Below are 57,671 nucleotides of genomic sequence, written 5' to 3'. Positions count from 1 at the left end.
TACGAAATCGATAGTTCTCTATGTCGAGTCTATTACGGAAGCGAGGTCCTTCATGTCTGCCGCGCGAGCTTTCACCCGAACGAACCCCATCGTCGCATTCAAATCCGGACGCTTTACAGAGTCTGCGAAAGCTGCCACATCTCACACCGGAGCCATGGCTGGTGCAGACGATGTCTACGATGCCGCTTTTAAACGAGCGGGAATCGAACGTGCCTTCGAAATTGACGAATTATTCGACACTGCCGAGCTACTTGCCCGCTACGATCCCCCACGAGGACCACGGCTGGCAATCGTGACCAACGCCGGAGGACCTGGTGTCATCGCAACTGATGCGTTGATCGCGCGCGACGGCGTCCTGGCGAAACTCTCCGATGACGTCATCCGCAAACTCGATTCTCACCTGCCGGTGTACTGGTCGAAGGAAAATCCCGTCGACATTCTTGGTGATGCCACAGCTGATCGCTTCACTGAGACACTACGCCCGATTCTGAATGATGAACAAGTCGATGCGGTACTTGTTGTGCTGACCCCGCAGGCGATGACAGATCCGACTGCAATTGCGAAAGCAGTCGTCACAGTCGTCAAAGGTTCTCGCAAGCCAGTGCTTGCAGTCTGGATGGGGGGAGCGATGGTCGAAGAGGGAGATCGAATTCTTAATGCTGGCGGCGTCGCAACTTACCCGAGACCGGAACACGCAGTTCGAGCGTTTATGCACTTGGTGGCTTATGGTCGAAATCGCAAGTTGCTGTACGAAACCCCGCAGGAGATGCCGATCATTCTTCCGGCTCGATCTCATAACTTGAATGATTTGAAAACCTCTTCGATCAGCCGACTCGGTGAGGACTGGAAACCTCCTCTCACCAACCTGATTTCGCGTTTCCTTCGTCGTCGGTCGAAACAGGGACAACGGGTTTTGTCAGAAGCCGACTCAAAGTCGATTTTGAAGCGATATGGGATCCCGACGACGCGAACTCTGATTGCGAGTTCACCAAGACAAGCTGTCCGACATGCCAATGAAGTCGGATACCCGGTTGTACTGAAGATCTTTTCTCACGATATTACCCACAAAACCGACGTTGGAGGCGTCATGCTGAATCTCCTCCATGACGACGATGTGAGACGAGGATATGCCGAAATCCTTGCAAATGCGAAACGGCTTGCACCGGACGCTGAGGTTGCAGGTGTCACGGTTCAGCCAATGTTCAAACGGGGCCACGGAGTCGAATTGATTCTCGGAACCAAACAAGACCCGACTTTCGGATCTGTGATTATGGTCGGGACCGGCGGGATAGCAGCTGAATGCTTTGGTGACCGCGCTCTCGAACTCCCACCGCTGAACGAAAGACTCACCTGGCGGATGCTGGAGTCACTGAAGTCGTGGCCACTGTTGCAAGGCTACCGTGGTCGCCCAGGCGTCGACATGAATCAGCTGATACAAACCATAATTCGATTCTCTTACCTCGTCGCTGAATCACCTGAGATCAAAGAGTTTGATATCAATCCCCTGGTAGCGACTCAAAACGGAATTATGGCCCTCGATGCACGAGCGGTCATTGATGATGATGCGGCAAGTCGCCCACTTCGCCCTTACAATCATCTGGCTATCCGCCCATACCCCGAGCAGTATGTCCGGGCAGCACAACTCAAAGATGGTCGCTCGATTCAGCTTCGTCCAATCCGCCCGGAAGATGAACCGATGTGGCAGGCGATGGCTGCCGCCTGCTCGGATGAATCGATTCATTCACGCTTTCGGTTACTCGTTCGAAAGCCATCGCACAGCATCGCTTCGCGATTTTGTTTTATCGACTACGATCGTGAGATGGCTATTGTCGCTGAGATCGAAGAACTTGGTGTGCGAAAAATTATTGGCATCGGTCGCCTGGTCGCTGATTCAGACCATGACAAAGCTGAATACGCAGTACTGGTCGCCGATCAGTGGCAGGGACAGGGTTTAGGCTCTCAGCTAACAAACTACTGTGTTGAAATTGGACGATCCTGGGGATTAAAGCAAATCGAAGCGGAAACAGATTGGGACAATCGCAAAATGCTGGCGACGTTTAAAAAAGCAGGGTTCGAGATCACCGAGCGATCAGACGGCATTGTTTCTCTGCAACGTACTTTGCTGCCTGCGGAGAGTACTTCCAGCGAAGAAGATGTCTCAGGGAATTCTGTTGTCGAGTAGTCTGTCCAATATCACGTCTCAAGTCCCTTTTATAAAGTTGAGTTTCAGTGCCATCACTTCTCTACATGGATGACTGTTTCCTGAACCACGGCAGCGAGTCACATCCAGAATGCCCAGAGAGATTGCGATATCTTCGCGCACATCTTCAATCGGCGGATTTGATTCAGCGATTCGAAAGACCGCCGATCATTCTTGCGACTGAGGAGCAACTCCAGCTTGCACATCATTCAGGCTACATAAACGAGTTGAGAAAATATGCAGAGGCAGGGGGCGGATGGCTCGAGAACGACACGTTCGTGAGTCAACAGTCATTTGACACGGCGCGTTCCGCAGTGGGGACTGTCATTGAGGCGGTCGATGCCGTTATGAAAGATGTTGGACGACAGGCAGTCTGCTTGGTGCGCCCTCCGGGACATCACGCACTGCCAACGATGGCGATGGGATTCTGCCTGTTTAACAATATCGCCATCGGAGCCATGCATGCTCGAGAACATCACTTACTGAATCGCATTCTAATTGTGGACTGGGATGTCCATCATGGCAACGGGACGCAACATCTCTTTTACCGTGACCATGACGTCTACTATGTCTCCGTTCACCGTTCACCATTCTTTCCCGGTACAGGTGCTGCAAATGAAACGGGAGAAGGTGATGGACTTGGAACAACCTTCAATCTGCCACTTGAGTTTGGAGTGAGTCGTAAAGAGTACTTCGAAAGGTTCAGCACACTTCTGGGCCATGCAGCTTCCCGCTGTCGTCCGGAACTGGTCCTGCTGAGTGCAGGGTTTGACGCCCACCACGCTGACCCAGTCGGCTCGCTGGGACTGGAAACCGAGGACTATGCACCGCTCACGAAGATGGTGCAGGACGTCGCCAATGAATACTGCGATGGCCGCCTGGTCAGCGTTCTTGAAGGGGGGTACAACGTCCCCGTTCTCGCCGAATGCGTCGAGCTGCACTTGAGAACACTCCTCGATCGCACGCCCTGACACTCTGTCTCTGACGCCCGTTTTGACAGCATGCTGAAAGAGGAAGTCCAATCGAATCAGGATGTCGTTACTCAATCAGGAGACTCATCTCCCAGATTCAAACATTCGGGCACTTCACCTGGAGCATCCTTCGAATTGGTGTACAAGTTCTGCTTCGTCGCGAACAGCAGCTTTATTGATGAAACGCATTTTTCACGGGCACACGGGAGAGCAAACGGCTCTGGTTGAGAAGATGAGGAAGATCGGTGAATTGTGTTCATGGCTCAAATTCTCGTATCCTCCATCGTACTCTACCGGTTCACGAAACATGAGATTGTTTTCCGAAAGCATATCCATCAGGACTTAAAAAATGATGACAGAGTCGACGACTTGGAAATCCGAAATTTGCACAGCTATCGACCGGCGGCGAGATGACATCATCAACATTGGCGAATCGATCATGGATACGCCAGAGTTAGGATTCAAGGAAACACAAACCGCCGAGCGAGTGAAACAGACTTTCGATCAAGTCGGTCTCTCATTCGAAGACGGTCTCGCGATCACGGGAGTCAAAGCTGTGTTGCGAGGGGCGAAAGAGGGGCCAACAATCGCTCTCATGGGAGAGTTAGACGCATTACAAGTCCCCGACCACCCACGAGCGGACCCGACTTCCGGTGCAGCCCACGCATGTGGACATAATGCACAAATCGCAGGATTGATGGGGGCCGCTATGGCGCTCACAGAGACCGGGATTGCTGAACACCTTGCAGGAAATATCGTTTTCTTCGCTGTGCCAGCAGAAGAGTATGTTGAGATCAATTACCGGGTCGGACTCGTTAAGGAAGGGAAAAACACCTTTCTGACCGGCAAGCAGGAGCTCATCAAACTTGGTCACTTTGACGAGATCGACATGGCGGTCATGATCCATTCAACAAGTCCCGAGGTCAGCGAAGGCAGCATGGGGATAGCCCCGTCTTCGAATGGTTTCCTCGCCAAAAATATTCGTTTTCTAGGCAAAGCATCTCATGCTGGAATCTTTCCCGAACGTGGAGTGAACGCCCTTTACGCGGCACAGCTTGCCTTGAGTGCAATCAATGCGCAGCGAGAAACATTTCGTGATCAGGATTGCGTCCGCATTCATCCCATCATCACAAAAGGTGGCGATCTCGTGAACATTATTCCTGCGGAAGTTTGCATGGAAACATATGTTCGCGCGAAGACGCCAGATGCAATTCTCGACGCTTCTCATAAAGTTGATCGTGCATTGCGTGGCGCTGCGATGGCGATGGGATGCAAGGTTGAAATTGAAACCGTCCCCGGAAATCTGCCACTCCGTAACGATCCAGAACTCGCGGAGATCTTCCGAGACACCGCGGGAGCCGTCTTGGGTGAAGAGAACTATCGCGACTATCCCCACAGTGGTGGGTCAACCGATGCTGGTGATCTCAGTCAAATCATGCCAGTTTTGCATCCAATGATGACCGGCGCCGCAGGAGCGCATCACCAGATTGACTGGTGCATCGCCGATCATGAACGTGGATACATCGCTCCCGCAAAAACGCTCGCCATGATGGCCGTCGACCTGCTCAGCAACGATGCCGCTAAGGCAAAAGGAATCCTAAGCAAAAACAGTCCTGCCATGTCGAAAGCAGAATACCTGGAACGTCAAACATCTGTCTTCCGAACAGAACTGTATGACGGAACAAAGTGAGTCCCTTAATTTTGGACCAGAGGAATCCAACTCCTGCTTGCTCTGCCGGTGAAAAAGAGAATTCCTTCAGAAGAAACTCCGAGCATCACAAGTAACGCGTGGAAATCGAGAGCAAATCCAATCTTGTTTTTTCCTGCATCGTCGCGAGCAGTTTCTGAATTCATGAGAGCGAAGTTCTCTTCCACAGACACGACGAATTTTAAGAATGCATAAAAAGAAAAAGCCCGTTAGAAACAGATCTAACGGGCTCTCCTCACCGATGCGGGCTATCATGGTGAGAGCGACCTGCAGACCGCCACCGGTAGTTTCGGTCGTGTAACCACTGGTGGTCGGGCAGTTCTTCTTCAAAGATGCGCTCTGCAGTGGAATTCCTCTCAGAGGCGTCAAAAGACTGTAACAGCAAGAAGTCGGTTTTCTCAAATTGCAGACTGTGATGGCAGCGAATCCCGAAATCAAAAAAAACGTATAACACCAACAGTAAAAAAGAGTTACCGCAATCGACGTTGAGCCGGTTTGAGAATCTCAGCCATTCTGGGTAAAATAATAAATAATGACACCTTCGAATTCATCTGATTAGTAAAACATCAGCATGAAGCATGCTGAGATGAGAGGTAGTACGTCATCGACCTGTAAAGCGCAGGTCGACGCCCTGCCCCGCTGACTATGAATTCAAGCTAAATGAGCACCCGTGATACCAACAACGATCTCGCTTAGTCGCCCTGGCGGTTAGCGAAGCCTCCCACCTACAACTTTCCGAGTCAGGTAGCGTCCACATCCTACCGAGACAGCGAAAGCGCCTCCCGCTTGAACTTGCCCAGTTGAACCATCCCGATTCTATATTTTTTGGTAGAATCAACGACTTCCCTCCTCTTGATAATTTCATGTGTATGATGAACTCTTCAATGAAGATAATTCTGATGAGTGTCTGGTTTGTTTCCTGCCACTGTCATTCTGTCATTGCTGCGGATTCTCCTAAGCTTCCCGGCGATATGGGAAAGTTTGTGGAGAATCATTGCGTTGCCTGCCATGAAGGAGAGGCGGCAGAAGCGGGGCTTGACCTCACGAAACTCAACGGCCAACTCGAAAATCAGGAAACACTCGCTCGCTGGATTCGTATTTTCGATCGAGTTCATAACGGCGAAATGCCCCCCAAAGAGAGCAACGATATCACCGGGGCAGAACTGAAGCAGTTTCTCAACCAATCGGGCAAGTGGCTCAACGACTTCCAGAAAGAACGCTGGAGTAAGATCGGACGCGTGCAGGGTCGACGATTGACGAACCTTCAGCTGGAACGATCGCTTCACCAATTGCTCGGAGTTGATCTTCCTCTTGAAAGCCTGATGCCAGAGGAACAGCGAACGGCTGGATTCACGACGGTTGCGAATGGTCAGCCGATGTCGCATTTTCAACTCGAAGAACACCTGAAAGTTGTCGACGCCGCTCTCGACAACGCTTTTCAGCGAGCGATCCTCAAGGATGACCTGTTCAAGAAGAGCTTTGATGCAAAGGCTCTGGTCAGAACAAACCCGAAACGACGGACTCGCGAACCTGAACTCATCGACGGCTTCGCGGTGACGTGGTCTTCACGTTTAATCTTCTATGGTCGGATCCCCGCGACAACAGCCCGAAAAGATGGCTGGTACCGCTTTACGATCCGAGCCAAATCGCTCAACACCCCGAAAGATCATGGTGTCTGGTGTACTGTCCGGACAGGAAAATGTGTTTCGAGCGCGCCTCTTCTGAATTGGGTAGGAGCGTTGGAAGCGACCGATCGTGTCCAGGAGTGGACATTTGAGACATGGCTTCCACGGGGAGACATGCTCGAAGTTCGTCCCGGAGACGACACCCTCAAAATGGGAAGATTTCAGGGAGGACAAGTTGGTACTGGAGAAGGAGGACCGCAAAATCTTCCTGGCGTCGCCATCGAGAGCATCGTGATGGAAGAGGTCCATTACGGACAAGACGATGAAGGGATCCGCAAGACTCTGTTCGGCGATCTGAAAGTCAAAACCAATGGAAAGGACTGGCAGCAAGCCCAGTTACAATCGGCGAATCACAAAGCTGACGCAAAACGACTCATGCTCCGATTTGCCGAACGAGCATTTCGCCACCCTGTTGACGAAGAAGATGTCCAGCCTTTCATCAACTTAGTGTTCAACGAACTCGATGCCAAAAGACCTTTGCTCCCGGCCCTCAGGACTGGGTATCGGGCACTCTTGTGCTCTCCCAGGTTTTTGTATTTCGAAGAAACCCCCGGCCAACTCGACGACTATGCCATTGCATCGCGATTGAGCTATTTCCTGTGGAACTCTCCGCCCGACGAAGAACTCCTCAAGCTTGCTGACAGCAAAATGCTGAATTCGCAAGCTGAAATTCGCCAGCAGGTTCGACGGATGTTGAATGATCCGCAAGGAAAGAATTTCGTCAAAGACTTTGCAGATCAGTGGCTGGATCTCAGCGAAATCGATTTCACCACTCCGGATCGCCGTTTGTATCCGGGGTTTGACGTCATCGTCCAGCAGTCAATGCTTTCCGAAACAGAAACCTATCTTGAGGAAATGATCCGCAAAAATCTGAGCGTCAGCCTGCTGATCGACTCAAAATACACATACTTAAACGAGCGTCTCGCTCGGTTTTATGGAATCAAGAACGTTTCGAGTGATCAGATGCAGCGTGTCTCACTCAAACCCGAAGACCACCGAGGTGGACTCTTGACGCATGGAGCGATCTTGAAAGTCACCGCGAATGGAACGACAACGTCTCCGGTTCTTCGAGGAGTTTGGGTTTCCGAACGTTTGCTGGGTATTGAGATTCCTCCTCCTCCTGCCGGGATTGCTGCGATTGAGCCGGACATCCGCGGAGCGAAAACGATTCGGGAGATGCTTGAAAAGCACAAATCCAACACAGCTTGCGCATCCTGCCATGTCAATATTGATCCTCCAGGATTTGCTCTGGAGAACTTCGATCCAGCTGGTCGATGGCGAGAGAGATACATCAAGATCGAGGGGCGGAAACGAGTTCCCGGAAACCCAATTGATGCCAGCCACGAGTTACCAAGTGGAGAGAAATTTAAAGACATCAAACAGTTTCGCTCCATCGTTGCAGCGAAACCAGCAGAGCTGGCGAAAAACGTCGCGGAGAAGCTGGTCAGTTACGGAACTGGGGCGCCGATCACATTCGCTGACCGCACACAGATCGAAGAAATCGTTGCCCATACGAGTAAAAACAACTATGGCTTTCGGTCAATCATTGAAGAAGTGGCTGCCAGTGAATTGTTCCGCACAAAATAAGCTTGATTCGGGTCTCCTACGCACTTAAGCGAAATCATTCCTTCAGGTTTTATGAATCGAAAAGGTTATAGAAATGAGTCACCGTATTTATTTCAACAAAGGTCAACAGCTCAATCGTCGTACTGTCTTGAAAGGTGCTGGCGTCACGTTGTCTCTGCCTTGGCTTTCCGCAATGCAACGTGCATTTGCAACTCCCGCCGAGAACACACCACCTAAACGATTCGTCGCGATGACGTTGGGTCTGGGGCTTCTTGGAGAGAATCTGAATCCGAAAGAATCCGGAAAAGACTACAAAACCAGCCTGTATCTGAAACAGGTTCAGGACCTCCGAGACAAATTTACTGTTGTCTCTGGTTCTTCGCATCCAGATGTCTCCGGAGGACACCGCGCTGAAGCGAGTATTCTTTCCGCTCAACCAATGGGATCGGGAGGACAGGCAAAGAATACTGTCTCACTCGATCAATTCATGGCGAAACATCTGGGACATCACACCCGGTTTCCGTCACTCGTACTAGCCAGTCGAGGTACGAACAGTCCCTCATACACTGAAAATGGTTCGATGATTCCTGCACAGGATTCTCCGTCCAAACTCTTCAGCCAACTCTTTATCGACGATTCTCCCGCAGAGCAGCAACGTCAGGCTCATCGACTTCAAGAAGGTCGCAGCATCATGGACTTGGTCCGTGACGACTCGAAGCGGCTCGCGAAAAAACTCGGCAAGGGTGATCAAAACCGGCTCGACGAATATTTAACGAGCGTTCGCGATCTGGAAAACCGGATGGCAGCCTCGGAAGAATGGGCGATGCGTCCAAAGCCGAAAGTCGACTACAACAAACCAGTCGACATTAAAAACCCCAACGATTTTGTTGGATACCAGCGTCTCATGACTGACATGGTCCGACTCGCTTTGCAAACGGATTCGACCCGCTTCATCACGTATCACCTCGGCGGATCGGGAGGCGTTGTTCCACTCGAAGGAGTGAAAGAAGGCTACCACGCGCTGAGCCACCACGGGCGTGACGAAGAAAAGCTTGAACAACTCGCGCTCGTCGAAGAGGCGATCATCGGAGCCTGGGGCGACTTCATGCGTGAGCTGAATTCCATCGACGAGAATGGTCATAGCCTGCTTGATCAAACATCTGTCTTCATGACAAGTAATCTGGGTAACGGTTCGAACCACGACAATCGAAACATGCCAGTCTTGCTCGCAGGGGGAGGATTTAAGCATGGACAACACTTGGCATTTGATCAGAAAAATAACTACCCACTGCCAAACATGTACGTCAGCCTGCTACAGAATCTTGGAATAGAGACCGATCAATGGAAGACAGCCACCGGAACCATGACAGGCCTTGAGATGGGATAGTCATTGATCTCTGACAAAGTCGCTTAACAAAATTTGATTCATGAACCGACGAAGGCAGCTCGCGAATTGATACACGGAGACTGCCCAGTGGCGGGCAGCTTGTGAAGTCATGATAGTGACCTTGGGTTGCATCTATTTCCGAGCGACCTCAAAATTTTCGGCGTGAAGTCAACGTTTTTGAAATCTCAAAGTAGGATCGACGATGTTTCATGTGAACCGACGAGGGTTCCTTCAATTTGGACTTGCAAGTGCGGCGCTGACTGCCGCAGGGCGACCTGCTCTCACTGCCGATAAGCCGACTCAATACCCACCGACGAGGGTCATCACAAAAGGCCCGCGGCATCACTGGTTTGGATACTACGACAAGCTCCAGTTCGACCCCAGCAGTCGGTTCGTGTTAGGAATGGAGGTCCCTTTTGAGCATCGCTCACCCGCAGCGGACGACATCATCAAAATTGGGCTAGTCGACCTTGAAGACAACGACCGCTGGACTGAACTTGATCAGTCGATCGCATGGAACTGGCAACAGGGATGCATGCTCCAATGGATCCCTGGTGAAAAAAGTAAAATCCTCTGGAATGACCGAGACGGCGATCGTTTCGTTTGTCGAATCCTTGATGTCGAAACAGGAAATGGCCGAACGATTCCGCATCCGATTTATTCAGTCAGCCCTGATGGGAAAACCGCAGTCACTCCAGATTTCCGCCGAATCGCTGATGTTCGACCGGGGTATGGTTACACCGGATTAAAAGATCCTTATACGGACGATTTGGCTCCAGAAGAAACGGGGATTTTCCGTGTCGATTTAGATACCGGAGAATCCAAGCTGATCATCTCACTTGCTGACATCGCAAAAATTGGTGAAATTCCAAACTCGCAGCCAGGCATCAAGCACTATTTCAATCACTTACTGTTCAGTCCGAATGGCGAGCGGTTTATTGCTCTTCATCGCTGGCGATATCCTAACGGCAGCCGACTCACTCGTCTGATCACTGCAAAACCGGACGGATCAGATATTCGCGTGGTAATCCCGAACGGTTACGCCTCACACTTTATCTGGCGGGACCCGCAGCACATTCTTTCGCAGTCCAAGAACTATCTAGGTAATCCGAACTGGGGCGACTTCCTGTTCGAAGACCGAGACAATGGCATTCTCGAAGAAGTCGGACACGGAGTCCTCGATGGTGGTGGACACCTGAGTTACCTGCCGGGAAATGAGTGGATCCTAAATGACACCTACCCCAAAGGGGCTGAGCGAATGCAAATTCCGCATCTGTATCATGTCGAATCGGGTAAACGGATCGACATCGGAAAATTCCATTTGCCGAAGGAGTACACCGGAGAATGGCGAGTGGATACTCACCCCCGCTTCAGCCCCAATAGCCAATACGTTTGCATCGACTCACCGCACCAGAACGAAGGCCGACAGCTTCACCTGATCGACATCAGTGAAGTAATTCATTCTAGTTAGAGCAGTTTGCTCTAACATGTGCCCGTGAAGAACGCTTTTCACCAGAGGAATTAGTGTTCGCCACGAGACAGAATGAGAACACCAATTCGGAAAATGCATTCGAGGCCGGTGAACATTCTCCGGCCTCGACTTCTGTAATCTAACCTGTCCGTAATCCAACCTGACTGCGCAAGTCTTCTCGAAATAGACTGGTGGCATTGGTCTGTAAAGCCCTTCTTTCGTCAGACGAAAGAGGGTGAACGATGAGACAGAATAAGTACACCGCCAATACGAAAGTGCTCTACCGTTTGCCCGTGAAGAACGCATTTCTCTATTAAAAATGCTGTTCGCCAAGAGGCAGAACCTGCAAACCAATTCGAAAGCTGCTTTAGAAGCCCAAGCCTGGACCGGTCAGAACTCCTGTCCCTACCGAACCGTCAGTAATATCGAACATGGATGGGAACTGATGCGCCCAGACTTTATTAGCGTTCGGACAATACTGACGACCGTTTCCTTCGATCGCCGCAACTCCAGGCACTCGGGCCGCCAAGCTGGCTGAATGGAGAAACGCAAATCCCAGACACGTTAAGTCCTGAACACACAAGAACATGTCAAACTTCTGAGCAGCGGCAGCAGCAAACAGTGCTTCGGTGTGCCCTTTACAAGCTTTCAGCGCGACTCCGCTATACCCTTGCTCTCGAGCTAAGAGAAGTGCTTCATAATCGACGAGAGATTCATCAATCACAACCGGCTTTAGCTTTGCCGCTTCGTGCATTTTATTGTCAGGATGTGACTTCAAATCGCGATGCGTTGGCTGTTCGATATACTGAATTCGATCGTATGCGGTTGGAGATTGTTCCTGGACTCGTTTCAAGAACTCGAGAACGTACTCAACATTCTCACATTTTTCATTGAAGTCCGTTGAGTAGAACCACTCGCTACAACCCCGCGACGCCTGGGCCTCTCCGCTGACTCTATCGATATCCAAGACGCGTTGAACATCCCAGTCGATGTCATCGCCGTTCAGTTTGATTTTCAGGTGAGTCAATCCGTCAGCTGCAATCCATTCAGAAAGAGTCTCGGGAAACTTGTCGCCAATTCGAGTTGTGACATCTGCATCCGTCAGCGGATCGACCGCTCCGACGAGATGGTAAAGCGGCAATCGCTCTTTAGGTGTTCGCAGCGTGTACTGATCCAGATATTCCCCTGCAAACTGGTCATCCAGATATTCAGAAAGATCATGATTCATGAACTCCGATGACAATGCGTTATAGGAATTCACTCCGTTTGCCTTGCCGAAGGCATCGTGTAGTGCGGCATCAAGCGGGCTCGCAGCAACGAGTTGGGCCAGTTCTGGAAGTGGCTCAGGAAGACCAAGAAGTTTAGAGACAACTTTTGCCTGGTGGGAGTATTCCGCAGCGACGTGAAAAATGATGTCGACCGGATGACCAAATTCGTTGAGGATGTCCGTAAGCCGAACAACCCGTGTCGCGTAATCCTCCATGGCTTTTTCAGCCTGATCAGGAGTGACCTCTGCGGAAGGCCAAGCCCAGACGTTGCCGACCGGCATGCTTCCTAAACCGATCGCGTGCTTTCCACCTCGAGTCTCAACCGTAACCTGAACGTTAATGACTCGATGCTTGTCCATGACTCTCCCGCCAAATTTCAGGGGAGTACGAAATGGGTGCTCGTCAAAGCTGATTGCAGCGTCAACTACCCGTACGTCGGTCGATTTGCTCATGTCTCTTTTTTTAGATGTTGTGAATTGTGGGAAGCGATTTCTTTACAAATTACGTTGACACAAAATACTTACCGACAGAATCCTCTGGCTGGAGATGAGCTTGCCACTCTCATTGAGAGAAGATTCGAAACGCGAACAAACTTCTGAACTCTCAGTGATTACCCACTATTTACTGATATGGAGATCACTTCTCTGGACTTTGCTGAGAGACAATAAGTCTACTAATCATCTAATCACATTCACCATTCCAGTGCCGATCACTGATACGGCAACTGAAACACCATGCCTGACTGTCTTCTCGCCAATCAAGATGGGAGAGAACCTCATCAATTTTTGAATGGCTTATGTAGAGCGGTCTAGGGTAATCATTCAACTCACTCTTAAACAAACAGTCCAGCTATCAAAAGGTGTCATTCAGATCCAAGGCAGCTGTACACAAAAAATCGCAGAGAATCGCTGAGAACTAAGGCACAATAGGGCACAGAGAACTCAACAACCTGCGCATACTACAATATCAGGCGATCCTGAATCATCAAGACTCCCTAATAAGTAGCGATGAGCAATCTGTCCGACAAAGACCTGATCACCCTCAAGAGAAGGAGATCAGCCAGCTGAGGACTTCTCGCTCAACAGTCGAAATTTACTTTCGGTGTCGAATTTTTGCACGCATACGGCGTTTTTTTCGACCAAGTTTCCGGCGACCTTTGCCTGATTTCTTAACACCCATTCGATTCATTCCTCCAATGATACTAGTGGTTCACTTGAGCTGGATAACTTCCAGCGACTTCGTTCCGCAGGCAAACTGGCCTGAGGACTACTCAGAACACATGGCGATCAAGTCAACATGAGACTTGAAATGCTGATGTGCAGGTTTCCCTCGCATTCGGCGAGGGGATAACCCATTTTAGACACAAATCCCCGAACCTACAAGGTTTAACAAGAATTGTCTGTCGACTTCGAAGGTCAACGTCCGTTCAAGCAGGGACATTTTCAAAAATCCCGGCGGAGCCAGGTTACATTGATCACCCATGATTTGAGGATCCTCACAGTTGATCTGCAGTCATATTGATACATCTTTGGCAGTCATTTGGCTCTCGGTGACTCTCTCAAGCCGGACTAAGCAGCAAGCACTCCCTCCTTGCCAACTCCGCCCTTTGTCGCCTGGTCGCCCGACACGCATAGGAGACTGCTTATTCAGAACACATTCACAATCTTCGCATCTGTGAAGAACGTCTTCCAGCAAGGAAAATACTGAGCACAACAAGTCAGAAAGCACGAAAACGCTCTAAGCGATCGCTAAATAGACAGCTGCTGCAAGTACTCCACCTACAAGTGGGCCAACAACAGGAACCCAGGCGTAGCTCCAATCGCTGTCCCGCTTTCCTTTAATGGGCAACAACGCGTGAACAAATCTCGGGCCAAGATCGCGAGCTGGATTGATGGCGTAGCCTGTGGTTCCGCCTAATGACATCCCGATTCCAAAGACAAGCATCCCAACTGGCAACAGCCCTAACGCTCCCAGTCCTAAGCGAGGATCGGTCTCAGCTGGCGCCTCTCCATGAATCAGGCTGGGAACCGCCATCAGGAAAATAGGAAGAATGAGTGCGAACGTTCCGACAACCTCGCAGAAGAACGCCTGAGGCAGGTTGCGAATAGCAGGAGAGGTGCAGAAGCAGGCGAGTTTGGCATCCGCATTTTCAGTCGCTTTGAAATGCTCGTGATAAAAACAATAAACCAACGCTGCTCCTAAAATCGCCCCGATGAATTGAGCGATGATGTATCCGACAGCTTCTCCAATTGCGAGCTTCCCGGCAACAGCCATTGCCACCGTGACAGCCGGATTGAGATGTGCTCCACTGAAATCCGCGGCACAAAACGCCCCAATAAAAACCGCGACTCCCCAACCAGCACTGATTACGATCCATCCCGAATCGTTTCCCATTGTTCTCGCTAACACAACGTTGGCGACAACACCGTTCCCGAAAAGGATCAAAAGTGCAGTCCCGATGACCTCAGCTGTCAATGCATTCATTCTCGCCTCACTTTCTCAACAGATTTCTAATCCAAGGAATCGGCATTCTGACACGAAGAAAGAAAACATGCGAGTAGGCACGCAAGAGTTTTTTATGCGACAGCACTTCCTTTGAACTTCGAGGCAACGGAGAGGGGGCAACCGGTTCCTCGGCCTGGGGGAATGGTACTTCCTCGCAGGAATCCAGAAGTTTATCTGACTTTCAAAATCAAGATGTTTGGCTTGGACTGAAGCGGGTTGAAATTTGATAAAGAGCCACGCCGACCACAGCGTTTGGAATTCCGACGAGCAACAGGCTGACGACATCAGCTGGCGTAGTGAGCATCGCGACCAGGAAGAAAAATGGGATGATGACAATCCATCTCGGTCCTTTTGCAAGCCAGACCGGAACAGAGACCATGAAGCAGGTAACAACTAAGAGTAGTTCAATCGCACCAACAGACATCTCGCACCTCAATCAATTGATTGCCTGGGCCAACGAATCCTGCAAGTGCATGACTTACCTGAAACGGTGGACACCAGAGAAGAGGAGTCCTGTGAGTCTCTCAGAGTTTGCATTGCAGAGACTGCTCACAGACAATGTCCACCCGGTCGGCCCGATTGCATCAGGCGCATTGAGCGATGAATTCAGACTAAGCTGTGAAATGAGCAGCGTCAAGACTGAAGCAAAGCCACTCTTTTTACGGCCTAGTCAACATGGGATGGATTTCAGCGTCAGACCAATTCTGGAATTGGCTGACCACCTTCGGTGATAATTGGAATGGGTCGTCCCTGATGATCAATCCAGTGAGCCCCCAGATCAATCCCAAGGTGTTGAAATGTTGTGGCTGCCAAGTCTTGTGGTCGGACGGGACTCGTTAAGACTGTTCCACCACGACGGTCCGTGGAGCCGATTGTCTGACCATGCCGCAAGCCCCCTCCTGCCATGACCATCGACATCACGCTCGTCCAGTGATCACGACCAGCTTCTTTATTGATGACTGGTGAGCGGCCGAATTCTCCCATCATCATGACGAGTGTGTCATCAAGTAATCCACGCTGTTCCAAGTCCGTCACCAACCCATAGAGTGCTCGATCAACGCGTGGGATGAGTGGTTTCAGCCCCTTCTCGATTCCACCCCAGCGAACGTTATCACCATGATGATCGAAGTATCCCCACGCTCCACTGACGAGAACAAAGGTCACTCCAGATTCAACAAGTCGACGGGCCTGTAACGCTTTCTGACCAACGCTCTCTCGACCGTAGAGGTCTTTGGTTTCATCGCTCTCTTTCGATAAATCGAATGCGGCTTCAACCTTTCCAGAAAGCATCATTTCGTATGCAGACTGGGTGTGTTGATCGAACTGGTCCATGACGCCATCACGATCAAGACCGGATCGCATCTTGTTGAAATGCTGCCGCAACTGGGCCCGTTCTGTCAGACGTGAGGTCTCAAAGCCAGCGGGCATCTTGAATTTGCCAGCAAGCTCCAAACCTTTCACGGGAGAGAATTCACGCCCCATGTTCCCTGCTTCCCAGACATCGGCAGCCCAGGAATTAGCAAGCCCCACAAACGCGGGCATGTCGGGATCATTCGCCCCTTTGAATTTCGCGGTGATCGATCCCATCGACGGGTATCCCGCCCCATCTTTTCCATCATTTGTTCGTTGTGCCAGCGGGTTACCAGCTTGCATCGTGATTGGTGTGTGGTTGCTCGCGGAGCAATCGACTGAACGAAGGATTGAAAGCTTGTCGGCAATCGATGCTTGCAACGGAAGATGTTCCGTGAAAGAGACTCCGGGGATCTTGGTTGAGATATCCGGAAACGGGCTGCGAATTTCCGGGGGAGCAAGCGGTTTGGGGTCCCACATATCGATTTGACTGGGGCCACCAGACAGCCAGAACAGAATGACAGCTTTCCGGTCTCGACCGGGTGTCTCGATTTGTGATTCCGCCTGAAGCTTCTTGATCGACGCCAACGAGAGCCCACCAAATCCTGCTAATCCCGTTTGCAGAAACCATCGTCGCGACCGGACCTGGAGAAGGTCGTTCGCTGCAGGGGCGAAGGGAGAGATCTCTGAATGTTTCTGGTGATGTGAACTATGGGAACTCATGGCGTTGCCCTTACTGGTACTGAGAACACTGCGAGTTTTATGACGAGTGAGGATTTGGGAACTGGTGCGTCGGCGGGAATCAAACGTGGGTTTCAAACATTTCAGAGCCGATCCGATCTCCTGCACATCATCCCTCAAACTTTGAAAAGAGGCTGCACATTTGAAAGTGACCGGATCCTGTTGATACTTGCGGAAGCATCAACAAACTCTATTAGGAGTCTACTTCATGAAACTCTCGGCATCTAGAGTAGATTCACATCAATCTTTCTCGCGGCGCATTTCGAAAAGAAAGCGTGATGGAGGTGAAGGTTTGACCTTTCCCCATTTTCGCCGTGTGGCTGCTCTGGAAAGTGTCAGAGAGTCCTGAGCGCGAGTGACACCAACGTATGCCAGGCGCCGCTCTTCTGCAATTTCGGCTTCTGTCCCGTCGATTGTCCGCTTGTGCGGAAGCAAACCTTCTTCCATGCCGACAAGATAGACCCTTGGGAATTCGAGTCCTTTTGCGCTGTGCAGCGTCATCAACTTCACTGCATCGGCATTTGCCTTCGCTTCCTTGTCCGGTTCTTCGTCTCTCCGTTCAAGTGCGATACTGTCGAGATAGTCCCCCAGCGACGGCTTCGCAGTTCGATCAACATACTCAGCGAGCGAGTTAATATAATCTTCGAGGACTGCTTTCCTCGTCGCCTGTTGTAGTTCGTCTTTGTATTGTTTTTCGATTTCGTTTTCGTATCCGATCTCTTTGACAAGCTGATGGGTCAGAGTATCCAGTTGATCGGGATTATTATGATACTGTGCACGCCAGCGTTGAAATTGAGAGTGCAGATGGAGAACAGCGTCAGCTGTCTTCTGAGTTAACTCGCCTTCGTTGAGAGAGTCGGGAACGACATCCCAGATTTTCTGTCCGGTCCGGACTGCACGCTTTAATAATTTTTCAACAGACCCGATACCAATTCCGCGCGTGGGCGTATTGATAATTCGCAATAGAGCCTGCTCATCATCATCGCGAGCGATAACTTTCATGTAGCACAGCAGATCGCGAATCTCTTTGCGATCATAAAACGATTGGCTTCCCATCAACACGTAAGGAATTTGTCGGCGTCGAAGTTCGGATTCAAAAATTCGTGGCTGTTCGTTGGTACGAAACAAGATCGCAAAATCCTTGAGAGGGATACGACGAGACTCATTCAGATGTTTGATCTCGTGAACGACCCGTTCCGCTTCGGACTGTTCATCAGGCAGTTCCAGAAACCGAACATCCTCACGGGATTTCTTATTCGTTCGCAGCACTTTTTGATGTCGTTCTCGATTGTGCTTCACCAGCCGATTCGCCAGATCGAGGATGCTTTCTGTACAACGATAATTTTCTTCGAGGCGGATCACCTTTGTTCCGGGAAACTGTTGTGAGAATCCCAGAATGTGTTTCAACTCTGCACCGCGCCATCCGTAGATCGATTGATCATCGTCCCCCACCACACAAAGATTTTGATGCTCGCGAACCAAGGCATCGATGATGCGAAACTGAATTCCGTTTGTGTCCTGGTATTCATCAATCTGAACGTGGGAAAATCGCTGCTGATGCTTCGCCAGAACTTCCGGGTAGTTCATAAACAATCGTTCGGTGAGCAACAGCAAATCGTCGAAGTCGACTGTTCCCGTCGCTTTCAAATTTTGTTGATAGCGTCGATACGCCAATCCACCGAGGTATTCCTTGTCATCCAGAGCGGCTTCAGTCGCTCGGTCAGGAGCGATTCCAATCGATTTCCACTTACTGATGAGTGACAGCAAATCTCCCGGCCGCAGAGACTTCTCCGTGACGCGAATATCACGCAACACGCGGCGGGCCATCGATTCTTGATCACCGCGATCCATAATCGAGAACTTCTCGGGATATCCCAGAACAGAAATATCGGAACGTAACACACCGACACAGAGCGAGTGGAACGTCGAAATCCAAGGTTTCACTTTCTGATTCGAACCAATCAAAGACTTGGTTCGTTCAAGCATTTCCTTAGCTGCTTTGTTCGTAAATGTCACAGAAAGAATGCGATCAGCAGGGACACCGGTGCGAAGGAGCTCACCAATTCGGTAAGTGATCACTCGCGTCTTTCCGGTCCCGGCTCCAGCCAGCACAAGAACAGGCCCATTCACTGTTTTTACGGCTTCCCGCTGCGCAGGGTTTAAGTGTGATAGATCCATCGATCAACTGTTATCCATAAGAGCAATATTAAGACTCGCCATGCCTCTGAAAATCAATGTTATGACTTCATAGACTGCTCGCCACGAGGCGGAACGGAAAGACCAGTACTGGATTTGCTCAAGCTCATTTTAGCGACTGTGCGAGGGGATAATAACACGCCCTCACGGAACCTCAACGCCCGACATGGCTCGAGCTTCTGGATCGTTGGACATTCTCCGAAATCGTTGATAAGTGGGGAATTTTGCGAACTCGTCTAATGCCCCGTGAAGAAAATGGGAGGAGTGACAATCCTTTGAAAGCTCTGTATTGTCTGAGACTCATATGGTCACTCGCCAATATTGTGAACAGATCCTGAAACCTGAAGTTTCTCTCTCAAAGACCGAGGAAACTGACCATTTCACAAGTTCCCGGAATGGTTCTAACCAAGAAATGGACAAAACATGTCTCACCTTAATGCGAATGAACGGACCTGGGACCGCCTTGCGAGAGAGAACAGCCAGTTCGCAAATGTTGCTTCCGATGAAGAATGTGCTCATCCGTTGCTGGCACTGGATCGCCGGGGATGGCTTCCAGGCTCGGTCAAAGGGATGGACGTCCTCTGCCTCGCTTCGGGTGGTGGCTGGCAGTCGATTCTGTATGCCGTTGCAGGTGCAAACGTGACTGTAGTTGATCTCTCACCGGAAATGCTCAAGCGTGATGTGCAGCAGGCAGAGATCCGGAACGTCTCCGTCAAAGCGGTACAGGCATCGATGGACGACCTCTCTGAATTTGGCGACTCCTGCTTCGATATTGTGCATCATCCGGTGAGCAGTTGTTACATCCCGAGGCTAAAAACCGTCTACGAGGAAGTGGCTCGACTCCTTCGTCCGGGGGGCCTTTACATCAGCCAGCACAAACAGCCAACCAGTCTGCAAATCGTAGAACGTGACCAACGTAACCGATATGTTCTCGGAGTCTCATATTATCACAATGATCCACTTCCGGCAGTCCAAGATACTGCTTATCGCGAGGAAGGAGCTGTGGAGTACCTGCACCGTTGGGAAGAACTCGTAGGGGAACTCTGTCGGTCAGGGTTTGTGATTGAAGATCTCAGCGAACCGCGACGCGGCGATCCCAAAGCCAAACCGGGAGACTTCAGGCATCGTGGAATGTTCACAGCTCCGTATGTCCGAATCAAGGCACGCAGGCGACAAGCGGAGACAAGTAATGTCTCCCAACAAACCATCTGGACTCCAGAATCATAATCACCGAGGTCAGCGAAGATGCCTGGCGAGTTCAGGTCGCAGAATTTTTCACCTTCGAAATACAAAGACCTCAGGGCCGATCTTGTCAGCCCTGAGGTCTTAAGCGATATCAGTAAGCGAAGAACGATTACGAAAGTGTTCCACCAAAGATAGCGTTGGAACCGAGCATTTCTTCGATGCGAAGCAACTGATTGTACTTGCAGATCCGGTCTGTTCGGCTCGCAGAACCGGTTTTGATTTGACCAGTTCCGAGTGCAACAGCCAAGTCGGCGATCGTTGTATCTTCGGTTTCGCCTGAGCGGTGGCTCATGACAGCTGTGTAGCCGTTTTTGTAGGCGAGATCGACAGCTTGCATCGTTTCTGTCAATGTGCCGATTTGGTTCACTTTGACAAGAATGCTGTTCGCGATTCCGTTATCAATTCCGCGTTTCAGGCGTTCGCTGTTCGTTACGAACAAGTCGTCACCGACAAGTTGGCACTTGCCGTTGAGCTTTTCTGTGAGAGATTTCCAGCCATCCCAGTCGTCTTCGAACAGGCCATCTTCAATTGAGCAGATCGGGTATTTATCAACCCATTCTGCCAACAGATCAACCATTCCAGCTGAATCGAGTTCTCGACCTTCAACTGTGTAAACTCCATCTTTGTGGAATTCGGACGCTGCACAATCGAGGGCGATTTTGACTTGATCTCCAGGTGTGTAACCAGCATTTTCAATCGCGGTCAAAATGACTTCGATAGCAGTTTCACTTTTCGGAAGATCGGGAGCAAAACCCCCTTCATCTCCGACAGCTGTGCTCATCCCTTTGTCCTGAAGGACATTTTTCAGGCTGTGGAAAATTTCGGTACCACAACGGAGTGCGTCGCTAAAACGCTCGAACCCGAGTGGCATAACCATGAATTCCTGCAGGTCGATGCCGTTGTTGGCGTGTGCTCCCCCATTGATGATGTTCATCATCGGTGCTGGCAAACGAGAAGCTCCTGCTCCGCCGAGGTATCGGAAGAGTGGCAATCCACAAGAATTCGCAGCTGCGTGAGCTGCCGCCATTGAGCAGGCGAGAATTGCGTTGGCGCCCAGACGAGATTTGTTGGGAGTTCCATCTGCTTTGATCATCAATTGATCGATGGCTGCCTGATCGAAGGCATCTTGTCCAGAAAGCAGTTCATCCAACTCTCCGTTGATATTCTCAACAGCTTTGGTCACACCTTTTCCGAGATAAACACCTTTGTCACCGTCGCGAAGCTCGCAAGCTTCGTGGGCTCCGGTGCTTGCTCCACTTGGAACAGCAGCACGACCAGCTGTTCCATCTTCAAGCAGGACGTCTACTTCAACAGTCGGGTTTCCACGGCTATCAAGAATCTGCCGTCCGTGGACTTCTAAGATTGCCATACTCATCTGAATCATCCTCTGTAAATCTTTTCTGATACGATACTTATAGAAATCCCCGCTGTTCGCAGGAATTTGGAGACAGGAATCCTGTGAGCTCTCTGTGGGGTTTTAGCAAACAGAGGCAGCAATCACCACAAACTGGGGAAATCTTCATGAATTCCTCTCAATCGAGAGCTGACAAGCCGAAACGACCTGCTCCCCCATTTTGCCCATCTTTATTAACCGGAACATATCATAAATATCGTACGAACGGTTGATCGCTAGAGCCCAAACATTTGTTTTAACGCGATGTTCTGCCGATGAAAGAGGCGTGGGCCAGTCATTTCTAAAAGGCATTCGCCATTTATGTGTCAACGGAGCAAGCAGGGGGATCTGCGATGTTAAAAAGAGTGTGTCTTGCGGGGATGGTGACTGTCACCATGCTCTCGCTTTGCCAAACCGGTCAGGCTCAAGTGTTTTTCGAATCAGATTGGCTGTATTACGGACGAGAGAGCGACTCTGGGCGTAATGTCATCATTGGTCCGGAATCAAAAAGCCTTTCCGAAGGCGATTTCGACCACACATCTGGTTACCGGTTGACCTTGGGCGGTTCGCTGGGAGATTTCGATGTTGATGCGAGTTTTTCGCAGCTTGACGCTTGGGAATCAGGATCGTCGGGAATCTTCAACGGCTTCATCAGCATGGATGGTGTTGCAGTTCCTGGAGACCCCGGAGTGTTCAATTCATTCGCAGATTATACTGCGTTGAATCAAGCTGCTTCTTTCGGAAGTCCAATGATGGGCAACAGTGAATTGACTGAAGGGGAACGCCTTCGTCCGTTCAACGACCCGATCTTCGGACAAGAAGATCTCGTTTATGCGACCATGAATCGCTCCAATTTTCGTGAGTTTGAAATCAACCTGGGATCGCGACGTAACGTCAACTGGTACCGATTCTCGGTTGGTTACCGACACATCCAACTGGACGAGCGAAGCGGCTTGACTGTTGGCGGTGTCTTTGATGCTCTGGACGCCAATGATGGGAATCCACACGATGGAACCATCAATGACGATCCAAACAACGGACTCAGCAATGCAGCTTTGATTAGCACTGGCATGACGAACATCGGTGGTGCCGCAGATGGATACGACGCGTTCTTCGTGACAGGCGATCCAATGATGGCAATTGCTCCGGACTTGGTTGCATACCAAATGCTTGGAAAAGCCAACAACCAGCTTAACGGTGCTCAGGCAACTGTTGCTCTTCGAATTATCAACGGCGAGTGGATTACAGTTGAGGGAATCGGCAAAGCCGGGATCTATCGAAACAGTCTTAGCGGATCGATTCAGGAAACTGTTGTCGGTTCTGGAAACGACGACTCTGTCTACCGTCGCACTCTGTCAAGTTCCGATACCGGAGCAGCATTCGCAGGCAACCTCGGAATTCGAAGTACGATCTCCCTGACTGATTACATCAATGTCATCATGGGATACGATGTACTGTTCCTGAGTGGAGTCGCGATCGGAGCTGAGCAGAACGACGGACTCAGCACCGACCTGCTGGGAACGACCCGTTATCAAGTTCAGAACGATGGTACGATGATCGCCTACGGAAGTAATCTCGGTCTCGAAATTCTCTGGTAAAACCCGCACTGACCTTCGCAAGATCGTCAGAACCAAGAGTGATCGACCTGAAAAAAGTGCCCCGACTCAAACAAGTCGGGGCATTTTTTTGTTCTGCTTGATCGGAAAAAACGCAATGGTTGCGATTCAGAAAAACGCTCGGCGTACAGAGCCTGCTTGATCTCCACGCTGGATGATCTCGCGTTTCTTCTTTTCAGATGTAGTCTCAAACTCGACAGCGCTCAAGCACCGATCATCACATTTGTTCTCTCTGAAAAGCCAGCTTCTGCGTAGTCGGACTCAGGAAGCTCTTTGCCATGCAAGATGCATTCTTCCAGGAATTGTCGTCTCGGACAGCCATGCGATTGCCACCAGTCTGTCGCTTTTTGACGATTCCATAAGCCGTTATCTGCCGTTGCGACCAATGCGTCACGGAGTTCGTCGACAGATTGATACCTCTCCTTGGGGTCTTTGCTCAAACACTTCATGACAATCGCTTCCAGGTCTGCTGGAACATCCGCGCAGATTGTGCTTGGATTGGGTGGGATTGTCTGCACGTGGGCAAGAATCAGCTTGACTGGCTTCGTCTCCTGAAAAGGTGGTTCTCCCGTAAGAAGATAATATGCGACCCCTCCAAGCGAATAGATGTCACTCCGGGCGTCTGAATCGTCACCAGTTGCTTGCTCGGGAGACATATACAACGGAGAGCCTGTGATTCTCCCCTCTTGAGTTAGCTTCGCATCGAAATCACGGTCATCGGAACGAACAAGCCCGAAGTCGAGCAACTTCCCGACATCATAAGTGCCCCCCCGCTTGGCTGCGAAAATGTTCGCAGGCTTAATATCTCTGTGGACGAGCCCCTTCGCATGCGCTTCGCTCAGGGCATCGCAGGTCTGTTTCAAAAAATGAATCGCCCGACTCGCTGGCATGGGGCCATGCTCAGCCACAATCTGATCGATGTTCAAGCCGGGCAAGTATTCCATGACATAGTAAAACGTTCCATCTTCAGCCATCCCATAATCGTAGATCTCGATGGTATTCCAGTGTGTCAACTGTGCAGTTGCCTGAACCTCTCGCTCAAAGCGTTTGAGTGTCTCAACTTTCCCTGCCATTTCAGGTCGAATGAGCTTAATCGCACAGGGTCGCTTCAGAAGAGTGTGCTCAGCGAGATGCACTTCCCCCATCCCTCCACGCCCGAGGAGCCTTTTGAGTCGGTACTGCCCGAGTTTCTTGGCTTCAAAAGCGGCAGCCCGTAGCGACCGAATTGTCCAGACTCCCCACGTCGCGACGACCACTGCCATCATCATTGCCATTGATGATTGCACTAAGATGCCGCGATTTTGTGACTGGTGAATGATCTCACGAAATTCGGGAACGAGAACGTAAGAAACTCCCATCACAGCAATCGGCGCCAACCCCATGGTGAGTGTCACCATGAAAGCACGTTGCCAGGAGTTGGGAATAAACAAGGCATAGATGAAAATCAGAATCAGCCACGGTGTTTCTACCGGATACAAAAAACCTCGACTCGCGGAGAGCACCACAACCCCGTATGTCACAACGAGAAAGAAGATTGTGGAACAACCAAAAATCAGAACTTCGACAATTCGAAGGTGCCGATTCAAATGAGAACAGTTTGTGCACAAGCGAAGTGCGACAATGCCGTTCACTGCCAATGCCAAAAAATGAAAAATTCGGACCGGCGTTTCCATCACACCGAAATTGGCGCCGCCGAAGATCAAATTCTTCACGTAAAACGCGAGAAAAGAGACAAAGAGAATCAGAGAAGAAATTTTGAGCCGCTGGCTTAAAACCGTATTGATTTCATTGGAAAAGTCCAGGCCCGTACCTTCCACAAAGTTGGCAGCCCATTTCCAGGCTGAGCGCGAAGAAATTCTGCTTTTTGCAGGCGTCGAATCTAAATCTGCAATGATTGTCTCTTGATTCTGGGCATCAACCATATGACTTGCCGTATCCCTCTGATCAGTCGTTCCATCCCATCATAGACGTCGGGCGGAAATTCGTCAGGCAGCAGTTTGAGAATTCAAGCCGAATTCAGCACTTCCACTGCTGAAATGTGATATTGACCACACATCCTGCCAAATTTTCTCAAATTGTAGAAGCCCTACGCATCAATTCTCTCCGGTGTGAACAAATTTACCGTTTAATTCTCGGCGTCTTCTCTGTTCCACTAGATTCTCCTTGGAGTGTCTGGAAATATCGATGGGTTCCTCACTACTCTGTGCGTCTGTCAGTTAAAAACGGACTGGCGAAAACGGAAGCGATGGAGTGATCTTGAAGCGATCATCCCGGAAATAGACAGGAAATGCTCGAAATGAGACCGATTCAGAAACTGCTTGTTGCCAACCGAAGCGAAATCGCAATTCGCGTATTCAGAACCGCAAATGAAATCGGAATTCGCACTGTTGCGATTTACACACATGAAGACCGATTCTCGCTTCACCGATTTAAAGCAGACGAAGCCTACAAAATCGGGGGTGAAGGTGAACCAATCCGGGCCTATCTCAATATTCCATCGATCATCGCACTTGCGAAAGAACATGGAGTTGACGCAATCCATCCGGGCTACGGGTTTCTCTCTGAGAATGCCGAATTTGCACAAGCCTGTGCAGACGCCGGGATTACGTTCGTCGGCCCAACTGTCGATACGCTCAAAAAACTAGGCGACAAAGTCTCTGCCCGAGCAATCGCCAAACAGGCAGGAGTTCCTATTCTGCAAGGAACCGAAAACGCCATCGCAGAGGTCGAGGAGGGAGAAAAACTTGCAGAAGAGATCGGATATCCGATCATTCTCAAAGCTTCTATGGGAGGTGGTGGACGCGGAATGCGAGTCGTTCGCGAAGCAAAAGACTTCCGGGACTCCTTTGAACAGGCTCAACGTGAAGCTGACACAGCCTTTGGTTGTGCAGACGTATTCATCGAACGGTTCGTCGCCAGAGCCAGCCATATCGAAGTTCAACTTCTGGGGGACACCCACGGAAACCTTGTCCATCTCTATGAACGAGACTGCTCCGTTCAGCGACGACATCAAAAAGTGTGCGAAATCGCACCCGCACCGAATCTTGATCCCGTTGTTCGGGACGCCATCTGCGATGCAGCAATCAAGATTGGTCAACAGGTCAACTATGCCAACGCGGGAACTGTCGAGTTTTTGCTCGACCGAGAAACAAACGACTTCTACTTCATCGAAGTGAACCCACGGATTCAGGTGGAGCATACTGTCACCGAAGAGGTGACCGGAACCGATATCGTCAAGTCGCAGATTCTTGTCGCCTCCGGTGTCAAGCTCTCAGATCCAGAGATCGGGCTGGAATCTCAGGCTGAAATCCGCACCAGCGGATTTGCCGTTCAATGTCGAATTACGACTGAGAACCCAGCGAACAACTTTCTTCCCGATTACGGACACGTGACCCACTATCGCTCCGGGGCAGGCATGGGGATTCGGCTGGATGCCGGAAGTGCGTTCTCAGGTGCTGTGGTCAATCCGTTTTACGATTCAATGCTTGTCAAAGTGACCGCACGCGGCAAACGCTTCGTAGATGCAGCAGCCAGAATGCAACGCTGCTTGAAAGAGTTTCGCGTTCGTGGCGTGACAACAAACATTCCGTTTTTAATTCAACTGATTAAACATCCAGTTTTCCTGGATGGAACTTGCACGACTCGCTTCATTGACGAGACTCCCGATCTCTTCAAGATGCCAAAACGAAGAGACCGGGCGACGAAAATTCTGTCCTACATGGCAGATGTAATCGTCAATGGAAATCCCATGGTAACCGGTCGCCCCGTCGCAACACGGCGGACCCCTGCACCGCTTCCGGAGTTCCCTATTGGAAAACCGATTCCCGATGGGATGCGTCAAAAGCTCCAGCAAATGGGAGCTCGCGACTTCTGCAAATGGATCGGTGAACAAAAACCATTGTTGCTCACTGATACGACTTTCCGGGATGCTCACCAGTCGCTGTTTGCAACGCGATTTCGAACTTACGATTTATTGCAAATCGCGGACGCCTATGCCCATCTGTGCCCGAATCTTTTCTCACTCGAAATGTGGGGCGGAGCAACCTTTGATGTTGCGATGCGGTTCCTTCATGAATCGCCGTGGCGACGACTCGAGCAAATGCGTGAGCGTATCCCGAACATCCTCTTCCAAATGCTTTTGCGTGCATCCAACGCGGTTGGCTACACCAATTACCCGGACAACGTTGTTCAAGGGTTTGTGAAAGAGGCCGCCTCCGCAGGAATCGACGTTTTCCGAGTCTTTGACGCGCTCAACTCGCTCGAAAACATGAAAGTCGCCATGGACGCAGTCCTGGAGACCGACGCCCTCTGCGAAGCCAGTATCTGTTATTCGGGCGATATCATGAATCCGAAATTGACGAAATACGACATGAAGTATTACGTCAATATGGCCAAAGAACTCGAACGGATGGGAGCTCACATCATCGCCATCAAAGATATGGCTGGATTGTGTAAACCGTACGCAGCTTCCAAACTGGTGAAGACTCTCAAGCAGGAAATTGGAATTCCCATCCACTTCCACACGCATGATACTGGCGGAACTCAGGCGGCATCGATCCTCGAAGGAGCCCGAGAAGGTCTCGACATTGCTGACGTCGCAATGGCTCCAATGTCCGGAGGAACCGCTCAGCCGAATCTGAACACGCTCGTCGAATCTCTCCGATTTAATGAACGCGATACAAATTTGGACTCCGGTCCTCTCGATCAAATTGCGGAATACTGGCGTGTCGCCCGACAGTTTTACACTCCGTTTGAAGCGAGTGTGCTGCCTGCGACCGCAGATCTGTATGATCACCAGATGCCCGGCGGACAGTACACAAATCTGTTCGAACAGGCGCGTGCTTTGGGCTTGGCAGATCGCTGGCGTGAAGTCTGTTCGATCTACGCTGAAGTCAACCGCATGTTTGGGGACATCATCAAAGTGACGCCAACATCGAAAGCAGTCGGAGACATGGCGTTGTACATGGTCGCCAATGACCTGACTCCTGCTGATGTTCTTGAAGGGGATCGCGATCTCGCTTTCCCAGCTTCAGTTCTCGATTTGATCGGAGGCCGCATGGGGCAACCGATGGGCGGCTTCCCGGAAGTTGTCGAGAAAAGAATTCTTCGCGGCGAAGAGCCACTACGGGAACGTCCCGGTGCAACAATGGCTCCCGCAGATTTCGAAGGAGAAGCAGAGAAACTCAAGAAGACGTTAGGGCGGCAACCGACGAGCCAGGAAATCGTAAGTTCGCTGTTGTACCCGGAAGTTTTCCAGCAGTTCAGCAGTCATGTTAAGGAATATGACGACACCAGTTGTCTGCCGACTTCGGTCTTCTTCTACGGTCTCGAACTCGCTGAAGAGGTCGCCGTCGAGATCGAGCAAGGAAAAACCCTCATCATTAAGTACCTCGGGGTTGCAGACGCGCATCCCGATGGAACGCGTCATGTCTTCTTTGAACTCAACGGAATTCCACGGTCGGTCGCGGTCGCTGATCGATCTTTAGAGGGTGACATCGTCAAAGCTGCAAAAGCTGACCCCTCGAATTCCGGACACCTCGGAGCTGCTATGCCGGGGATGGTTGTCAGTTTGGCTGTTCAAGAAGACGACCCCGTTCTCGAAGGTCAAAAACTTCTTGTCATCGAAGCGATGAAAATGCAAACGACGCTCGTTGCCGAGAAAAAAGGGAAAATTAAACGCATCCTCGTCAAAGCAGGCAGCCAAATCGAAACAGGTGACCTTCTACTCGAAATCGAATAACGATTACGAGATCGACGGAATACTTGCTGTTCAATCCCGTCAGTCGTTTTCAGATTTTGCTTTCCGTAAGCAATGCAGTCGGAAGTGGGTAGTTGCAGCCCGTAGTGAACAGGAAGGATCAAAAGGATTTTGATCTTTTCCTGACTACGAATTGCTACCCGCTTCGATCGCATTTTTCGATTTGGTGTTCGCGTTCGGCCTCCTGGTGAATAGCGATTTAACTGGTAAAACGGGCTCTACACGGGCAGGCGGTGGAGCAAGCTGCTCTATGCATCACCGAACTCCGATGGCGGACTTGCATCAAGTCCGCAGACTCGCCATTATTCAGGTAGCAGTTCACTGACATTCGTCAGCGACACTGCGATCATGGAATTACGACGTCTTGCACACTCGGAGTCGACGATGCCGATAACTGTTGAATGTTCGGAATGCGGAGCCAGAAATCGATACCCCGACCATATGGCGGGAAAATCGGGTCGCTGCAAAACGTGCCGCGAGCGAATCCAGATTCGTCGCAGAAAAGGCTCTGGCAAACGAAAGAAGCAATCCTCGTCTAACGGACTTCTCATCGGCATCTTAGCAGCCGTGTTCGTTCTAATCGTCGGCGGCGGAGCGATCTTTTTCCTCAGTTCTGGCGGAGGGAAGAACGATGAGCCGAACATCGCAGCTGGCGAGAACCAACCTCTGGAAGAGAATGCTCCGAACCCTCTCAAGACACCAACAGGCAACGCGAATGCTGGAAAGAACGAACAGCCAGGCTCTCAGACGGTTTCAAACGTAACTCAACCTGCGAAAGAGTCTTCTTCACCTTCAAAGAGCCCGTCAGGATTTACACCACCTTCGGCAACAGAGACGGCTCAGGCCGAGGCAGAAGGCCTGACGCTCAACCGGTCTGCGAATTGGTCTGTCACACCAGACCCCGGAGAAAACACTGTTGAATTTGAGCAGGGAAAGCCGCTCAGAATCAAGCTGGATAAGAGCGGACTTCGAGGAACTGCTTTTCTCGTTCCTGTCTCGCCAAGCCCGTACGTGGCAGTTCACTCAGGGACATATGGAAAATATCACTACTCCGTTTACGATGTGACAACGGGCAAAGAGATAGCTGAAGTCCCTACCAAAGGGGCTCCTCCTGTCGCAGCACTTTCTGATGATGGCTCGTACCTGGCGATGGCAACTTCCGGTTCCAAGACCATAGAAGTGATGGATCTTAAAGCGAAAAAATCTCTCGGTTCACTCTCTGTCGCGGAGGCGAACAAGTTCAACATCTTGTCACTGGCAATCTGGAAACACCGACTTGTGGCAATTTCAAATGTCCACAAAGGCATTAAGGTTTGGGACCTTCCTTCTGGAAAACTTGTTCACGAAATCAGTGGAGGGGAGAACTTCAATCCAAGTTATGGACATGCTTTCAGCCCGGGGGGGAAATATGTCGCGATCGATGGTGACTTCCTGAAGAAGCGGATCGATATTTACGACCTGGACAATGGGGCAGTCGTTGGATCGATTGAACCGCAAGGCAAAACAAAAGTGCACGAACTCGAAGCCCTCGGCTTCTCCAGCGATGGGACTCAGTTTTCCGCAATTTACGGCGTTCACATCTATTCTGGTGGAACACAGAAGTATTCGAGAATGCTTGTCTGGGATCTGCCAACAGGAAAAGTTTCAGCTGATTTTGAACTCTCTCCTATTCTGAAAGACCAACTCAACCCGGTTTATCTGTCTCGCACCTTGGAGTCTTTTCAAGATGGTCGTCGCTGGCTGGTACATTCGTTGGGAATTGTTGACACCGAAGCAAAGCAACTCGTTTTCAGTTTCCCCAAGCAAGCTGGTGTCGACTTTGTCCCTTCCCGCAAGATCATGGGGCCAACCTGGATCCTCAGTGTGCTAACAGACAAAGGCGATCCACAGCTCGACGCCACCACGTTCACAGAAGAAGTCTTGCTCGCCGGGGCAGCCTCCGCTGCAGCAGGCGGCTTTGCCAGTGATGCGGAACTCCCACCGTTAACCGCTGTTGACCTCACCAAAGCTCAAGAAGGAATCGCCGTCGAACAGTGGTCTGCAGTTCCTGATCCGCTCCAATCAGCAGCGATTCCTGCGTCGATCAAAATCACAACTTCGGGAACAGTCCGTGATATTGCACTCGCACGGGGAGCTAACCCTGTTGTCGCTGTTCGAGCTGGAATTAAGGAGGATCTTGATGACCCGCTGATTACGAGTTACGAAAGTACCCGATCTATTTACGAGAGCCGCGGGCTCACGTACGAAAAGCCACAGCCTCTTGCAGAATCATCGGAGCTGATCGCATTCGACGCTTCAGGAAATGAGGTTGCCAAGCTGAATATCCCTTTCTCAGCCCAATTACACAGCATCTCTCCAGATGGAAAATTCGCGGTTGTCGAGCAGCATCGCACAAACGGAAGGCTGGACCTTTATGCACTTCAAAACGATGGCAGCCACATCGTCGGTTGGAGACCATTCCGGGACGCAGCTGACAAAGGTCACCGTGAAATAAAACGTGTTGAGTTCATCGATTCCGATCACGTTGCAACCCTCAGTCAGAACTACCAGTTCGTCGTTTGGAGCCTGCCGGGCTTGCAACCAGTCTGGAGCCTGAAAGAGGTCAGCGACTTCGCGATCAGCCCCGGTGGAAAGCAGCTGGCAATTGTTCGAGGAAGCATTTTAGGTGCCAGCGATCTGGCAATGTTTGAGAGCCGAACAGGGCAAGGATTAGGGATTTCGCCCCTTGAAGGGGCGCTGGCATCCATTGCATATCATCCCAATGGCGAGTCCCTCGCTATCGGGCTTGATACCAAGGCGAACAAGACCGTGCGAATTTATAACACTGCAACAGGAGAAGCTGAAGAAATCCCGATTCCGGATCGCCCGAACAGCCTTGCCTGGACCGGAAAAGACTACCTGTTAATCAACGGCTCTCAATTGTTGAGCCGTCCCTTGCAAGCGGTTGTCTGGAGTTACGATACGAAAAACATCATCTTGCCCGGTTTCCAAACCACAGAACAACTTTGCTTTGCTCAAGTTCCCAATACCCGTGCTCTCGTGCGGACCGTTGAAGTTCCAAATTCTGGGATCGAATCCAAACTCGATAGCGACCGATTAAACGAAAAGGCGATTTTGAAACCGGGTGATTCAGTCAGTCTGGATGTTCAGATTGGGAATGACGCACTGCTGGCACCACTCAAGTCGACCGCCAAGGATCTCGTTGCAAAGCAATTAGAGGCGGCAGAATCAAAGGTTGCCGAGAATGCGAACATTTCCTTGACCGCAGAACTCTCTCTAAAGTCAGAAGGAACGGCAAATCTTTCAAAAATTGGTGACCGGACCGTTTCAGAAACTGTCACTCGCAAATCAGTCTCAATCATATTTTCGTATCGATCTGGAGGAACGACAGTCTGGAGCACAATCAGCCGTGTCGGGAATCTGGACCAGTACTTAGTTCGACTCAAACCGGGTCAGTCTGCACAGTCTGCGATTGATGAACTGATGCTCGAGGGGGTAAACAGAAGGCTGGCGAACACAAAACTACCTCGATACATTTTTGGCGCAGACGCCGGCAAGGGTCTGGGAACATCGACGTTCTTTGAATAGAATCAGCCCAGTAATCTCTGAAGGAGTAACTTCTCTCGATATCTGAGAGAGCAACTTCAGGTGTCAGGCTCAGTTCTAATTTGCTTGTGACTTCACCTCTGCGAGAACCGAAAACAATGTCCGACCTGACTCCATTCCACCTGGCTTTTCCCGTTCGTGATATTGCAGAAGCACGCAAGTTCTACGGAGAAACTCTCGGACTCCCTGAAGGTCGCAGCGACGAGACCTGGATTGATTTCAATCTATTTGGTCATCAAATCGTGACACATGAACGCCCCAACATGGCTGCTGCAGAGGAGCGGAATCACCTGAATCCAGTCGATGGTCACGACGTCCCGGTTCCCCATTTTGGCGTCGTGTTAGACATGGACGACTGGAAAAACCTCGCGGAGAGATTACGAAATTCAGGTATTCAATTCGTCATCGAGCCATACATCCGCTTCGAAGGACAAGTTGGCGAGCAGGCGACAATGTTCTTCCTTGATCCCTCTGGAAACGCCCTCGAATTCAAGGCATTCCAAGACCGCTCACAACTTTTCGCAAAGTCGTGAAGTACATCTCATGGGAGGAAAACGATCTCCTCAGCGAGTCTCACAGCACGACAAAAACGAACGCGAAAAGACCGACAAATCTTCGCCGGCACTCTTCTCGTGTGCGGTTTGGTCGCTTTAATTGTTTACGCCTGGGTCTTCGGTCCAGCTTACCGGGCTTACTGGATTTATGAACCGCATGAAGGAGACATCATTTTTCAGTCCCTTCCCCGTACTCGTTTGGTCAACGCCATCGAAGGGGTTTCCGACTCTCCCTATTCGCACTGTGGGATCATTTCGAAGCAGAACGGGAAATGGGTTGTCTACGAAGCGTTTCGGGATGTGGAAATGTCACCACTCAGAGAATTCATTTTTCGTGGACGAAACCAGGGGTTTGCTGTGTATCGTTTCAGAACAGAGTTCCAGAAAGATGTCCCAGCGACCATTAAGCAAGTCAAAACATTTCTTGGCCGACCTTACGACGCGAGGTACAGGATGGATGATGAGGCAATCTACTGTTCCGAGCTAATCTACAAGGCTTACAAGACTGCTACCGGCCAGCAACTTGGCCAACTCGTCAAATTGGGCGACCTGAACTGGTCACCATACCAAGAAACTATCAAGTACTACGAAGCCGGGCCTGTCCCTCTCAATCGAGAAATGATCACTCCCAGGGAGATGGCTCAGGCCAGTCAGCTTGAACCTGTTTTTGCACATGCTATGAAGACGTATCAATCGACGCACTCATCCATATCACCATTAGTTCCACAATAACATTTCTGACGGGCACTCTCGCGGGCGTTCAAAGTCCCTCTTGACATCTACTGCTTAAACAGTAGTATCAACCTACGGCTTAAACCGTAGACATAAAGCCGTTTGTCAAAGGGAGTCGACATGTCCAGACCGAGTTCGGTAAATCCCACTCCGGGGGAGTTGGAAGTCTTGAAAATTCTCTGGAGTTGTGGAGAGTGTTCGAGCCGTGACGTTCAGGAAAGTTTGAACAAAGATGGCAAAGAGCGTGCATACACTTCCGTCGCCAGTCTGATGAACGTGATGGTCGAGAAGGGACTGCTGAAACGGAAACAGCAGGGGCGAGCATTTTTGTATACGGCAAATGTTGCAAAACGCAGAACGCTCTCCGAATTGCTCAGCGACCTCGTTGGCCGTGCCTTCGAAGGCTCTGCGAGTCAGTTAGTGGCTCACCTTGTGGAGAGTGGAAAACTCACTCAAGAAGAACTGGATCAAATCCGTCAAGCGATTGATGAACATCAGGAAAGTTAACCTCGTTTTCTTTTGATTCCACCTGCAAGGAATGCCACTGATGTTCCCCCTTTCCCAACTTGATCAAAACTTGCTGCACAATCTGTGGTTAATCTTATTCCACGCAGTGTGGCAAGGCGTCCTCGTCGGTTTCTTACTTTGGAACCTGCAAAAAATTCTTCGTGCGAAATCCCCTGCTCTTCGTTATGGGATTTTTGTGACTGGGTTATGGGTAGTTCTCTTGCTTCCAGTCTTCACATGGTTCGTCACTTCAGCTCAACAATTCGAACGTGGTCAGCAGGCATCTTCGGCCTCGACAGTGATCTCTGAAAAAAGTTCAGCATCGCAAATCTCAATCAGCATTTTAGACCTGCCGTACATCATTTCAAACTGGAACCGAGACGAGCCTGTTGACTCGGTCAGTCAGAGTCTTCAAGTACACTCAAGAGGTCAAATTTCGACATCGACCTCAAAACAAACGAGCGACGCAAAAGACGCAGAACTCACTCCACTTACAAATTATCAAACCTACCCCAAATTTATTGTCTTAACTTGGGGACTGGGAGTCTTACTGTTTTCATGTCGTTTGCTCATTGGATTTCTTTGGATTGTCAGCATCTCAGCTTCGCGATCGACACTCGATGCGGGAATCTCTTCGCGTATCGAGTCTTTTACACTGAGTCAGAAATGGGTGGTGACTCCTCGCCTCTTTCTCTCTGCTAAAGTGAATGAGGCGATTGTTGTTGGATATTTGCGTCCGATGGTGCTTATCCCACTGAGTTGGACAACTCAGCTCACTCCCGAAACGCTGGAAGCGGTCATTGTCCATGAACTGATGCACATTCGGCGTTTCGATTTGTGGGTGATCCTGGTTCAGCGAATCGCTGAGACCCTGCTCTTCTTTCACCCGGCGGTATGGTGGATTTCAAAACGTATCAGCATTGAACGCGAACTTTGTTGCGATGCAGAATCTGTTCGCATGCTTGGTTCAAACCTTTCGTATGCCAAAGCACTTGAGCAGGTTGCTCTACGATTGCTTGAACAATCACAAACGAAAACACTCTCCCCCAGATGGTTCAACAGTCTACTTTCCCTAAACTTTGGAGGCCAGAAGATGGAACTTCTCGCACGAATCGAACACGTCCTGCAACTGAGTTCGCAAAAACGGGCGACGATTTCTCGAAGACCACGCCATGCAGTCGTCATGCTCATCATCCCGTTAATGGTGATCGGGATCGGCTTTTCACTGGTACAAGTTTTTGCAGGCGAGCCACCACAAGACAATCGAGCAGTCGAAACCAAACTGCAATCACCACAAGACTATCAAGCTGAGGGACCAGGCAAGCTGAATGAAAAAGCGAAAGTTGAGGACCACAAGGAGAAGAATTCCACCAAGAATGTCATCTTCGGTGTGGGCGTGGAGAGTGATGCCGGAGTGACTGGAGAGCTCACACTGGATGAATCGGACTTCAACAATCTTTCCACAACTCCTCTCGATAAAAAGAAATATCAAATACACATCGAACAGGGAAATTTCTCTGCCAACGCAAAGAGCATGCAGCTTGATTCAACTTCAAAATCGATCAGATTAAAACAAGGCCAACTTCAAATTCGCCGCGCAGAGTCCACAGCCATACTTCGGGCAGATGAGATTGAGCTTCGATTCGATGTATTGGCTGACGCACTCTCAAAACCACCAAACTTCATCAAGGCGATTGGTCATGTCAAATTCAATGACGGGAGCGGAACGGACGATGTGCAAACATTCATGACGTGTGATGAGTTTGAATGGGATCTCGATAAAAACTCGATTCAGATGCGAGGGAATAATATAGCACTCAATCCACTGGATGCGAGAAATGATCCCGGGAGCTCTGTCAACAAAAAGGACGTGACCCGAACTCCAGATGAGTTGAACAGGCTTCTCGAAGATTCTTTGAAACAACCGATTGACTTCACTTACGTCGGTGTCAGTCTTGATGAAGCACTTGATGAGATCGGGAAGCAACAGCTTCAGAACTGCCTTGTTATTGACGAGATCTCGCTCCGGAAAGCGGAAATTTCTCTACAGCATGAACTGAGCCTTCAGGTTAAGGGAATCAGCCTGAAATCCTGCCTGCGACTCATACTGGAACCGTACGGAGCTTCGTTTTACATTGACGATGGAAACTTCGTTGTCACTTCGAAGCTGAAAGCGACTCATCATCGCGTAACGAGAGTCCATGACCTTTCACGATTCCTCAATCATGATGGATTTTATCAGGCTCCTCGCCAATTCAATGATCCCAAGGAACGCCTGAAGCCCTTGATTGAGTTTCTAAGAGGAGAATCAACTCCCTGGGAGTTGGGAAAATCGACGGCTCAGTTCAAGCCGAAGAGTCAACAACTTGAGATCATTGCTCCGCAAGCTCAACAGGACCAGACAAACCAACGGCTTGAACTACTGCGAGAAGTCTTAGAAGGCAAGCCAGATACAAACTTTGACCATCTTGTTCAGAAAGCCTCTTCCACTTTTCATAACAAGAATAACGTTATTGAACAGTCGCTGCTTCAACTCGCGAAACAACAACAGATTTTAACGCATCAGGAGAAAATTGGCAAAAATCTACAGCAGTTGATCTCGTTGGATTTTGAAGATCGACCATTTATAGAGTTGATCCAACATATTGCGAATCACGCAGGCATTAACATTGTGATTGACGTCGCTGCCTTAGCGGAGGCTGGAATCTCCTCAAACGATCCTATCACAGTGCATCTGGATCAAGTCTCGGTCTCAACCGGCTTGAACGTCGTCCTTCGGAGCCTCGGCTTGACCTCAATGATTGAAGATGAAGTCCTGAAAATTACATCTTCAGAAGAAGCCGAAGGTGAGCACCTTGTCGTCGTTTATCATGTTGTAGATTTTACCGGTGACGCAATAGAGACAAACCTGGAATTAGTCAGCTTGATTGAGTTGCTACAGTCGGTCGTCGCCCCTCACAGCTGGGCGACATCTGGTGGTCCCGGGGCCATCACCTCACACTCGACCACCAACAGTCTGGTCGTCCGCCAAGTTCGAGCAGTTCACGACGAAATAGAATGGCTGCTTCGGGAACTCCGGGATGTCCGCCTCGGAAAGAAGCCTGAAAGCCTCACTACGAAAACTCCTCGAAGAACTGCGGGAGTCAAAGAACTGAATACATCGGTCCAGTTTGAACTCAATAATGCCACACTCCTCGATGCACTAACTCAGATACGTCAGCAAACCGGAATTCAGTTTTACGTTGACCAGCAAGGACTGGATGAAGCTGGCGTCTCCGATCAGACAATAGTGACGCTCAAAACATCAGAGGCAATCATGGTAAAATCTGGTCTGGCATTGCTCCTCACCCCGTTGGGGCTGGGGTATTCTGAGCACGACGGCTTGATTGTCATCTCGTCGAAACCACGATGTGCAGAGTCTCATAAAATCAGATTGTATTCGACTGAAGGGAAATCATTTGAGCGAAGCGGTCTTGAGGAGATTTGTAGCGAACTGAAGTCGAAAATTGCCCCGGAGAGCTGGGATGCGCACGGAGGGGCAGGAGTCGTAACTTTTGATCCCGAGAGCAAAACGTTGATCATTCGCCAGTCAGATGACGTGCATAAACAGATCGCGGAATACCTGAAGTGATCAACCAAGCAGGTCGACAAGAGTTTTCAAGATCGCATCTGGTGAAGACATTCTTCCGGGGCCGATCGATTGGCAACTGAGCCAGCCTTCGTCGGGACCGATCATCTGGATGCCATCTTCTTTAAGCTGGTTCAGATTTCTCTGCACGGCTGGTTTGGACCACATCTCATTGTTCATCGCTGGAGCAATCACAACAGGACAAGTGACGGCAAGAGCAAGTGTGGTGAGCAAATCATCAGCGAGCCCATGAGCCATTCGTCCGATGACATTCGCCGTTGCTGGAGCGATCAGGAATACATCCGCCCGGCGAGCCAACCCGATGTGTTCACCAATGAAGTGTTCCTGTGGTTCGAACAGTTCTGTGTAGACTGGACGCCCGGTGAGAGCCTGAAATGTCGTCTTCCCGATAAACTTTTGTGCAGAGTCCGTCATCACAACGGTCACTCCGGCTCCTTGCTGCACAAGCTGGCTGGTCAGTTCTGCAACCTTGTAAGCTGCAATCCCCCCGGTGATGCCGATCAGTATTTCTTTATTTGTCAGGTCTACCATTAGAGCATCTTTCGAATTGGTTTGCGGGATCTGCCTCGTGGCGAACAGCGTTTTTACCAGAGAAATGCGTTCTTCACGGGCACACGGCAGAGCAAACTGCCCTATAAGCAGTCTTAAAACCTATGGAATTGCAACCTTTCTCTGTGCCGGAGAAGTGAACAGCAAGTTTTGAGACCAGTTCTAAAAAGTCTGCCTGGAAATCGAGCTGAGAGCATCTTCAATGTTTGTCGAGCCCGTTAAGGTCACTTGTTTAATTTCATCGCCTCTCCGCCCAAGGGAAGAACAGAAAAGCCAACATTGGATTTGCTCTGGAAATATGGATTTGTTTGCGAATTGTACACATCAAGAGATGGAAGATCAGCGTCTTTGAACGTGATTCTTCTCGATGCATTGGAATTCAAGCCGTCCAGAGATCCTGTGTGATGTCCAGTTTTTTGTGAGAATGGTTCTTCACGCTTCATCATCAAAACTGAGAACGCGAGACCAGATTAATCCTGGGGACTCTCGTCTTCAAACCGTTGAATAGAAACACTTGGCGGATGTTCCAACCCTATTCTAGCTGACTGACCTTCAACGGAAATGAGCTGTAGCTTGACGTTGTAACAGAGGTCAACAATCTGGTGCCGTTGAATGCGGACTTTGGTTTCTCGTCCTCCGCTCAGTTTTTCCAACGAGAAGATGATGGAACGAGCGTCGGCGTACTCCAGTCTCAGCTGCACATCTTCGATGAGCATTGATTGTCCAACAACTCGCGTCAGAACTAGCATACTGAACACAAATGGAGGCTCACAAATGTGAGCCTCCTCCATACTTGAAATTGCGAACCTTACTCAGGTCTTACCGGGTCGCTAGCGAGTGGAAGATCGATTCGTTTGCCTTCCCATGATGATTGATAAATCGCAAGAATCACCTCGACACTCTTGCGGCCTTCGTATCCATCAATCATCGGTTCTCGATTTTCGTTGATGGCAGCAACGAAATCTTCAAACTGTTTTTGATGTCCAACAAAGGAAATCGCCTTCGGGTCGGAAGCCCCGCCTGTCGATTCGTTCCCTGCTCCGCATTCTGCCAGAAGCTTTTCATCCTCTGGCCGTTTTTCCTCGAACTCCCAAAGCAGGATGGAATCCTGTTCGATGATGACCGATCCGGTCGTCCCATGAATTTCAGTTTTCTTCAGCAGTCCTGGGAACGCACATGTTGTTGCTTCCAGGTTGCCGATAGCACCGGATTTAAATTTGACTGTCGCTGCTCCAACGTCTTCGACTTCGATGCGTTCGTGAGCAATCGTTGATGTCATTCCGATGACTTGCGACACATCGCCCATAAACCAGTGGAGCAAGTCGACATTGTGAATCGCCTGATTCATAAACGCTCCGCCGCCGTCGAGCGCCCAGGTTCCGCGCCATCCGCCGCTGTCGTAGTACTCTTGTGAGCGCCACCACTTCACGAAGGTGTCGCCCAGAGTCAGTTTTCCAAAACGACCTTGCTCGATCGCTTCTTTCAAAGCCATGTTTGCCTGACTGAACCGAGACGGCAGAATCGCCCCCAGTTTCACTCCCGATGCTTTGCAGGCGTTGATGATTTGATCACATCGATCCAATGTGATTTCCAGAGGCTTCTCGACAAGAAGATGTTTCCCCGCTTTTGCCGCAGCGACTGCCGGGTCAAGGTGAGCACCACTTGGAGTACAAATAGTCACTACGTGTACATCTTCGTTTGCCAACATTTCATCAAGATTGGAATACGCCTTGCATCCGTTTTCTTTTCCGAATGCGTCCGCCCGTTCTCCAACCATATCGAAGCAGGCGACTAACGATGCCCCTGTAATCGCCTCGATGGCTTTTGCGTGAAACTGGGCAATCATCCCAGTTCCGACGATACCAAATCCTACAGACATTTTGTTCTCCGGTTCAATAACTCTTCACTACTTCAACTCGTTAAATCCGCTCTTACGCTCGAGCATTTTCGGATACGATATACGGGTTCTTTACAGGCACGAGAAATACGAATACTTTTCTGGTCTGAATCGGTGACCGCACATCCAACGAATGAGGACGATTTCATTTTAGAGCATTTTCAGCGCTTGTCGTGCCCGTGAGGGTGACTTTCACAGGCGCGAGAAGCATCGAAAATGCTAAAAGACCAGTTCGCCGCATAATAATTCTGGCTGCAGCACGCAATCACAGCAAGTCTCAGCGAGTGCGTCAACGGACACGGATTGACAATTCATGAAAACCGGGACTCTCAACATTTCGACTCTCGATCAGCCCCATAACCTGCTGGACACATTCATAAAAAATGATGCGTTGGTTCAACAGTGCTGTTGTTGAAAATCCGGTATAGGATGGATTGATTCAAAAATTGCCCCAGCCTTTGTCTACATCTCTCCTTTTTGGAATCAGTTCAATTCAAAGAATTCAATAAATCCCTGTCCAATTAGACTTCGTGCTCCCAACCACCACGAGGCCAATCGGTCAGTTTGTCGCTGATCTTCAGATTCAGGCCGACTTCCTCAGTACACTCGCCGATTTTGGTAACGTTGAGACCGAGCAGGATGCCCTCGCTAAGAAGTCTCTCGCCCTCTTCCGGAGAGACGGTCAGCAACAACTCAAAATCTTCACCATCAGACATCGCGTGCCGAATTCGTTCGGCTTTGGGCAGTTCGGGGTTCACATCTGCATTGATTGGAAGGCTCTGGGAATCGATGACAATTCCGACACCACTTTGCGATGCGAGATGTCTCGCATCACTTGCGAGCCCGTCACTTATGTCGAGCATCGATGTAATACGAAAATTTTGAGCGAGAATTTTTGCTTCTCTGATTTTTGGCTCGAATGTGAGATGACGTCCCGATGCCAATGAGCCCCCCAGAGGTCCGGTGACAAAGATCCAGTCACCAGCCTTCGCTCCAGATCGCAAGATCGCTTTTCCCTGCTCGACAGTTCCCATTACTGTGACGTTCAAGACGAGTGGTCCCGACCAGCTGTTGGTGTCTCCGCCAGCAATCGTCACATTGTACTCGCTGGCAATCTCAAAGATGCCGGCGTACAGCTGTTCTGCATAGGCTCGCCCACGCGATTTCGGAAGAACAATCCCAAGAAAAACAGCGACCGGTTCGGCAGCCATCGCTGCGATGTCACTCAAGTTGATTGCCAAAGCCTTGCGACCGATCAACGCCGGAGGTGTCTCTGATGTGAAATGAACCCCTTCGGTGATCACATCAATCGCCGTGACCCATTCCCTGTCCGGTTGCTGCAAAAGGATCGCTGCGTCATCGCCAATTCCCAGCTTCACCTCTGGCCGGGATGTAGCTTGCTTCTTGATCCAGTCAATAAAGTCGAATTCTGGACGTGATTCAGAATAAGCATTCATTTCGAATTACTTTTGACTGGACTCTTCAATTCGAATCAAATTTTAATGGCAAAACTGATTGCGCGAAACGTTAGGAATCTTTAGAACCAGTCCGAAAACTACTGCAATGGTCGCTTTCCACAACGTTTGAGAGAGCAATTTCAAGTTTCAGGATCAGTTCTAGAGATATTCACATAGACTTTGATCGCGGACTTATCGTTGGTGAGTTTGTCGATGATCTCCGTCGGGTTTTCGAAACCATCAATGGGAGTCGTCAGGATTCTCTGTGTCACCCCCGGGAACATCACTTCAGCCATTGCCAGGTCAGCGATTCCCTTTTTGAAGTGGTCGCGATTTCCATTCACGCTGCCAACAAGCAACTTGTTCCCAAGGACCCACTCAAGGTTCACCTGATCGGAAGGAAAGTCTGTAATCGTATTCTTTCCGCCGGTCACGCTCGTCCAGACAAGTGCCCCATTTCTGTTGAGGTATTGCATGGAGTTGAACGCGACATAGCTGCTGCCAGTCGCTTCAATAATGAGATCGGGAGCGCCAACACGTTGAACGAGGTCAGCGGGCTCCTCTTCTTTAGTGCTGATGTAATGGGCGCCATACCCTTCACAAATCTCTTCCTTCAGTCCTGGATTCGGAGTGCGCGCAAGAACGTAAACTTCGAGACCTCGCAATCGCAGCATCATCGCGGTTAACAATCCAATTTGCCCCGCCCCTGTCACGAATGCCAGCTGTGGATTCCAAACTTGCAGTCGAGTTTGAGCAAGATACCCCTGTTCAATCGCTTTGGCACACACGCTGACAGGTTCTGAAAGAACACCAAGATGCTTCAGTCCAACCGGAACCTTGACGACGAATTCGGCGTCATCGACAAATTTCTCCGTCATAAATCCGTGCCGAAGATTGATGCCCCGCTCGTAGTATTCATCATGACTGGTGATGTCGTTGCGGCCGATGGTGTCATACATCGTTGGTCCGGGACGACGCACCGTACAGGTACAATAATCACCCGGTTTCACATGCGTGACAGCCGGCCCGACTTCTTCGACGATTCCGAAAACTTCATGCCCTAAAACGAGAAAAGAATCTCCTTCGGGAGCCTGTCCATATAAACCCTCATTGATCTCAGCGTCGGTGGCATCGACTCCAACTTGCAGAGTTTTTACAAGAACTCCTCTTCCATTCGGGATGAGATCAAGGCTGGGAGCGTCAATTTCGACAACGTGTGCGCTATTCTCCTGCTTCGGATTGACAGCTAAAGCTTTCATAAGTTATTTATCCGCAATACTTTGTGACATTCACTGTCAGCGAGTGATTTTTCAGAAGTAACAGCATCGCAATGCGGGCTACCGAATGTCAATCGCCTCCACAAAAAGAGCATGAAAATCCAGAACAGAGAATGTCGATGAGTCACATTGCTCCATTTATGTCTGGATAGATATAATGTAGGATTCGGCCCCTTTCGCAACGTGCCTTGAATCTTCGGAAGTCAGGTCAGCCGACCCACTGATCACCATCCGCTTTCCCGAAGAAAGTGCTGACCAACTGAACACTATGAAACCTGAATTTATTCGCAACTTTTCAATCATCGCTCACATCGATCATGGCAAAAGTACGCTGTCCGATCAATTGCTGTTGAAAAGCGGAGCTATCACAGAACGAGATTTCCACGAACAGGTTTTGGACGACTTGGACGTCGAGAAGGACCGTGGGATTACAGTCAAGGCACGGGCCGTTGCGATCGATTACGAATACGAAGGGAATATGTATCAGCTGAATTTCATTGATACTCCCGGTCATGTCGACTTTCACTATGAAGTTTCACGAAGTTTGGCAGCTTGTGAAGGTGCTTTGCTCGTCGTAGATGCTTTTCAAGGCGTGCAGGCTCAAACTGTCGCCAATGCGTACGCAGCCATTGAAGCCGACCTGGAAATCATTCCGGTTGTCAACAAAATCGATCTGCCTGTCACACGTATTGAAGAAGTCCTTGAAGAAGTTGAAAACATCATCGGTCTGGATTCATCCGACGCTATCAGGGTGAGCGCCAAACAGGGAATTGGGATCGAAGACTGTATCGAAGCCATCATCAAACGCATCCCTGCTCCGAAAGGAGATCCAGAGGCTCCCTTAAAAGCGCTTGTCTTTGACAGTAAATACGATCACTACCGTGGTGTGATTACATATGTTCGTATTGTCGAGGGAACCCTCCGGTCGAAAGACCGAATCCGTTTCATGCGGGGAGCAACAGTTCACGACGTGATCGAGATTGGACAGTTCCGCCCAAGCATGGAAGCCTGCCAGTCTCTCGGTCCGGGCCAGGCGGGATATATCATCGCCGGCGAGAAAGAGCTCGGAAATATTCACGTCGGGGATACGGTCACCCTTCAAGGAAATCAGGCAACAGAACCGCTTCCGGGTTACAAACAACCTAAGCAAATGGTTTTTTGCGGGATGTATCCCATTGATGCAACCGACTTCGAAAAACTCCGTTACGAACTGGATCGCATGGCACTGAACGACGCGAGCTTTTCGTTCGTTCCAGAAACAAGCGACGCGCTCGGCTTCGGTTTTCGTTGCGGTTTCCTTGGAATGCTCCACATGGAGATCATTCAACAGCGACTCGAGCAGGAAGCTGATGTCGGTCTGATTCAAACAGCTCCAAACGTCACCTACGAACTCAAATTGAATTCAGGTGAAGTGCACAAATTAGACAACCCAGCTGATGTTCCCGAGTCTGGAAACATCGACGAGTTTCGCGAACCGATCGCAAAAGTGACCTTTATTCTCCCGGCAGACAAAATCGGTTCGGTCATGCAACTCTGTGCTGACCGGCGTGGAATTTATCTTAACACTGAATTCCTCGGCACCGACCGCGCTCAGCTTGTCTACGAACTTCCACTTGCGGAAATCATCTATGACATGCATGACAAGTTGAAGTCGATCACACGTGGATACGGCACAATGGATTACGAAGTGATCGGTTTCCGTCCGGCGGACCTGGTCAAACTCGACATCCTTGTGAAGGGAACTCTCGTCGAAGCACTCGCAACGATTGTCCACCGCGACAGTTCCGAACGTCGTGGTCGTGCTTTGGTCAAAAAGCTCAAAGAAGAAATTCACAAACATCAGTTCGAGGTCGCCCTTCAGGCAGCTATTGGCTCCCGCGTGATTGCCCGTGAAACGATCTCTGCCCTCCGCAAAAACGTGACCGCCAAATGTTACGGCGGTGACATTTCCCGAAAGCGAAAACTGCTTGAGAAGCAGAAAAAGGGAAAGAAGCGGATGAAACAATTCGGGGAAGTCGAGATCCCACAAAAAGCGTTTCTCTCGATCCTTGAAGCTGGTAAGGACGGTTGAGCCTTACTTTTGCATCTTCTAGAGCAGTTTGCTCTACCGTGTGCCCGTGAAGAACGCATTTCTCTAGTAAAAATGCTGTTCGCCACGAGGCAGAACCTGCAAACCAACTCGAAAGATGCTCTATTTCTCCGTGCATGTGAAGAATGCTCTCCATTTCGTGGAGAGCACATTTCCACAAGACTGTTTCCACACATCTCTTTCAATACGGCTGCAGACACCAGACTGAAGAGATGGTAGATCCTTCTGGGATCCCGTCTTAATCAGTGAGAACCTGATTGGCAGTGAGAACCTGTCTTTTGTCCGGACTCAGCGACAGCAAACCGTTCTGAAGATTACCAGAGTGGAAGCTTGTTCGGTTTTGCCCATTTGATACGTGCGAGAAGGACGTCTCCCTTGTAACCATCACGAGGCATCCATTCTCCGACAGTCACCCAAGCTTCATCTGGGCTGGCGTGCGTGATGTTGAAATTCCCCATCAGGGCGACCTTGTCAGGATCGTTGACACCATCGCCAACGATCGGCAGCACGACTTGTTCCGTCGACTTGATGAGGCACTTCTTTTCGACATCGACCTGAGCCAACCACAATGGTGACCTCCAGCGAATCACGTTTTTGTTCGACTCGTCTTCTCGTGTGTAAACGAGAAACAGACCGTCGCTGTGCGTGAGCCAGTGCTGCTGAGTCGTCGACATCTTCACGGGAGTTCCGTCCTCCCAAGTCCACGCTTTTTTCTCTTCCCAGTGAATCCCATCTTCGCTGGAACTGAGATACCCATGGTTATCTTCCGCTCGAATGGTCATCCAAAACTTATTCTGAAATTCCGTCACACTCGGTTCGAGCAGGCCTCGTCCAACACGATTTTCTAACGGAGGACCAACTTCCTGAAGTTTCAGTTCCTCTCCATTAAAAGACGCGCGAACCCCGGAAACCATCCTGTTTACCGACTCGGGACCAAACGTGAATGACATCTGCACATCGCCATTCGGCAAAACGACCCGTTGTCCACAATTGTTGGTGTAGATGTTTTTACCGCGAGGGTCATCCCATTCCAGAATTTTTCTTTTTGACCACTCCCCTGTCTGGTCACGAGTGACATAGACCGGATATCGCGAAAGCTGTTCTTTACGTGCGAAGTATTTCCCTTTGTAAAAGACGACATGCCCCAGCGCAAGAATTGAATCAGACTGCGGATGGTACTGCGGTGTCACATCGCAGACAGCCGCTTTCAAGTCATCTGCACGGCCGGGAATTGGATCTCGCCCTAACGCTTCGATCGGTTCTGGATCGCTCCACGTTTTGCCGAGATCCGAAGAAGTTGACCAATGGACTTGCCCGAAGTAATCGGATCCCCCGATTTCCTGGAGAGTCATCAGGGCGATCGGTTTCCCATCAGGCCCCGGCATCATGCAGGCCCGAGGATGAAACCACGTCGCCCCGTTGCCATCACGATTCGTCCACAACGTTTCTTTTGATATCGACGCAATCAGCTTTGGCCGCTCAGTAGATTGAGCACCGCCAACCGCCGCGAAATTCGAAAAAACGACGCAGCATACAAGAACACGAATCATGACGAACTCTTCAGATTAATTGAGTGAGAAGCTTTTCAGTCATCAGAAAGAATGCGATTCAACGCAACTTATTTCTGGTCCCGCTTCCGAATGATTTCAGCAAGATACTTCGCTGTTTCATCAGCAATCACATTGTAACCAGCGAGGTTCGGATGACGATCTCCTGCCCAACCTGGAAGGTGTCCGAGGATTCCGTCGAGTTCGTTTGCCATGACCACAACACTTGGTCCGACCACAAACGGCTTCACGAGTGCATGGTACTTTTCAGGAACCTTCGACAGTGGGTAGCGACGATAATTCAGCATGTTGTACCCCTTCGTCAATTCCTCAGCATAACGAGGGTAAATGTCAAAGACTTCCAGTTTCTCTTTTTCAGCAACTTGACGAACAAGATCATTGATCTCCTTACTCGTTTCCTCGTCCGAAAACGGGATCACTGTCATCGGGATCAACAGCGCTTGCGGATGATCTTCACGAAGTTTGTTCAACAGTTCGTGAAAGTCCTTCGGGAAATTTACCGGAAAATTTTCACGTCGAGCACGGTCGTTGAGTCCGTATCGAATGAAGATGTAATCGAGCCCCGGTAGTTTTTCCGCATCACGTTGATATCTACCGGAATCAAATAAGCGGCGAATGTATTCACCGCTTAGGCTGGAATTAATGACATGACACGGTGGCAAATCACCTTCCGCTGCGAGGAGTTGCTCGAGGACCTGCTCCAGGTGCGGGCCTTCCGGCTTGATCTTTCGGGGGATACTCCCCTCAGTGGTACTGTCACCCAGTAAAAGAATTTGAATCTTTCCGTCGTGCTCAGCATGCGCTGTCCGCTGCGTCGAAATGAGTGTCGTAAAGATCAGCAGGGCGAGGATCAGAACAGGATGACTTCTCAAAACACGAAGATGCAATTCTCTCATCGAAACTCTTTCTGAGGGATGTCTTGTTGATGTGCCGATATTGCTTTGTTCATTCACGTATCTGCAATGTCTGAAGCAGAGCAATGCTTGAAACTACTATAATGAAGAGCACTCCGCTCTCAAACCCCGCTGGTCAACAGCTCGATTCAACCTGAGCGATGTCAAATTAAACGGAATCGGAGATCAGTTGCGGGACGACATTCCCAGCGACGTCGGTGAGCCGAAAATCACGTCCCTGAAATCGATAGGTCAACCGTTTGTGGTCGAGCCCAAACTGATGAAGCACTGTTGCATGGAGATCATGAATATGAACAGGATCTTCAGCGACGCCCCAACCGATTTCATCGGTTTCACCGATCACTTGCCCACCCTTAACTCCACCGCCAGCGAGCCACATGCTGAACGAATATGGATGATGATCGCGACCAGTGACGGTTTTGAAGTTGGACCGGTTCTCTCCGAGCGGAGTACGGCCAAACTCGCCTCCCCAAATCACGAGGGTCTCATCAAGCAGACCACGCTGTTTGAGGTCTTTCAGTAAAGCTGCCACTGGTTGATCGGAAATCTCTGTATATCGCTCCAGTCCACGATCGAGATTGCTGTGATGGTCCCACGTCGAAAGGAAGAGCGTGACAAACCTCACGCCACGTTCAATCATTCGTCTTGCGAGCAAACAATTTCGAGCGTAAGACCCCATAAAACCTGCGGTAGATCCCTTCTCGTTGTCGGGGCGATCAAGTCCGTATGCTTCGAGAGTTGCTTTGGATTCTCCTGATAAGTCAATCAGGCTGGGGGCTGTTTGCTGCATCCGAAAAGCCAATTCGTATGCTTCAATTCGGCTGGCAACTTCTGGATTTCGTATTTCCTCATACCGCAGTTGATTCAACTCATTGATCGCCTGCAGACTCCTTCTCTGAAATTCTCGCGAGACACCTTGCGGATTCTCCAGATTCAAAACTGGGCTCCCCTGATTGCGAAAGGGAGTACCGGAATATTGCGACGGCAAGAATCCACTTGACCAGCTATTTGCTCCACCGGGGAGACCTCTTCCCAATGTCGTCATGACGACATAGCTGGGCAAATTGTTCGATTCATTACCCAGCCCGTAGGTCAACCAAGAACCAAGAGAAGGCCAACCTTGCAAAGGGGATCCGGTGAGCATCATGAGTTGCCCCGGAAGGTGGTTGAACTGTTCGCCATGCATGGAACGGACTAAAGCGATATCGTCCACACACGTACTCAGGTGCGGCAGGAGATCGGAAAGGTCCATTCCGCACTCGCCGTACTTTTGAAACTTTCGCGGACTCCCCATTAACCGCGCACTCTCTTTCTGAATGAATGCAAACTTAATTTCATTCAACAGCGACTCCGGCATCGGTTGCCCATCAAGCTCATTCAGGCGAGGCTTGGGGTCGAAGAGGTCCATTTGGCTTGGACCTCCCTCCATAAACAGGCAAATGCAACGCTTCGCAGTCGGTGCGAAGTGAGTGAGTGGGTGCGCAGAGTCCCCTGCGAGCAGGCCATCCTCATTGAGAAGTGACGCGAGCCCCAGCATTCCGAGGCCGCTGGCTGATGATGTGAAGAAGTCTCGACGCTGTTGATTGAAAAGCCTGGCGGTGGGAGTTGTCATGTAGAGGAGACCTTTGGAGAAGGCGATTTGTATCAGTTGCGTGTGATGAATTCATCGAGGTTCATCACAATCCTCGCAATGCCGGTCATCGCGTTGTGACGTACAGATTCTTCCGAATCTTTTCTGGGGGAATCGATCTGCAGCAAGTCGTTGTACGCAGCGAGGAGATATCTGAATTCCGCATCACGCGGAGGTCTTCCGAGGCATCGCAGGAAAATTTTGCGAATTGCCAAATCTGGAGAGTCCTGATTTTCCTCAGCCATCTCCTCTCCCAAAACCTCAGCACACTCGTAGAAGACCGGGTCATTTAAAAGGGTGAGTGCCTGGAGCGGCGTGTTCGACCGTTCTCGACGGCTGCATGTCGTCGCCGAATCGGATGCATCGAACGTCATCAACATCGGATAAGGAACCGTTCGCTTGAAAAAGATATACATCCCACGACGGTACCGTTCCGTTCCCTTGCTGACTGGCCATTTGACGCTACGTCCGACTTCTGTCACGAAGTCCGGAAGTGGTGGTCGAATCCCCTTGCGACCAATTGTGCGGTCCAGCAATCCACTCGCAGTGAGGTGAAGATCTCGCACCGATTCTGCTGTGACCCGAAAACTGTTTTGTCGCCAAAGAAGTTGGTTACTGAGTTCGCTTTGCTCGGGAATCGAACTGAACTCTGAGGACATTCGGTAGGCCGAAGAGTTAACAATCAGTCGAATCATCTCTTTGCGACTCCAGCCACGAGTTCGATACTCACTCGCCAGCCAATCGAGCAATTGAGGATGGGTCGGAGGAGCCCCTTTGTTCCCGAAGTCTCCCGGAGTCGAAACGATTCCGACACCGAAGAGCTGCTGCCAGATTCTGTTCACCGCGACTCTAGCTGTGAGTGGATTCTCTTCGTGAAACAACCAGTATGCTAAATCCAGACGATCAGGTGTCTCTGCACGTGCTCTCAATCGAGGAAGAGCTTCAGGGGTATCCAGATCAACTTTCTCTCCGGAGCGATTATAAACACCACGAATATGTATGAACGTTTCCCGGCGATCTTTTTTCCGTTCCGCAAATGCTCGAGCTTTGGTCGATGGCTTTGATGGTCGCTTGCCAAGTTGAGTCACCAGCCGCTTTTCGAAAGCTTTCCAGGCTGTGTCGTCGGTTCGGTAATAGCTCACCAGCTTTTTCAGGTCCGTTGACTTCTTGTATTTACTGAAAATCTGATTGATCTCTTCGCGTTGCTCTTCGCTAAGCCCCTCTTTTTCGAACGAGGCCAGTTCAGCAGTGAGTTCGTCCCAACCGGGCTCCCAACTTTTCAGTTCCTCTTCGTATTCCGCAATTTCCCAAGGCTGTGTTGCTGTGACACCTACTTCATCAGCATTATTGAAGAATGCGTACAGCTGATAGAATTCTTTCTGGCTGACAGGATCATGTTTATGATCGTGACATTCCGCGCAGCCGAACGTCAGCCCAAGCCAGACCATCCCGGTGGTGTTGACTCGATCGATGATTTCTTTCGTGCGGTACAACTCCAGATCAACCCCTGCTTCCGTGTTGCGTAGCGTGTTGCGGTGAAAGCCAGTCGCGATCTTCTGTTCGAGAGTTGGATTCTCCAGCAAGTCACCAGCCAGTTGCTCAATGGTGAACTGATTAAACGGAAGATCGTCGTTGATGGCGTTAATCACCCATTCACGATAGACCCAGGCATGCGGCCGCTCACTGTCTCCAAGGTATCCTTCACTGTCTGCGTAACGAGCGAGATCGAGCCAGTGGCGCCCCCAGTGTTCACCAAAGTGTGGCGACTCTAAAAACTCATCCACCAGCTTTTCGTAGGCATCCGGTGAGGCATCATTCACGAAGCTCTCCACCTGCTCTTGCGAGGGAGGCAACCCGAGTAAATCTAAAGAGAGGCGTCGAACGAGAGTGTGTCGATCTGCAGTCGGAGCCGGCTTCAAGTCGGCTTCGTGATGCCGAGCGGCAATAAACGAATCGATCGGATTGCGAATCGGAAAGTCTTCAGAAGTTTTTGTAATTTCTGGGGGAGAAGGATGTTCAAGTGGTTGTAGCGACCAGAGCGATGGAAGTTGGAGCTCGACGTTCTCTGGCCATTGTGCTCCTTCGTCAATCCACTTTCGAAGGATAGAAATTTCCTTCTCGCTTAACGGGGCCGACTCTTGAGGCATCTCCGCTGCCCCGTCATCCGGCGTGATCAAGTCAATTAAGTAGCTGGAAGTGATGTCTCCCGGTTCAATTGTTGCACCACTCTCTCCCCCCTGAAAAGTTGCTTCGCGAGTCTGGAGCGAGAGACCTCCACGGTGGTCTCTCTTGTTGTGACAACGTAGACAATGATTCTCCAGAATCGGAGCAACATCACGATCAAAGATCACAGGAGCCGCTGACAGTTCGGTCGCACTTAAAGTTGACCCCACCAGCATGAATGTTGGTATCAATGCCAGCAGCGTTCTCAGCCTGAATGCCTGGACGAACATGCTGACCGCGAACTGATTGAACCTGTAAAACATCAGCATTCCGAACCTCGTTTTCCTCTCTCCGTTTTTGACATAATATGTCAGAAAGTTAATCTCTCAAGAGATCATCATCTGCGTTGCGATTCATGTCCAGAACACAAGTTTCTTAGCGAAGCAGCCCAAAAACTTATGGGGTCATCATTTCCTCAGTATTCGAGAGGAAACACTCAGATTCCGAGACCAATCCTACTTACCTCTATCATCGGTAAGTGCAACGTTGATGGAAGTGATGATCACTGTCGTTTCCGAAATGACCGGATATTTCTCCGATTGCATCACTGTTGTCCGGATAGTGAGTTCACTTTCGCGATAAGCAGCATTGTGAGATTTGATCACAACTGGTAGCTGAACGTGTTGTTTTTTGGATGAAATGGTCAATGGTTGAGCAGAAAAATTGCTGTCTTTCGAAACGATCTCTACGAGGATCGGTTCCTGTAATTGCTGAGATCGTCGAATTGTAATTGGGACGCTGAACGTTTCACCGGAAGCGACTTCAAATTCCTCCTGATCTGCTGAGACTTTGAGCAAAGCGCCTGTTGGCAAAAATCCCATGCGAGTTTTCTGCCGGGTGAGTGAGTACCGAATGTTTCCTTGAGGATCACGGACCTTCGCCACTCCGTTGACGACCATTCGTGAGGTCCGGGTCGTCTCCAACCATTCAGGCAAATAGACTGGATAGAGGATGCGTCCGACTCCTGCGGGGACGTCCAGTTCCGGACCACGGATTCCTTGTCGATGACGACCTTGCTTCGCTGCCATTTCTAATCGAATCACCTCATCGAATCCGGGCTCACGTTCAATCAAAACCGGAGCTGGAAACGTTGTTCCGCGCGGCCATTTGGTGACATCATCCTTTCCCTCTGCATCGATTGAATAGGGAGGCTTAATTGTAGTTGCAATCAGGATTGGACTTGAAGTTTGCTGAACGGTCTCCTTGTCATTGAGAGTTGCAAGACCGTGGAGAGTTACCAAACGACCTGTCACCGCAGCATCGGCAGCGATATCGACTTCAACGGAGAGAGCAGATTTCCCAGCAGGAATCTCCAGATCTTCGGCGACAGTGACACCATCCGCAAGATTGGAAAATGTAATGGAAATCGGCTCGTTGAAGCCGGGATTCCGGATCACTTTGAGTGCGAGTTTTGCTTTCTCTCCCAGCGGTGCATTGATGAGTTCCGGGACGATAAATGAGAAGCCTGGCTGAGTTGGCTGAACGAGCAATCTATAGACCGCGTCACGACGGCCACTTTGTCCAGAGAAATCAGCGACACGAATCTGATAGTCGCCGTCAGCTGGAACGGTAAAGTTCAAGAGAGCGTCGGTCGTGTTCAAGGCGTCATCGTTGCGAGCAAGCTCCTTCCCATCTTTATCAGTAATCGACAACGCAACATCCAGCGGAGAACCGAGTTCTTGAGCAATCGCCTGAATGATCCACGCCTCTCCCTTGATTCCCGAGATTTGATATTCGTCTTCTTCAAACTTTTTGTCGAGCACCCCAGTCACAGACTCGGGAGAAGAGATTTTTTGAACCGGCTCGGCGATCTCTTTTGATTCAGAGATATCACTCAGCTGCAAAGTGTAATAAGGGGCTGCACCGTAGGGTGTTTCAAGCTGATACGAAAACGAACTTTGCGAGCGATCTTCGGGAAAGGAAACTTGACGCGTCACAGACTCCAGATTCGCTTCCCCGCTGGCAACTCCATATCCGATAAATTCAACTTCCTGAGTTGTCCCTCGTTGCCCCGCCGAAGGAATCGCAGCCACCACACGCGGTGTTTCAGAAAGAAGCATGCGATACACAAACGCCCGATTGCCACGAAAATCGAGGTCGTAAAGTTTGATCGTGTATGACTGGTCTTTCAGAGCATGAAACGTAAAAGCCGTATCATTTCCAGCCGTATCAAAAGTCGTGGAAATTTTGCTGCCACTTGAGTCAAAGATTTCTATTGCAGCATTTAGCGGGGAGCCAATGTTTTGGGCAATCAGAGAGCATGAGACAGGTCCAGACTTCGTTGCTGTGAACTGATAGCTGTCGACTTCTTCGACCTTTCGAATTTGACCAGAAACGGTGACCGGCAACTTTGACAGAATTTGCGGGACCGAGCGATTTGCATCTTCAGTTTCTTCGAGTCCACTTCCTACGATGAACTGTCCAGTTGCGGTTGCTCCATTTGCATTGGCAGCTTGCCAACGAACAACTCCTGGGGGAACATCAGCTGGAATTGTCAAAGTGGCGCGGGCTTCTCGCGGCAGTAGAAAGGGTGCTCGACGCGACTTCTTGCCAAACCAATAAGGTGGCTCGGGGACAATTACGGGGCCAGCAGGTTCAATGATCTCTAACTTGATTCGAGGGTCGAGAACGAAGACTTCCATGTCTGGCGTCCAGTCATAGCCTCCCAAAACAACCTCCGTCGTTGCCCCCGACGGACCTCCTGGTGGATACATATAGCCAATTGCGGGCGGAGTCTGAGCGTGGACTCTCGGTGTCATCGAGAGAACCAGTAGAGATGCGGCGATCAGCTTTTGAACACAAAATAGAACTTGCATTTTCATCCAGAACACTTTCGTGTTTTTTTGTGTCCGTGAAGTATGCTTATCATGTCATGAATCGCTTATCTCCACGAGACTGTTCGCGGACTTCTTTATCAAAACTACGTTAGAACACTTTCGTGTTTCTTGTGTCCGTGAAGTATGCTTTTCATGTCATGGATCGCTTATCTCCACGAGACTGTTCGCGGACTTCATTTTTAAAACTGCGTTAGACCAACCCCGGGATCATCTTCCCGCCATCAACAATCGGGACGGGACGCCCTAAAGGTCCGAGGTAAGTTTTCGTGGGATCGATCCCCATTAGTCTTGAAATCGTAAACAATAAGTCGTTGACACCAACAGGTTCGGTTGTCGGTTCAGCAGCGTGCTTATCAGTCGCACCAATGACCTGTCCCGGTTTGATCCCACCGCCGGCGAGAATAATCGTTTGTGCCATCGACCAGTGATCTCGCCCTGCCCTCGCATTGACTCGGGGCGTTCGTCCCATCTCTCCCATCATCACGACGAGAGTTTCGTCTAACAGCCCCCGCTCTTCCAAGTCAGTCACAAGTGTGCTGAAAGCTCTATCGGCATAAGGAATGAGATCTGTTTGCAGGCTGGGAAAACAATTGAAGTGAACGTCCCAACCGGGTGCGTCAACACCCACAAACCGACAACCACCCTCGACGAGACGTCTCGCCAGGAGTGTGCACTGGCCAAGTTGAGTGCGACCGTAAGCATCGCGGACAGAGTCCGGCTCTGAGTGAATATCGAAGGCTTTCTTTGCCTCAGGGGATGCAATTAAGTCGTAGGCCTTGTTGTAATAGGTGGACATCACTTTCGCTTGTCCGCGAGTCCGTTCTCGTTCGATGCTGTCGATTCCAGCAAGAAGTTTTTTCCGTACGTCTAGACGCTGTTGCGTCAGGCCATCCGGCGGGCGGAGGTCTTTGACTTCAAAATCAGGCTGTGTGGGATCAGCTTCAATGACAAACGGAGCATGTTCAGCTCCATAAAACCCTGGACCTCCGGCAGCCATGGGGTGTGGCAAATTCATATAAGCGGGAAGCGCACCACGTGGACCACATTCACGAGAGACGACTGAGCCGAGAGATGGGAAGAAATCGTTATTCGGGATTGGATTGTCACCATCAGCGAAGGTCGGCTTTCGACCCGTCATGACATAATGATAACCGGTCGTGTGCCCATTCACACGATGACTGTGGCTGCGAATAATCGTGTATTTGTCAGCAACTTTCGCACACAATGGCAACTGATCCGTGACGAATGTTCCCGTGACATTTGTTGGGATCGGGCTAAAAGGACCACGGATTTCGACCGGTGCATGAGGTTTGGGATCCCACATATCCTGATGCGGTGGCCCCCCTTCAAGAAACAGGAAAATACACGACTTGGCTTTTGCAGATTGAGGCGAAGCTGCTTTGGCTTGCAATTCCAGCAAACGAGGGAGAGTCAGCCCTCCAATCAAACCAGACGTCCCAACTCGCAAAAGATGGCGTCGCGAAATACCGTTGCACATCGAATTGCTTCGGCTGCCGAGCGAAATTCTAAACATTTTCGATCCTTGTGCTCGATCTTTGTGATGAATATTCACAAACTCAATCGCAGAATTGTGCCGATCCATAAATCATTAAACACGTCAATGATTAAACACAAATTCTTTCGAGTTGAGCAACGCCCAAAGGACATCTTCAGTCGCTGCGAAATGGTCGTTTTTTGATTCTTCAAATGCTTGTCGCATCAAATCTCTTTCCGCATCTGTCGGAAAACGCGAGAGTGTCATGAGGTACAATTCGTCAACAATTTCATTCGGTGAGAATGACGCTGCCAGACGTCGTGCTGTTCCGTGGCGATGCCCGATTTTCTCTGCGATTTCCGGCGAGTTGAGTAAGTGCATCGCCTGAGAAATACTCGGCTGATTACTCCGTTCGCATTCACAAACGGTCGCTCGTACTGGTCTCCCAAAGATACGGAAGAAATAGGAGGGCATCCGGTTGTCCCAAATTTGAATCGCTCGATACCCGTCGGGCCAGCCGTTGTATTTCTCGTTGACACCCGTGCTTTGACAGATCGCGTCGAGCAACACCTCAGCCGGAAGAGTTTTGTACGCCGCGTGAGAGAAGTTCTGAAGATCGTTTGCGTTCGACGGCTTCGTCGCTGAACTTAACTGATACAAACGCGAATTAAGCAACGTTCTCGTGAAGACTTTCAGGTCGTAGTCCGTCTCACGCAAATGCTCAGCGAGTGCCTTCAAGAGTGGTTCGTTCGTCGCGGGATTGGTTTCCCGCATATCGTCAATCGGTTCGACTAAACCGCGACCGAAATAATGAGACCACAACCGATTGGCAATTGCCTTGGCAAAGAAAGGGTTCTCATCAGCAGTCATCCACTCAGCCAGTTCATGGCGGCGATCATTGACGTTTGAAAAGTCAGCAGGTTCGGCTCCCAATGCTCTGGCGGGAACTAATTCTCCGGTGCGAGGATGTGGGAGGTCTTTCCCTCCGAACGACACGAGAGATTGCTCGCCATTTGGAAGCTTTTTGAGTTTCAATCCCGTGAAAAAACCTGCCAGACCGACATAGTCAGCCTGACTCCATCGTTCAGAAGGATGATGATGACATTGCGCACATTCGATGCGCACGCCGAGGAGCAATTGACTGATTGAGCGGGCTGCTTCTTCGGGGGTGTCGAGAATCTTGTAGAACGATCCAGGCCCTTCAGCGGACGTGTTCCCCTGCACGGTCAACAGATCAGTGGCGAGTTGATCGAATGGCCGATTCTCTGCGAAATGTCGCTGCAACCAACGTTGCATTGCTACAGTTCCCTGAGGAGAAATTTTCAACTGATCCGCGCGAAGGATGTCGAGCCATCGCATCGTAGAGTAGTCAGCGTATTCGTCTCGTTCCAAAAGTTCGTCAATTAGCTTTGCACGCTTATTGGCATCTGAACTGGAGAGAAATTGGCGCGCCTCATCAGCTGTTGGTAATGTTCCGATTGTGTCGAGGAACACGCGACGTAAGAATGTTGCATCATCAGAGAGATCACTCGGTTCGATGCCTAATTTTTCGAGCTTGTCCCACGCCAGCCGGTCAATGAAGTTGTTTTCTGGTGGGCGCTCAAATTCGATCTCTGGTTGAGGCATC

The 57,671-nt window shown here is 50.2% G+C and carries 34 protein-coding genes (2 of these 34 cut by a window edge); 15 read left to right on the top strand and 19 right to left on the bottom strand.

What is annotated here, in order from left to right:
- The 6 genes from ACN0YR_RS00560 to ACN0YR_RS00535 all read left to right on the top strand — a co-directional run.
- Positions 1-2,182: the 3' portion of a GNAT family N-acetyltransferase gene (locus ACN0YR_RS00560; protein ID WP_417847253.1), read on the top strand. It extends 623 nt beyond the left edge of the window; 2,182 of the gene's 2,805 nt are visible here — the last part of the coding sequence; its start codon lies off the left edge, out of view; its stop codon occupies positions 2,180-2,182.
- Between the two features lie 47 nt (positions 2,183-2,229).
- The gene (locus ACN0YR_RS00555) at positions 2,230-3,171 is read left to right on the top strand and encodes a histone deacetylase (protein ID WP_417847252.1); all 942 of its coding nucleotides are present in this window, start codon (positions 2,230-2,232) and stop codon (positions 3,169-3,171) included.
- Positions 3,172-3,520: 349 nt separating this feature from the next.
- A complete protein-coding gene (locus ACN0YR_RS00550) occupies positions 3,521-4,861 on the top strand; it encodes an amidohydrolase (protein WP_417847251.1) in 1,341 nt (446 codons plus the stop codon).
- Between the two features lie 902 nt (positions 4,862-5,763).
- A complete protein-coding gene (locus ACN0YR_RS00545; RefSeq protein ID WP_417847250.1) occupies positions 5,764-8,151 on the top strand; it encodes a DUF1592 domain-containing protein in 2,388 nt (795 codons plus the stop codon).
- Between the two features lie 73 nt (positions 8,152-8,224).
- Positions 8,225-9,517 (top strand): DUF1552 domain-containing protein, encoded by a 1,293-nt coding sequence (locus tag ACN0YR_RS00540; RefSeq protein ID WP_417847249.1) that lies wholly within the window; start codon positions 8,225-8,227, stop codon positions 9,515-9,517.
- A gap of 202 nt (positions 9,518-9,719) precedes the next feature.
- The gene (locus ACN0YR_RS00535) at positions 9,720-10,988 is read left to right on the top strand and encodes a hypothetical protein (RefSeq protein ID WP_417847248.1); all 1,269 of its coding nucleotides are present in this window, start codon (positions 9,720-9,722) and stop codon (positions 10,986-10,988) included.
- Between the two features lie 367 nt (positions 10,989-11,355).
- Here ACN0YR_RS00535 and ACN0YR_RS00530 read toward each other — a convergent pair whose 3' ends face one another.
- The 5 genes from ACN0YR_RS00530 to ACN0YR_RS00510 all read right to left on the bottom strand — a co-directional run bounded on the left by ACN0YR_RS00530 (position 11,356) and on the right by ACN0YR_RS00510 (position 19,030).
- Positions 11,356-12,708 (bottom strand): enolase C-terminal domain-like protein, encoded by a 1,353-nt coding sequence (locus tag ACN0YR_RS00530; RefSeq protein WP_417847247.1) that lies wholly within the window; start codon positions 12,706-12,708, stop codon positions 11,356-11,358.
- 1,285 nt (positions 12,709-13,993) lie between these two features.
- Positions 13,994-14,740: an MIP/aquaporin family protein gene (locus tag ACN0YR_RS00525; protein ID WP_417847246.1), complete on the bottom strand. Its 747-nt coding sequence runs from the start codon at positions 14,738-14,740 to the stop codon at positions 13,994-13,996.
- A gap of 208 nt (positions 14,741-14,948) precedes the next feature.
- On the bottom strand, positions 14,949-15,185 hold the full coding sequence (locus ACN0YR_RS00520) for a hypothetical protein (RefSeq protein ID WP_417847245.1): 237 nt from the start codon (positions 15,183-15,185) through the stop codon (positions 14,949-14,951).
- A gap of 269 nt (positions 15,186-15,454) precedes the next feature.
- Entirely contained in the window at positions 15,455-16,834 is a 1,380-nt protein-coding gene (locus ACN0YR_RS00515) for a DUF1501 domain-containing protein (protein WP_417847244.1), read from the bottom strand.
- Between the two features lie 258 nt (positions 16,835-17,092).
- The gene (locus tag ACN0YR_RS00510) at positions 17,093-19,030 is read right to left on the bottom strand and encodes an ATP-dependent helicase (RefSeq protein ID WP_417847243.1); all 1,938 of its coding nucleotides are present in this window, start codon (positions 19,028-19,030) and stop codon (positions 17,093-17,095) included.
- A 441-nt stretch (positions 19,031-19,471) separates the two neighbouring features.
- Here ACN0YR_RS00510 and ACN0YR_RS00505 point away from each other — a divergent pair, with 441 nt between their 5' ends.
- Positions 19,472-20,275, top strand: coding sequence for a class I SAM-dependent methyltransferase (locus tag ACN0YR_RS00505; RefSeq protein WP_417847242.1), 804 nt, complete (start codon positions 19,472-19,474; stop codon positions 20,273-20,275).
- 127 nt (positions 20,276-20,402) lie between these two features.
- Here the strand turns inward: ACN0YR_RS00505 and eno are convergent, their stop codons facing one another.
- Positions 20,403-21,668: a phosphopyruvate hydratase gene (eno, locus tag ACN0YR_RS00500; protein ID WP_417847241.1), complete on the bottom strand. Its 1,266-nt coding sequence runs from the start codon at positions 21,666-21,668 to the stop codon at positions 20,403-20,405.
- Between the two features lie 371 nt (positions 21,669-22,039).
- On the opposite strand from eno, the gene ACN0YR_RS00495 reads away from it, so the two are divergent.
- A complete protein-coding gene (locus tag ACN0YR_RS00495) occupies positions 22,040-23,284 on the top strand; it encodes a hypothetical protein (RefSeq protein ID WP_417847240.1) in 1,245 nt (414 codons plus the stop codon).
- 221 nt (positions 23,285-23,505) lie between these two features.
- On the opposite strand, the gene ACN0YR_RS00490 is transcribed toward ACN0YR_RS00495, so the two are convergent.
- Complete coding sequence (locus ACN0YR_RS00490) at positions 23,506-25,224, bottom strand: serine/threonine-protein kinase (protein WP_417847239.1); 1,719 nt, start codon at positions 25,222-25,224, stop codon at positions 23,506-23,508.
- Positions 25,225-25,598: 374 nt separating this feature from the next.
- Here ACN0YR_RS00490 and ACN0YR_RS00485 point away from each other — a divergent pair, with 374 nt between their 5' ends.
- The 6 genes from ACN0YR_RS00485 to ACN0YR_RS00460 all read left to right on the top strand — a co-directional run bounded on the left by ACN0YR_RS00485 (position 25,599) and on the right by ACN0YR_RS00460 (position 38,090).
- On the top strand, positions 25,599-29,042 hold the full coding sequence (locus ACN0YR_RS00485) for a pyruvate carboxylase (RefSeq protein WP_417847238.1): 3,444 nt from the start codon (positions 25,599-25,601) through the stop codon (positions 29,040-29,042).
- A 402-nt stretch (positions 29,043-29,444) separates the two neighbouring features.
- On the top strand, positions 29,445-32,648 hold the full coding sequence (locus ACN0YR_RS00480) for a hypothetical protein (protein WP_417847237.1): 3,204 nt from the start codon (positions 29,445-29,447) through the stop codon (positions 32,646-32,648).
- 116 nt (positions 32,649-32,764) lie between these two features.
- The gene (locus ACN0YR_RS00475) at positions 32,765-33,199 is read left to right on the top strand and encodes a VOC family protein (protein WP_417847236.1); all 435 of its coding nucleotides are present in this window, start codon (positions 32,765-32,767) and stop codon (positions 33,197-33,199) included.
- Positions 33,200-33,307: 108 nt separating this feature from the next.
- Complete coding sequence (locus tag ACN0YR_RS00470; protein WP_417847235.1) at positions 33,308-33,952, top strand: YiiX/YebB-like N1pC/P60 family cysteine hydrolase; 645 nt, start codon at positions 33,308-33,310, stop codon at positions 33,950-33,952.
- A 120-nt stretch (positions 33,953-34,072) separates the two neighbouring features.
- Positions 34,073-34,459 carry a BlaI/MecI/CopY family transcriptional regulator gene (locus ACN0YR_RS00465; RefSeq protein ID WP_417847234.1) on the top strand — a complete coding sequence of 129 codons (387 nt, stop codon included), beginning with the start codon at positions 34,073-34,075 and terminating at the stop codon, positions 34,457-34,459.
- A 40-nt stretch (positions 34,460-34,499) separates the two neighbouring features.
- Complete coding sequence (locus ACN0YR_RS00460) at positions 34,500-38,090, top strand: M56 family metallopeptidase (protein ID WP_417847233.1); 3,591 nt, start codon at positions 34,500-34,502, stop codon at positions 38,088-38,090.
- Here the strand turns inward: ACN0YR_RS00460 and coaBC are convergent, their stop codons facing one another.
- The 5 genes from coaBC to ACN0YR_RS00435 all read right to left on the bottom strand — a co-directional run bounded on the left by coaBC (position 38,091) and on the right by ACN0YR_RS00435 (position 43,270).
- Complete coding sequence (gene coaBC / locus ACN0YR_RS00455; protein WP_417847232.1) at positions 38,091-38,639, bottom strand: bifunctional phosphopantothenoylcysteine decarboxylase/phosphopantothenate--cysteine ligase CoaBC; 549 nt, start codon at positions 38,637-38,639, stop codon at positions 38,091-38,093.
- 488 nt (positions 38,640-39,127) lie between these two features.
- Positions 39,128-39,406, bottom strand: a complete 279-nt coding sequence (locus ACN0YR_RS00450) for a hypothetical protein (RefSeq protein ID WP_417847231.1) — start codon at positions 39,404-39,406, stop codon at positions 39,128-39,130.
- Positions 39,407-39,465: 59 nt separating this feature from the next.
- Positions 39,466-40,536, bottom strand: coding sequence for a Gfo/Idh/MocA family protein (locus tag ACN0YR_RS00445; RefSeq protein ID WP_417847230.1), 1,071 nt, complete (start codon positions 40,534-40,536; stop codon positions 39,466-39,468).
- A 539-nt stretch (positions 40,537-41,075) separates the two neighbouring features.
- On the bottom strand, positions 41,076-42,011 hold the full coding sequence (locus ACN0YR_RS00440; protein WP_417847229.1) for a thiamine-phosphate kinase: 936 nt from the start codon (positions 42,009-42,011) through the stop codon (positions 41,076-41,078).
- A gap of 140 nt (positions 42,012-42,151) precedes the next feature.
- On the bottom strand, positions 42,152-43,270 hold the full coding sequence (locus ACN0YR_RS00435) for a glucose 1-dehydrogenase (RefSeq protein ID WP_417847228.1): 1,119 nt from the start codon (positions 43,268-43,270) through the stop codon (positions 42,152-42,154).
- 286 nt (positions 43,271-43,556) lie between these two features.
- Here ACN0YR_RS00435 and lepA point away from each other — a divergent pair, with 286 nt between their 5' ends.
- Entirely contained in the window at positions 43,557-45,359 is a 1,803-nt protein-coding gene (gene lepA, locus ACN0YR_RS00430) for a translation elongation factor 4 (RefSeq protein ID WP_417847227.1), read from the top strand.
- A gap of 332 nt (positions 45,360-45,691) precedes the next feature.
- On the opposite strand, the gene ACN0YR_RS00425 is transcribed toward lepA, so the two are convergent.
- From ACN0YR_RS00425 to ACN0YR_RS00395, 7 genes are all read right to left on the bottom strand, one after another.
- Positions 45,692-46,927, bottom strand: a complete 1,236-nt coding sequence (locus ACN0YR_RS00425; RefSeq protein WP_417847226.1) for a sialidase family protein — start codon at positions 46,925-46,927, stop codon at positions 45,692-45,694.
- Positions 46,928-46,995: 68 nt separating this feature from the next.
- Positions 46,996-47,841 (bottom strand): SGNH/GDSL hydrolase family protein, encoded by an 846-nt coding sequence (locus tag ACN0YR_RS00420; protein WP_417847225.1) that lies wholly within the window; start codon positions 47,839-47,841, stop codon positions 46,996-46,998.
- A gap of 166 nt (positions 47,842-48,007) precedes the next feature.
- On the bottom strand, positions 48,008-49,471 hold the full coding sequence (locus ACN0YR_RS00415) for a DUF1501 domain-containing protein (RefSeq protein ID WP_417847224.1): 1,464 nt from the start codon (positions 49,469-49,471) through the stop codon (positions 48,008-48,010).
- Positions 49,472-49,503: 32 nt separating this feature from the next.
- A complete protein-coding gene (locus tag ACN0YR_RS00410; RefSeq protein ID WP_417847223.1) occupies positions 49,504-51,981 on the bottom strand; it encodes a PSD1 and planctomycete cytochrome C domain-containing protein in 2,478 nt (825 codons plus the stop codon).
- 186 nt (positions 51,982-52,167) lie between these two features.
- Positions 52,168-54,534 carry a PPC domain-containing protein gene (locus ACN0YR_RS00405; RefSeq protein WP_417847222.1) on the bottom strand — a complete coding sequence of 789 codons (2,367 nt, stop codon included), beginning with the start codon at positions 54,532-54,534 and terminating at the stop codon, positions 52,168-52,170.
- A 205-nt stretch (positions 54,535-54,739) separates the two neighbouring features.
- Entirely contained in the window at positions 54,740-56,083 is a 1,344-nt protein-coding gene (locus tag ACN0YR_RS00400; protein ID WP_417847221.1) for a DUF1501 domain-containing protein, read from the bottom strand.
- Between the two features lie 84 nt (positions 56,084-56,167).
- On the bottom strand, positions 56,168-57,671 hold the 3' portion of the coding sequence (locus ACN0YR_RS00395; RefSeq protein WP_417847220.1) for a DUF1549 domain-containing protein. The gene runs 956 nt beyond the window's last position; only the last 1,504 of its 2,460 coding nucleotides appear in the window; its start codon lies beyond the right edge, outside the window; the stop codon is at positions 56,168-56,170.

It is taken from the genome of Thalassoglobus sp. (assembly GCF_048270125.1).
Classification (GTDB): Bacteria; Planctomycetota; Planctomycetia; order Planctomycetales; family Planctomycetaceae; genus Thalassoglobus.
This window is presented reverse-complemented; position numbering and strand designations above follow the sequence as displayed.

What these genes read in the sequence shown, in the direction of transcription:
- lepA (WP_417847227.1), top strand. Translation starts at nt 43,557, where the DNA reads ATGAAACCTGAATTTATTCGCAACTTTTCAATCATCGCTCACATCGAT.
- ACN0YR_RS00465 (WP_417847234.1), top strand. Translation starts at nt 34,073, where the DNA reads ATGTCCAGACCGAGTTCGGTAAATCCCACTCCGGGGGAGTTGGAAGTC.
- coaBC (WP_417847232.1), bottom strand. Translation starts at nt 38,639, where the DNA reads ATGGTAGACCTGACAAATAAAGAAATACTGATCGGCATCACCGGGGGG.
- eno (WP_417847241.1), bottom strand. Translation starts at nt 21,668, where the DNA reads ATGAGTATGGCAATCTTAGAAGTCCACGGACGGCAGATTCTTGATAGC.
- ACN0YR_RS00410 (WP_417847223.1), bottom strand. Translation starts at nt 51,981, where the DNA reads ATGCTGATGTTTTACAGGTTCAATCAGTTCGCGGTCAGCATGTTCGTC.
- ACN0YR_RS00440 (WP_417847229.1), bottom strand. Translation starts at nt 42,011, where the DNA reads ATGAATGCTTATTCTGAATCACGTCCAGAATTCGACTTTATTGACTGG.
- ACN0YR_RS00475 (WP_417847236.1), top strand. Translation starts at nt 32,765, where the DNA reads ATGTCCGACCTGACTCCATTCCACCTGGCTTTTCCCGTTCGTGATATT.
- ACN0YR_RS00525 (WP_417847246.1), bottom strand. Translation starts at nt 14,740, where the DNA reads ATGAATGCATTGACAGCTGAGGTCATCGGGACTGCACTTTTGATCCTT.
- ACN0YR_RS00480 (WP_417847237.1), top strand. Translation starts at nt 29,445, where the DNA reads ATGCCGATAACTGTTGAATGTTCGGAATGCGGAGCCAGAAATCGATAC.
- ACN0YR_RS00450 (WP_417847231.1), bottom strand. Translation starts at nt 39,406, where the DNA reads ATGCTAGTTCTGACGCGAGTTGTTGGACAATCAATGCTCATCGAAGAT.
- ACN0YR_RS00545 (WP_417847250.1), top strand. Translation starts at nt 5,764, where the DNA reads ATGAAGATAATTCTGATGAGTGTCTGGTTTGTTTCCTGCCACTGTCAT.
- ACN0YR_RS00425 (WP_417847226.1), bottom strand. Translation starts at nt 46,927, where the DNA reads ATGATTCGTGTTCTTGTATGCTGCGTCGTTTTTTCGAATTTCGCGGCG.
- ACN0YR_RS00405 (WP_417847222.1), bottom strand. Translation starts at nt 54,534, where the DNA reads ATGAAAATGCAAGTTCTATTTTGTGTTCAAAAGCTGATCGCCGCATCT.
- ACN0YR_RS00520 (WP_417847245.1), bottom strand. Translation starts at nt 15,185, where the DNA reads ATGTCTGTTGGTGCGATTGAACTACTCTTAGTTGTTACCTGCTTCATG.
- ACN0YR_RS00460 (WP_417847233.1), top strand. Translation starts at nt 34,500, where the DNA reads ATGTTCCCCCTTTCCCAACTTGATCAAAACTTGCTGCACAATCTGTGG.
- ACN0YR_RS00495 (WP_417847240.1), top strand. Translation starts at nt 22,040, where the DNA reads ATGTTAAAAAGAGTGTGTCTTGCGGGGATGGTGACTGTCACCATGCTC.
- ACN0YR_RS00445 (WP_417847230.1), bottom strand. Translation starts at nt 40,536, where the DNA reads ATGTCTGTAGGATTTGGTATCGTCGGAACTGGGATGATTGCCCAGTTT.
- ACN0YR_RS00400 (WP_417847221.1), bottom strand. Translation starts at nt 56,083, where the DNA reads ATGTTTAGAATTTCGCTCGGCAGCCGAAGCAATTCGATGTGCAACGGT.
- ACN0YR_RS00435 (WP_417847228.1), bottom strand. Translation starts at nt 43,270, where the DNA reads ATGAAAGCTTTAGCTGTCAATCCGAAGCAGGAGAATAGCGCACACGTT.
- ACN0YR_RS00550 (WP_417847251.1), top strand. Translation starts at nt 3,521, where the DNA reads ATGATGACAGAGTCGACGACTTGGAAATCCGAAATTTGCACAGCTATC.
- ACN0YR_RS00530 (WP_417847247.1), bottom strand. Translation starts at nt 12,708, where the DNA reads ATGAGCAAATCGACCGACGTACGGGTAGTTGACGCTGCAATCAGCTTT.
- ACN0YR_RS00490 (WP_417847239.1), bottom strand. Translation starts at nt 25,224, where the DNA reads ATGGTTGATGCCCAGAATCAAGAGACAATCATTGCAGATTTAGATTCG.
- ACN0YR_RS00485 (WP_417847238.1), top strand. Translation starts at nt 25,599, where the DNA reads ATGAGACCGATTCAGAAACTGCTTGTTGCCAACCGAAGCGAAATCGCA.
- ACN0YR_RS00510 (WP_417847243.1), bottom strand. Translation starts at nt 19,030, where the DNA reads ATGGATCTATCACACTTAAACCCTGCGCAGCGGGAAGCCGTAAAAACA.
- ACN0YR_RS00415 (WP_417847224.1), bottom strand. Translation starts at nt 49,471, where the DNA reads ATGACAACTCCCACCGCCAGGCTTTTCAATCAACAGCGTCGAGACTTC.
- ACN0YR_RS00420 (WP_417847225.1), bottom strand. Translation starts at nt 47,841, where the DNA reads ATGAGAGAATTGCATCTTCGTGTTTTGAGAAGTCATCCTGTTCTGATC.
- ACN0YR_RS00505 (WP_417847242.1), top strand. Translation starts at nt 19,472, where the DNA reads ATGTCTCACCTTAATGCGAATGAACGGACCTGGGACCGCCTTGCGAGA.
- ACN0YR_RS00540 (WP_417847249.1), top strand. Translation starts at nt 8,225, where the DNA reads ATGAGTCACCGTATTTATTTCAACAAAGGTCAACAGCTCAATCGTCGT.
- ACN0YR_RS00535 (WP_417847248.1), top strand. Translation starts at nt 9,720, where the DNA reads ATGTTTCATGTGAACCGACGAGGGTTCCTTCAATTTGGACTTGCAAGT.
- ACN0YR_RS00515 (WP_417847244.1), bottom strand. Translation starts at nt 16,834, where the DNA reads ATGAGTTCCCATAGTTCACATCACCAGAAACATTCAGAGATCTCTCCC.